Source organism: Arcicella rigui (assembly GCF_034929435.1).
In the GTDB taxonomy this organism is placed as follows: domain Bacteria; phylum Bacteroidota; class Bacteroidia; order Cytophagales; family Spirosomataceae; genus Arcicella; species Arcicella rigui.
Genome location: NZ_JAYFUM010000010.1, coordinates 1 through 57,671, shown reverse-complemented (window position 1 = coordinate 57,671; position 57,671 = coordinate 1). Strand labels below are relative to the sequence as shown.

52 protein-coding genes and 1 pseudogene (1 of these 53 running past the window's edge) are annotated in these 57,671 nt (G+C 35.2%); 30 read left to right on the top strand and 23 right to left on the bottom strand.

The features are described 5' to 3' along the window. Positions 1-347 carry the 3' end of a pyruvate carboxylase gene (locus VB248_RS10035; RefSeq protein WP_323296637.1) on the top strand. 3,514 nt of this gene lie to the left of the window's left edge, so 347 of the gene's 3,861 nt are visible here — the last part of the coding sequence; its start codon lies beyond the left edge, outside the window; the stop codon is at positions 345-347. A 192-nt stretch (positions 348-539) separates the two neighbouring features. Here the strand turns inward: VB248_RS10035 and VB248_RS10030 are convergent, their stop codons facing one another. Beyond that, positions 540-1,970 carry a circularly permuted type 2 ATP-grasp protein gene (locus VB248_RS10030; RefSeq protein WP_323296636.1) on the bottom strand — a complete coding sequence of 477 codons (1,431 nt, stop codon included), beginning with the start codon at positions 1,968-1,970 and terminating at the stop codon, positions 540-542. A gap of 257 nt (positions 1,971-2,227) precedes the next feature. Between VB248_RS10030 and ygiD the strand changes: the two genes are divergently transcribed. The 6 genes from ygiD to dprA all read left to right on the top strand — a co-directional run bounded on the left by ygiD (position 2,228) and on the right by dprA (position 8,390). Then, positions 2,228-3,058: a 4,5-DOPA-extradiol-dioxygenase gene (gene ygiD, locus VB248_RS10025; protein WP_456062052.1), complete on the top strand. Its 831-nt coding sequence runs from the start codon at positions 2,228-2,230 to the stop codon at positions 3,056-3,058. A 140-nt stretch (positions 3,059-3,198) separates the two neighbouring features. Next, positions 3,199-4,128, top strand: coding sequence for a tRNA epoxyqueuosine(34) reductase QueG (queG, locus tag VB248_RS10020; RefSeq protein WP_323296634.1), 930 nt, complete (start codon positions 3,199-3,201; stop codon positions 4,126-4,128). A gap of 86 nt (positions 4,129-4,214) precedes the next feature. Continuing rightward, positions 4,215-5,567 (top strand): MATE family efflux transporter, encoded by a 1,353-nt coding sequence (locus VB248_RS10015; protein ID WP_323296633.1) that lies wholly within the window; start codon positions 4,215-4,217, stop codon positions 5,565-5,567. A 296-nt stretch (positions 5,568-5,863) separates the two neighbouring features. Then, positions 5,864-6,751 carry an oxygenase MpaB family protein gene (locus VB248_RS10010; RefSeq protein ID WP_323296632.1) on the top strand — a complete coding sequence of 296 codons (888 nt, stop codon included), beginning with the start codon at positions 5,864-5,866 and terminating at the stop codon, positions 6,749-6,751. Positions 6,752-6,872: 121 nt separating this feature from the next. Then, complete coding sequence (locus VB248_RS10005; protein WP_323296631.1) at positions 6,873-7,244, top strand: MerR family transcriptional regulator; 372 nt, start codon at positions 6,873-6,875, stop codon at positions 7,242-7,244. A 27-nt stretch (positions 7,245-7,271) separates the two neighbouring features. Then, positions 7,272-8,390: a DNA-processing protein DprA gene (dprA, locus tag VB248_RS10000; RefSeq protein ID WP_323296630.1), complete on the top strand. Its 1,119-nt coding sequence runs from the start codon at positions 7,272-7,274 to the stop codon at positions 8,388-8,390. 52 nt (positions 8,391-8,442) lie between these two features. Here dprA and VB248_RS09995 read toward each other — a convergent pair whose 3' ends face one another. Beyond that, positions 8,443-8,787, bottom strand: coding sequence for a translation initiation factor (locus tag VB248_RS09995; RefSeq protein ID WP_323296629.1), 345 nt, complete (start codon positions 8,785-8,787; stop codon positions 8,443-8,445). Then, positions 8,780-9,631 (bottom strand): diacylglycerol/lipid kinase family protein, encoded by an 852-nt coding sequence (locus VB248_RS09990; protein WP_323296770.1) that lies wholly within the window; start codon positions 9,629-9,631, stop codon positions 8,780-8,782. The genes VB248_RS09995 and VB248_RS09990 overlap by 8 nt, the downstream gene beginning before the upstream one ends. A 223-nt stretch (positions 9,632-9,854) precedes the next feature. Between VB248_RS09990 and VB248_RS09985 the strand changes: the two genes are divergently transcribed. Beyond that, positions 9,855-10,283, top strand: coding sequence for a YybH family protein (locus VB248_RS09985; protein WP_323296628.1), 429 nt, complete (start codon positions 9,855-9,857; stop codon positions 10,281-10,283). Positions 10,284-10,331: 48 nt separating this feature from the next. Here VB248_RS09985 and VB248_RS09980 read toward each other — a convergent pair whose 3' ends face one another. From VB248_RS09980 to VB248_RS09960, 5 genes are all read right to left on the bottom strand, one after another. Further along, a complete protein-coding gene (locus VB248_RS09980; protein ID WP_323296627.1) occupies positions 10,332-11,351 on the bottom strand; it encodes an AraC family transcriptional regulator in 1,020 nt (339 codons plus the stop codon). A gap of 159 nt (positions 11,352-11,510) precedes the next feature. After that, positions 11,511-12,581 (bottom strand): M42 family metallopeptidase, encoded by a 1,071-nt coding sequence (locus VB248_RS09975; protein ID WP_323296626.1) that lies wholly within the window; start codon positions 12,579-12,581, stop codon positions 11,511-11,513. 3 nt (positions 12,582-12,584) lie between these two features. Then, entirely contained in the window at positions 12,585-13,196 is a 612-nt protein-coding gene (locus VB248_RS09970) for a DUF3226 domain-containing protein (protein ID WP_323296625.1), read from the bottom strand. Further along, positions 13,193-14,227, bottom strand: a complete 1,035-nt coding sequence (locus tag VB248_RS09965) for an AAA family ATPase (protein ID WP_323296624.1) — start codon at positions 14,225-14,227, stop codon at positions 13,193-13,195. Before VB248_RS09965 ends, VB248_RS09970 begins: the two co-directional genes overlap by 4 nt. A gap of 197 nt (positions 14,228-14,424) precedes the next feature. Further along, positions 14,425-15,981, bottom strand: coding sequence for an acyl-CoA carboxylase subunit beta (locus VB248_RS09960; protein WP_323296623.1), 1,557 nt, complete (start codon positions 15,979-15,981; stop codon positions 14,425-14,427). Between the two features lie 271 nt (positions 15,982-16,252). Between VB248_RS09960 and porQ the strand changes: the two genes are divergently transcribed. Both porQ and hslU read left to right on the top strand, forming a co-directional pair. After that, positions 16,253-17,287, top strand: coding sequence for a type IX secretion system protein PorQ (gene porQ, locus VB248_RS09955; RefSeq protein WP_323296622.1), 1,035 nt, complete (start codon positions 16,253-16,255; stop codon positions 17,285-17,287). A gap of 57 nt (positions 17,288-17,344) precedes the next feature. Continuing rightward, complete coding sequence (gene hslU / locus VB248_RS09950; RefSeq protein ID WP_323296621.1) at positions 17,345-18,736, top strand: ATP-dependent protease ATPase subunit HslU; 1,392 nt, start codon at positions 17,345-17,347, stop codon at positions 18,734-18,736. Between the two features lie 105 nt (positions 18,737-18,841). Here hslU and VB248_RS09945 read toward each other — a convergent pair whose 3' ends face one another. Both VB248_RS09945 and VB248_RS09940 read right to left on the bottom strand, forming a co-directional pair. Then, positions 18,842-19,540 (bottom strand): LytR/AlgR family response regulator transcription factor, encoded by a 699-nt coding sequence (locus VB248_RS09945; protein WP_323296620.1) that lies wholly within the window; start codon positions 19,538-19,540, stop codon positions 18,842-18,844. Continuing rightward, a complete protein-coding gene (locus VB248_RS09940; RefSeq protein WP_323296619.1) occupies positions 19,541-20,572 on the bottom strand; it encodes a sensor histidine kinase in 1,032 nt (343 codons plus the stop codon). Positions 20,573-21,041: 469 nt separating this feature from the next. Between VB248_RS09940 and VB248_RS09935 the strand changes: the two genes are divergently transcribed. Both VB248_RS09935 and VB248_RS09930 read left to right on the top strand, forming a co-directional pair. Then, on the top strand, positions 21,042-21,827 hold the full coding sequence (locus tag VB248_RS09935; protein WP_323296618.1) for a hypothetical protein: 786 nt from the start codon (positions 21,042-21,044) through the stop codon (positions 21,825-21,827). Positions 21,828-21,957: 130 nt separating this feature from the next. Beyond that, entirely contained in the window at positions 21,958-23,556 is a 1,599-nt protein-coding gene (locus VB248_RS09930) for a Na+/H+ antiporter (protein ID WP_323296617.1), read from the top strand. Between the two features lie 82 nt (positions 23,557-23,638). Here VB248_RS09930 and VB248_RS09925 read toward each other — a convergent pair. The 4 genes and pseudogenes from VB248_RS09925 to hisB form a co-directional block, all read right to left on the bottom strand. Continuing rightward, positions 23,639-24,541 (bottom strand): annotated as a pseudogene (locus VB248_RS09925) (IS3 family transposase); the annotation flags it as partial. Positions 24,542-24,555: 14 nt separating this feature from the next. Continuing rightward, positions 24,556-24,735 carry a hypothetical protein gene (locus VB248_RS09920; RefSeq protein ID WP_323296616.1) on the bottom strand — a complete coding sequence of 60 codons (180 nt, stop codon included), beginning with the start codon at positions 24,733-24,735 and terminating at the stop codon, positions 24,556-24,558. Continuing rightward, positions 24,713-24,964: a transposase gene (locus VB248_RS09915; protein ID WP_323296615.1), complete on the bottom strand. Its 252-nt coding sequence runs from the start codon at positions 24,962-24,964 to the stop codon at positions 24,713-24,715. Before VB248_RS09915 ends, VB248_RS09920 begins: the two co-directional genes overlap by 23 nt. 446 nt (positions 24,965-25,410) lie before the next feature. Next, the gene (gene hisB, locus VB248_RS09910; RefSeq protein WP_323296614.1) at positions 25,411-26,532 is read right to left on the bottom strand and encodes a bifunctional histidinol-phosphatase/imidazoleglycerol-phosphate dehydratase HisB; all 1,122 of its coding nucleotides are present in this window, start codon (positions 26,530-26,532) and stop codon (positions 25,411-25,413) included. 299 nt (positions 26,533-26,831) lie between these two features. Between hisB and VB248_RS09905 the strand changes: the two genes are divergently transcribed. Continuing rightward, complete coding sequence (locus tag VB248_RS09905; RefSeq protein ID WP_323296613.1) at positions 26,832-28,211, top strand: OmpA family protein; 1,380 nt, start codon at positions 26,832-26,834, stop codon at positions 28,209-28,211. A gap of 43 nt (positions 28,212-28,254) precedes the next feature. Here VB248_RS09905 and VB248_RS09900 read toward each other — a convergent pair whose 3' ends face one another. Beyond that, positions 28,255-29,763, bottom strand: coding sequence for an acetyl-CoA carboxylase biotin carboxylase subunit (locus tag VB248_RS09900; RefSeq protein WP_323296612.1), 1,509 nt, complete (start codon positions 29,761-29,763; stop codon positions 28,255-28,257). A gap of 528 nt (positions 29,764-30,291) precedes the next feature. On the opposite strand from VB248_RS09900, the gene VB248_RS09895 reads away from it, so the two are divergent. Beyond that, on the top strand, positions 30,292-32,622 hold the full coding sequence (locus tag VB248_RS09895) for an LruC domain-containing protein (protein WP_323296611.1): 2,331 nt from the start codon (positions 30,292-30,294) through the stop codon (positions 32,620-32,622). Between the two features lie 130 nt (positions 32,623-32,752). On the opposite strand, the gene VB248_RS09890 is transcribed toward VB248_RS09895, so the two are convergent. Beyond that, the gene (locus VB248_RS09890) at positions 32,753-33,673 is read right to left on the bottom strand and encodes a DsbA family protein (protein WP_323296610.1); all 921 of its coding nucleotides are present in this window, start codon (positions 33,671-33,673) and stop codon (positions 32,753-32,755) included. A gap of 146 nt (positions 33,674-33,819) precedes the next feature. On the opposite strand from VB248_RS09890, the gene VB248_RS09885 reads away from it, so the two are divergent. Further along, positions 33,820-34,131, top strand: a complete 312-nt coding sequence (locus VB248_RS09885) for a winged helix-turn-helix transcriptional regulator (RefSeq protein WP_323296609.1) — start codon at positions 33,820-33,822, stop codon at positions 34,129-34,131. Positions 34,132-34,214: 83 nt separating this feature from the next. On the opposite strand, the gene VB248_RS09880 is transcribed toward VB248_RS09885, so the two are convergent. Continuing rightward, positions 34,215-34,670: a hypothetical protein gene (locus tag VB248_RS09880; protein WP_323296608.1), complete on the bottom strand. Its 456-nt coding sequence runs from the start codon at positions 34,668-34,670 to the stop codon at positions 34,215-34,217. A gap of 270 nt (positions 34,671-34,940) precedes the next feature. On the opposite strand from VB248_RS09880, the gene VB248_RS09875 reads away from it, so the two are divergent. Both VB248_RS09875 and VB248_RS09870 read left to right on the top strand, forming a co-directional pair. After that, positions 34,941-36,218 carry an aminotransferase class I/II-fold pyridoxal phosphate-dependent enzyme gene (locus VB248_RS09875; protein WP_323296607.1) on the top strand — a complete coding sequence of 426 codons (1,278 nt, stop codon included), beginning with the start codon at positions 34,941-34,943 and terminating at the stop codon, positions 36,216-36,218. 150 nt (positions 36,219-36,368) lie between these two features. After that, positions 36,369-36,551: a histone H1 gene (locus VB248_RS09870; RefSeq protein ID WP_323296606.1), complete on the top strand. Its 183-nt coding sequence runs from the start codon at positions 36,369-36,371 to the stop codon at positions 36,549-36,551. Between the two features lie 61 nt (positions 36,552-36,612). On the opposite strand, the gene VB248_RS09865 is transcribed toward VB248_RS09870, so the two are convergent. The 4 genes from VB248_RS09865 to lysA all read right to left on the bottom strand — a co-directional run bounded on the left by VB248_RS09865 (position 36,613) and on the right by lysA (position 40,029). Next, positions 36,613-37,017, bottom strand: a complete 405-nt coding sequence (locus VB248_RS09865; RefSeq protein WP_323296605.1) for a MaoC family dehydratase — start codon at positions 37,015-37,017, stop codon at positions 36,613-36,615. Positions 37,018-37,162: 145 nt separating this feature from the next. Next, positions 37,163-37,525 carry a DUF4260 domain-containing protein gene (locus VB248_RS09860; RefSeq protein ID WP_323296604.1) on the bottom strand — a complete coding sequence of 121 codons (363 nt, stop codon included), beginning with the start codon at positions 37,523-37,525 and terminating at the stop codon, positions 37,163-37,165. Between the two features lie 106 nt (positions 37,526-37,631). Continuing rightward, the gene (locus tag VB248_RS09855; protein WP_323296603.1) at positions 37,632-38,582 is read right to left on the bottom strand and encodes an NAD-dependent epimerase/dehydratase family protein; all 951 of its coding nucleotides are present in this window, start codon (positions 38,580-38,582) and stop codon (positions 37,632-37,634) included. A 202-nt stretch (positions 38,583-38,784) separates the two neighbouring features. After that, on the bottom strand, positions 38,785-40,029 hold the full coding sequence (gene lysA, locus VB248_RS09850; RefSeq protein ID WP_323296602.1) for a diaminopimelate decarboxylase: 1,245 nt from the start codon (positions 40,027-40,029) through the stop codon (positions 38,785-38,787). A gap of 65 nt (positions 40,030-40,094) precedes the next feature. Here lysA and VB248_RS09845 point away from each other — a divergent pair, with 65 nt between their 5' ends. The 6 genes from VB248_RS09845 to VB248_RS09820 all read left to right on the top strand — a co-directional run bounded on the left by VB248_RS09845 (position 40,095) and on the right by VB248_RS09820 (position 47,579). Beyond that, the gene (locus VB248_RS09845) at positions 40,095-41,468 is read left to right on the top strand and encodes an AAA family ATPase (protein WP_323296601.1); all 1,374 of its coding nucleotides are present in this window, start codon (positions 40,095-40,097) and stop codon (positions 41,466-41,468) included. 13 nt (positions 41,469-41,481) lie between these two features. After that, positions 41,482-42,012, top strand: coding sequence for a hypothetical protein (locus VB248_RS09840; protein WP_323296600.1), 531 nt, complete (start codon positions 41,482-41,484; stop codon positions 42,010-42,012). Between the two features lie 100 nt (positions 42,013-42,112). Then, a complete protein-coding gene (locus VB248_RS09835; RefSeq protein WP_323296599.1) occupies positions 42,113-42,535 on the top strand; it encodes an OsmC family protein in 423 nt (140 codons plus the stop codon). Between the two features lie 38 nt (positions 42,536-42,573). Then, positions 42,574-42,780, top strand: coding sequence for a hypothetical protein (locus VB248_RS09830; protein ID WP_323296598.1), 207 nt, complete (start codon positions 42,574-42,576; stop codon positions 42,778-42,780). 159 nt (positions 42,781-42,939) lie between these two features. Next, positions 42,940-43,734, top strand: a complete 795-nt coding sequence (locus VB248_RS09825) for a thymidylate synthase (protein WP_323296597.1) — start codon at positions 42,940-42,942, stop codon at positions 43,732-43,734. Positions 43,735-44,141: 407 nt separating this feature from the next. After that, positions 44,142-47,579 carry a PAS domain-containing sensor histidine kinase gene (locus VB248_RS09820; protein WP_323296596.1) on the top strand — a complete coding sequence of 1,146 codons (3,438 nt, stop codon included), beginning with the start codon at positions 44,142-44,144 and terminating at the stop codon, positions 47,577-47,579. 119 nt (positions 47,580-47,698) lie between these two features. Here the strand turns inward: VB248_RS09820 and VB248_RS09815 are convergent, their stop codons facing one another. Next, positions 47,699-50,380, bottom strand: a complete 2,682-nt coding sequence (locus VB248_RS09815) for a glycoside hydrolase family 78 protein (protein ID WP_323296595.1) — start codon at positions 50,378-50,380, stop codon at positions 47,699-47,701. A gap of 291 nt (positions 50,381-50,671) precedes the next feature. On the opposite strand from VB248_RS09815, the gene VB248_RS09810 reads away from it, so the two are divergent. The 5 genes from VB248_RS09810 to VB248_RS09790 all read left to right on the top strand — a co-directional run bounded on the left by VB248_RS09810 (position 50,672) and on the right by VB248_RS09790 (position 54,900). Continuing rightward, positions 50,672-51,295, top strand: coding sequence for a class I SAM-dependent methyltransferase (locus VB248_RS09810; RefSeq protein ID WP_323296594.1), 624 nt, complete (start codon positions 50,672-50,674; stop codon positions 51,293-51,295). A 51-nt stretch (positions 51,296-51,346) separates the two neighbouring features. Further along, positions 51,347-52,129, top strand: a complete 783-nt coding sequence (locus VB248_RS09805) for a hypothetical protein (protein WP_323296593.1) — start codon at positions 51,347-51,349, stop codon at positions 52,127-52,129. Positions 52,130-52,243: 114 nt separating this feature from the next. After that, the gene (locus VB248_RS09800; RefSeq protein WP_323296592.1) at positions 52,244-52,771 is read left to right on the top strand and encodes a DinB family protein; all 528 of its coding nucleotides are present in this window, start codon (positions 52,244-52,246) and stop codon (positions 52,769-52,771) included. A gap of 160 nt (positions 52,772-52,931) precedes the next feature. Then, positions 52,932-53,654: a DMP19 family protein gene (locus tag VB248_RS09795; RefSeq protein ID WP_323296591.1), complete on the top strand. Its 723-nt coding sequence runs from the start codon at positions 52,932-52,934 to the stop codon at positions 53,652-53,654. 151 nt (positions 53,655-53,805) lie between these two features. Continuing rightward, the gene (locus VB248_RS09790; protein WP_323296590.1) at positions 53,806-54,900 is read left to right on the top strand and encodes a Gfo/Idh/MocA family protein; all 1,095 of its coding nucleotides are present in this window, start codon (positions 53,806-53,808) and stop codon (positions 54,898-54,900) included. Here the strand turns inward: VB248_RS09790 and VB248_RS09785 are convergent, their stop codons facing one another. After that, entirely contained in the window at positions 54,901-55,512 is a 612-nt protein-coding gene (locus VB248_RS09785) for a hypothetical protein (RefSeq protein ID WP_323296589.1), read from the bottom strand. 213 nt (positions 55,513-55,725) lie between these two features. Between VB248_RS09785 and VB248_RS09780 the strand changes: the two genes are divergently transcribed. Both VB248_RS09780 and VB248_RS09775 read left to right on the top strand, forming a co-directional pair. Further along, positions 55,726-56,235, top strand: a complete 510-nt coding sequence (locus tag VB248_RS09780) for a DUF1648 domain-containing protein (RefSeq protein WP_323296588.1) — start codon at positions 55,726-55,728, stop codon at positions 56,233-56,235. Between the two features lie 113 nt (positions 56,236-56,348). Continuing rightward, the gene (locus VB248_RS09775; RefSeq protein WP_323296587.1) at positions 56,349-57,467 is read left to right on the top strand and encodes a DUF2891 domain-containing protein; all 1,119 of its coding nucleotides are present in this window, start codon (positions 56,349-56,351) and stop codon (positions 57,465-57,467) included. Positions 57,468-57,671 lie beyond the last annotated feature (204 nt).

Here is a 57,671-nt window from a genome sequence, read left to right as displayed (position 1 = left end):
GCAACGAATTACATAAATTGATCACTCGTAATTCTGAGTTTATCGGAATGGCTACTTATCAAGGAAAAATGTATAATATTGGCGAATATCCTGGTATTGTACCATCTGAAGACAGTAATAGTAAAGTAGTAGGTGAGCTTTACAAGTTAAGTAATTCAGTAAGATTAATTAGAATTTTGGATGAGTACGAAGAGTATTATCCAGAAAATGAAGCTGAAAGTGTTTTTGTTCGTAATGCCATCACAGTTACTATCGACGGAACAGCTTATGAATCGTATTCATATTTGTACAACCGTTCAACTGAAGGTTTAGCAGAAATTACAAGCGGAGATTTCTTAGCTCAGTAAATAAATACTATCAATAAACAGAATAGCCTTGAATTTCTTCAAGGCTATTTTTGTTTGGAGTGAAATGTTGGATATAGACACTCCCGATGTTTTAGCATTATCAAATTTGAAAATTGTTTCACCTCATCAACATAAAAAAAGGCAAGCCTTTGATGCTTGCCTTTGGTGGAATGTTAGTGATAATTTGGTTAATTAATACAGTACCCAAGTGTCTTTTGAACCACCCCCTTGTGAGGAGTTCACGACTAATGAGCCTTTGCGTAGGGCAACTCTTGTTAAACCGCCCGGGATTACTTGTACACCATCTCCGTAAAGAATATATGGGCGTAAATCCACGTGGCGACCTTCCGAGTGGTCATCAATCAAACATGGTACTCTTGATAAAGAAATCGTAGGTTGAGCAATATAATTTCTTGGGTTAGCTTTGATACGTGCTTTAAAAATATCCTGTTCTGCTTTAGTAGATTTCGGCCCAATCAACATTCCATAACCACCAGCCTCATTGGCTTCTTTTACTACTAATTTTTCAATGTTTTCTAAAACATATTTACAGTCGGCTTCTTCTCCACAAATATAAGTTTCTACGTTAGGAATGATAGGGTCTTCGCCTAAGTAGTACTTAATGATTCTTGGTACATAAGCATAAATTACTTTATCGTCGGCAACACCCGTTCCCGGAGCGTTGGCTAAGGCAATTCTTCCTTTTTTATATACATCAAAAATACCCGGAATACCAATCAATGAATCTGGATTGAAAGTTTTAGGATCTAAGAAGGTATCGTCAATTCTACGATAAATAACATCAACAATTTGGAAACCTTTGGTAGTACGCATTTTCACGTAGCCATCGTGTACGACTAAATCACGAGCATCTACTAATTCAACACCCATTTGTTGTGCCAAATACGAGTGTTCAAAATAAGCTGAATTATAAATACCTGGCGTAAGTACGCAAACTGTTGGGTTGGGTCTGTCGCTGATGTGTTGTAACATCTGCAATAAACGGCTTGGGTAATCAGAGATAGACTGTACTCTTGTTTTTCCTAAAACTTCTGGGAAAGTACGTTTTAACAATTCTCTGTTTTCAAGCATATAAGATACTCCAGACGGACAACGAAGGTTATCTTCTAAAACCATAAACTTGCCATCGTCGCCACGAATTAAATCTGTACCCGTGATATGGATATAAATTCCTTTAGGTGGGCGAATACCAACGCAAGGTCTGAGGAAGTCTTTTGAAGTTTCGATTAATTCACGAGGAACGATTCCGTCTTTTAATATTTTTTGGTCGTGATAAATATCATCCAAAAACATATTGAGAGCGGTAATACGTTGTATTAAACCTTTTTCGGTTTTTTTCCAGTCTTCGGCTTCAATTACTCGGGGAATAATATCAACAGGCATAATTCTTTCTGTTCCTTCATTCTCCGAATAAACGTTGAACGTAATCCCCATGGCCATCAAAGAGCGTTCTGCTGCTTGGTGGCGACGGATAAATTCATCAACCTTTAACTGTTCTACCCGTTCCTTAAATGCTTCATAACCCATACGCACATTGCCTTGTGCATCAAACATTTCATCGAAGAAGCCTTCGGTTTGGTAGTTGTCAAAACTAAAATTCATAGGCTTTGGATATTTTATTAGTTGTTATAAGTCTAATTTAAAAAAATAATGGTGAGCTACAAAATTGTTTTCCCAAAGAAAATTCGGAAAAATAGAAAAATGGCAAAATTTCTTGAAAAATGAGTAAAATTACTTACTGATTTTCATACGAAGTTACACTTTGAACTTACGAAACAATCATTTCGTTGCATAAAATATCTGTTTTTCAAAAAATGAAGCGAAAAGATTTCATAAAAGCCTCGGCAGGGGTATTAGCCATGACTACTTTAGGAACATTAAAAGCTCTTTCAGACCAATTATCTGAACAAGGACAAAAAACACCTTTACTTTTTATCGGTCATGGTTCGCCGATGAATGGCATCGAAAATAACCAGTTTAGCCAACAATGGGAAGCAATCGGTAGAGAAGTACCAAATCCGACAGCCGTCATTTGTATTTCGGCTCATTGGCTTACTCGTGGTACTTTTGTAACAGCAATGGAAAAACCCAAAACTATCCATGATTTTGGCGGTTTTCCAAAAGCTCTTTTTGATGTACAGTATCCTGCTTTAGGAAGTCCAGCCATTGCGGAGGAAACTAAAAAACTGATTACAAAAGCAGAAGTACATTTAGACCATGACTGGGGACTCGACCACGGTACTTGGACAATCATCCGACATATTTATCCAAAAGCCAATATTCCAGTACTTCAACTGAGTATCGATTATTATCAGTCGCCACAATATCATTATGAGTTGGCTCAAGAATTAGCCGTATTAAGACGAAAAGGCGTGTTGATAATCGGTAGCGGGAACATGGTGCATAATTTAAGAATGGTAGATTTTCAGCGAATCAATGGTTCTTATGGCTATGATTGGGCAATTGAAATCAACCATATTTTTAAAAAACATATCGCAGAAGGTAATCACAAACCTTTGATAAATTATGAAAGTTTAGGACAAGCCGCTAAATTGGCAATTCCAACGCCCGACCATTATTATCCTTTACTGTACATTTTGGGAATGCAAGAAAAAAATGAGGAGGCAACTTTCTTTAATGATGTAGCCGTAGGAGGTTCGCTGACGATGACTTCTGTAAAAATTGCTTAAATTGAAATTGGTAACTGGTGATTGATGATTAGGCAAGCACACTTGTCTAAAATAAGTCTAAAAAAAGCGTTTATTAATCCGAAATCCGACACCTGAAATCCGAAATCAATAATGCTTAAATTGTATTGATTACTCCATAAATGATTAACAAAGCACAATATTCTTTATTTATCAAACAAAAAGCTCAAGAATTGGGCTTTGATTTTTGTGGTATTTCAAAAGCAGGATTTTTAGAAGAAGAAGCTCCAAGATTAGAAAATTGGCTCAAAGCCAATCGTCACGGAAAAATGCAATATATGGAAAACCACTTCGACAAACGCCTCGACCCACGTTTACTTGTCGACGATGCCAAATCGGTGGTTTCTTTATTGTTTAATTATTATCCTGCCGAACGCCTGCCCGAAGGTAAAGAGGATTTGAAGTTATCGAAGTACGCTTACGGAACAGATTATCATTTTGTAGTAAAAGATAAATTAAAATTGTTTTTGTCTGCCATTCAAGCAGAAATTGGCGAAGTAAACGGCAGAGCTTTTGTAGATTCTGCCCCAGTAATGGACAAAGTTTGGGCAAAAAAAGGTGGTTTGGGTTGGATTGGCAAAAATGCTAATCTTATCAATAAAAAACAAGGTAGCTTTTTTTTCATTGCCGAATTGATTTTAGATTTAGACTTAGAAAGCGACGGCCCTGTAAAAGATTATTGCGGTACTTGTACTCGCTGTATTGACGCTTGTCCGACCGATGCCATCATTGAACCTTATGTAGTGGACGGTTCAAAATGTATCAGTTATTATACCATAGAACTCAAGGAAGCCATTCCTTTAGAAGTACAAAATCAATTTGAAAACTGGTTTTTTGGCTGTGATATTTGTCAGGATGTTTGTCCGTGGAATCGTTTTTCAAAACCACATCAAGAAACACAATTTAATCTTCATCCAGATTTAGCTCAATTTTCAAATGCCGATTGGCAAGAAATTACTGAAGAAGTATTTCAGGTAATCTTTAAAAAATCGGCTCTTAAAAGAACCAAGTACACAGGTTTGAAACGCAATATCGACTTTTTGAAACCATGAATATTCTTCTGGGAATACTTCTTTTATCAAAATTAGCTTGTCATCTTTGTACTTCAAATCAACAAATCTCTTAAAAAACAATCTTCTTGAAAAAGTTATTTGAAAGCTATAAGCCTGATTTACTGGCTACTTATCATTTGTCGCTTCCGATTATTGCAGGTCAACTTGGCATTATGCTGATGGGGCTGGCAGATACCGTACAAGTGGGCAGAATGGACAAAGGGGCAGTGGAGGCATTAGCAGCGGCAGCAGATGCCAACGGAATTTTGATAAACATTACCATTATCGGTTATATCTGTTTGCAAATTGTTTCGCCGATGGTGGCAAAAGCCAAAGCCGAAAACGATTTTGCTCAATGTTATTTTCTTTTGAAAGCCAATCTTTGGGTAGCAATACTAATGGCAGTACTTTGTTCTGTGTTAGTAGTTGCTTTTGGATTGAATATGCAGATTTTGAAACAACCGCCACAAATACAAGGACTTACGCAAAACTACCTTTGGATTATCACGGCTTCAACTGTTCCTGCCTTTATTTTTTCTGCCATCAAAAGTTTTACGGACGGGCTATCGCACACCAAAGTAGCGATGAACATTACTTGGTCTGCACTGATTTTAAACGTTATCTTGAATCACTGTTTAATTCATGGCGTTGGCTTTTTCCCTGCTTTAGGTTTGAACGGAGCGGGTTATGCTACTTTTACCTCAAGAGTATATATGATGCTGGCAATTGCTTATTATACTTTTGGTACAAAAACATTTAAGGAATACTTAAAGGTAAAAGTGAAACAGAGCGAAACAGGAGCTTTAATAAAAGACATTCTTAAAATTGGTATTCCAAGTGGTTTTCAAGGATTTTTTGAAATTGCAGCATTCTACGGAGCAGTGGTAATGATGGGTTGGATAAGTGTTCAGCACAAAGCTGCTCACCAAGTAGCCATAGGTTTTGTTTCGCTTACTTATATGGCCGCTACGGGCATTGCTACCGCTGGGGGCATTAGAGTTGGCTCGGCTGTGGGAACAAAAAACCGTGAAGCCATTTTCAGAGCTGGTACAGTCGCTTTGCTGATTGGTATAACTTTTATGGGCATTTGTGGCGTACTGATGTTGAGTTTTAATGATTTTTTTGCCAGTTATGTCAAAGACGAAGACGTGATTTTTTTAGCGGCACAATTGATTATTTGGGGCGGAATATTCCAATTATTTGATGGCGTTCAAGCCGTAAGTTTGGGCATACTTCGAGGCGTACAAGATGTAAATGTGCCTACTTTAATAACCATTTTTGCTTATTGGGGCGTAGGTTTACCACTTTGTTATGTTTTGGGTTTTGTTTATGATTTAAAACATATCGGCATCTGGATTGGGCTTACACTTTCCTTATTTGCTTCTGCTTCTTTATTAAGTTGGCGATTTTATAGTAAAGTAGCGAAAATGGAATTGTAAAATTGAGGTATTAGGATTTTGGATGTCGGATTTTTAAAATATTTTCTTTTGATGTATTTCATAAATTATAAAGTTATTTTATCCAATTTATGGAATCAGCCATTCTAAAATAGCTTTCCAACTTCGGTACAGCACTAAACCAAAATTCATAACTCATAATGTTACTGTAGGAAAGATTAAATTGATTCGGAAATAGGATAAAGTAGTTATGAAAGCGTTTAGGAAAGCTGAAAGCAGACATCCGAAACCCGAAATCAACAATTTGGCAATCCTGACTCATATTTAATTATCAGTCTATGAAAACTTATACAAAAAGGGCTTTTATTTTTCGTAATCCAGCCATTCAGAAAGAAATCGCTTCTCTGAATCCTGTCACAGAACATCAGCGAATTGTCTATTTGCTAACGGCTTACGAATTTCCTTTTGATATGGTAAGGGCGTTGGAATTGGCTTTATTTCATACTTATGCCAGTCCAAGTATTTCAGGACTTTTGCAAAAAACAGGAGAGTTTGTAAAGCGAGGACAAAAACGTTATGACGATACGGGGATTTTGATAGCCCAATTTATGCAAGCAGGCTATGATAGCGAACTGGGCAAAAGGGCAATTGACCAAATGAATAAAATTCATGGACATTATCGCATTGCTAATGAAGATTATTTGTTGGTACTTTCTACTTTTGTTTTTTATCCAATCAATTGGATGGAGGCAAACGGTTGGCGAAAAATGACTGAGGATGAACAATTAGCTTTGTTCTTATTTTTTAAGGAAGTAGCTCAACGTATGAATTTAAGCGATATTCCTGAGAGTATGGAAGCATTAAAATCTTTTGCCGAACATTATGAAAAAAAGTATTTTCGTTTTGCCGAAAGCAATAAAGTAATCGCAGATGCCACCGTAAAAATTGTAGAAGATTGGTTTCCAAGCTTTTTGAGGTTTGCTGTAAAACCAGTTTTTGCGGCTTTGATTTCAGAATCATTAAGACAAGCCTTTGCTTATCAAAAGCCCTCAGCATTTTTTTGTAAAATATTGGAAATGAGTTTTCAAATCAGAAAGTATTTTTTGAAATATATTACTTTTAAGCTATATCCCACCGAAATAAGTAATTCCCATTATAGAACCTATCCCAAACACGAGTTTACGATTGAAACCTTAGGCCCTGAGTATATAATTCGGAAGAAATGATTTTGCTCTGGAAACGCTTACTGTTTTCAAAAACAAAATCAAATGCTAAACCAATCTATCATTTTTCAACAAAATTTCTATCTTTGTTAAGTTTATTCAATCCTTATTTTTTATTTTTAGCATGGAAAGTGTTCCTTTAGTAAAAAGATATTATTCGATTTCGGAAGTGGCTCAGATGTTTGATATGAATATCTCCAAACTTCGTTTTTGGGAAGAACAATTTCCTTCACTAAATCCAAAACGTGACCGTTCGGGCGATAGAAAATATACACAAGAAGACATAAACCATTTGACCGAAATCGTAGATTTGGTTGAAAATCAAGGATATACCATTGAAGGAGCAAAGCGTGCATTAGAAGCAAAGAAGAAAAAAAAGCATGAAACTCAAATGGTAATTAATAAATTAGAAGAAATTAAAAAATTTATGAAAGCCCTCAGAACCGCTTTAGACGAGCCAGACGAGGAAACCGAAAACAAGTCGGCAAGTGAATAAAAAGACTTTAAAATCTTTTCTACAAAAATGGCTATTTCTGAAAATAAAATCTACCAAATCGCATTAACCTTGATTCCCAAAATTGGGGACGTGTTGATTCGTCAGTTAATAAGTTACTGTGGTTCTGCTGAACAAGTATTTCAAACACCTGTTGCCAAACTTCAAAAAATTCCTAATATTGGCAAAACACTTGCCTTGAATCTGCAAGATAAATCTGTACTTGAAAAAGCTCAAAAGATTGTTCAAGAAGCTGAAAAACAACAAGTTGAATTGCTGTTTTATACAGATAAAAAATACCCAAATCGACTCAAACAACTGTACGATGCTCCCGTTTTGCTGTATTACAAAGGCAAAGCTGATTTGAATCATACTCGTACCATCGCCATTGTAGGTACTCGGCAATCCACAGAATATGGCAAAAGTGTTACCGAAGAAATTATTGAAGATATAAAACCATTTAACCCATTGGTAATAAGTGGTTTGGCTTATGGAATTGATATTGTAGCACACAAAGCTTGCTTGAAAAATACTGTTCCTACATTAGGCGTTATGGCAAGTGGCATAGATTTAATTTATCCGTATCAACATAAAAATGTGTCGGTACAGATGCAAGAATTGGGTGGAATTATTACAGAACAAACTTTTGAAACCCAGCCCGACCCACGATTTTTTCCACAAAGAAATAGAATTATAGCAGGAATGGCGGATGTTACAATCGTGGTTGAAGCAGCAATAAAAGGCGGAGCATTGATTACGGCAGAGTACGCCAATAATTACCATCGTGATGTTTTTGCTGTACCTGGACAGTTAGGAAAATCTTTTTCAGAAGGTTGTAATAAGCTTATTAAGGAGAAAAAAGCGGAAATTTACACCAGTATTCAAGATGTCGTGGAAACGTTGAATTGGGATTTACTCGGAAATGAGAAAAGTCAGGTAAACAAAGTAGCTTTAGATTTAAGCCATTTTACCGAAGAAGAAAGTCAAATTATGGCTTTGCTACATAAAAACCAAGTGATGGAAATTGATGAATTAGCTTGGCAATCACAGATTCACATTGCCAAATTATCTTCTTTACTATTGAATTTGGAATTTCAAGGCGTATTGAAGTCTTTGCCTGGTAAGAAATATGCAATTTCGGTGCGATAGTTGGCTTTTGGTTTTTAAACAAAACCAAAAGCCAATCTAATTTTTCAATCACTCATCCACCAACCTTCTTAGCTTTATAGCCAGAAGTGGTTAAAAAAGTAAGGATTTTATCTCTGAAATCGCCTTGTATCAAAATTTCTCCATCTTTTGCCGAACCTCCACAGCCACAAAGATTCTTGAGTTTTTTACTCAACGCTTCTAAATCATCATTTGTACCTACAAAACCTGAAATTAACGTTACTTGCTTTCCTGCACGAGCTTTTTTATCTAACTGTACTTTCAGATTTTGTTTAGCGGGAGCTAAGGTTTCAACTTGTCCATCGTCTTCAAAAGAAAAGTCAAAATCAGGATTGGTAGAATATACTACGCCAAGAGGTATTTTTTTATTTTTAGACATGACCGATAATCAACAAAGCTTTTGGTTTTAAAGTAATCTTCAATTCGTTGGTATCTAATTGTAAGGGTTCGCCATCATAATGCACCAAAAGATTTTCTTGGGCTTTTAAGGTAAAAAGACTGTCTGATTCAGTTTCGATATATCTCGAATTTGGCAAAGTACCTCTGAACAAACGCACACCAATAATCGGAGCTGCTCCAAACGGAAAAGGCTTCAATACAACCATTTCAATTAAACCATCATCAATTTTTGATTTGGGCGAAATCAAGGCATTGTTACCGTACTGCGTAGCATTGGCGAAAGTAATCGAAAAGGCATTTTTTACTTCGTTGATACAAGCTGATTCCAAATGATACGATTCGGGCTTATATGTACGAAAAGATTTCAAAGACATTTTGGCATAAGTCTTCAAACCTCTTGAACTTTGCTGGGCAAATTCATTGGCTACGTGGGCATCAAAACCTACACCTGCTGTACAGAAAAAGGGGATTTCATTAAGAAAACAGACATCTATAACGCCCGTTTGCTGAGAAAGTACAAAATTTACTGCCTTTTCAATTGTAAGCGGTATTTTTAAGTGACGAGCCAAGCCATTTCCTGAGCCAATTGGTACTATTCCTAAAGCCGTTTTCGAGCCTATCAGCCCTTTTGCTACTTCGTTTACCGTGCCATCGCCACCCACAGCGATTACTCTTTCAATACCTTCTGCAACCGCCTGTTGAGCAATTTCTGTGGCATGACCTCGATACTCTGTAAAAAATAATTTACAATTTTTATGCTTTGCAAGCAGATTTGTAATCTTATTTTTTTGCACGGGTGTAGTCGTTCCCGACTTCGGATTCATCACAAACCAAACCATATTAGCTAAAAAAGATAAACATCAATATTATCATGATTACAAACGACAAGTACATCAAGCCGTCCACCAAGTAATAATCTTGGTATTTTTCAAAAAGTTTTTTGATTTTCATGTAAGCTTCCTACTCCTTCTCAAGAGAGTTTATTACATATTCTTATCTTTGAATATGTTTTCATATAAAAAATCAAATTTACACAAAAATTAAGGGATGAAAAAATTACTGTTACTTTCATTAACATTCTTCGCATTGAATGCGTTCGCCCAGTCTAAGCAAGACAGGCAAATAATCTTGAATATTTTAGATAAACAAACCAAAGCTTGGAACGATGGCGACGTAAGTAACTTTATGAAAGGCTACTGGGAGTCCGACTCGTTGATGTACATCGGAAAGGGCGGTATTAAGTATGGCTACGAAGGTACTTTGGCGAGTTATCGCAAAAATTATCCCGACAAAGCCAGCATGGGAACGCTAAAATTTGATATTCTTCATGTCAATTTTTTAGCTAAAAATACTTGTTTGGTTGTAGGAAAATGGCATTTGGCTCGCCCAGAGAAAGGAGATATTGGCGGACATTTTTCACTTATTTGGAAGAAAATCAAAGGAAAATGGCAAATCATTGCTGACCATTCTTCTTAAATACTTGTAGGAAAATTAGTTGATATTTACTTTCAAACAATCAAAATATTAAGCTACCATTTTAGGATTTTTACGGTAAACATTGGGCGTATATCCAGTCCATTTTTTGAAAGAGCGGAAAAAAACACTTGGTTCAGAATAGCCCAATAAATAGGCAATATCTGTGGTACTTAGGTGTGATTCTTGTAAATGTTGTAAAGCTAAATTCTTACGAATATCATCAAGGAGTTGCTGAAAAGTAACTCCTTCTTCTTTCAGTTTCATCTGTAAAGAACGCAAACCTATTCCCAAACTTCTTGAAACATTAAAAAGTGAAGGTTCTTCGCCTTTTAAGCCATCCAAAATTTCTTTTTTCACTTTTTCTTTGAACGAATTATCTTGATTTAATCCTTCCAGAATACTCCGTGCGTGTTTATCAAACAAAGGAAAAAGATTGGGATTGGCATTGATAATTGGCAAATTAAAGTACTTTTTTTCAAAAACCATTCCCGTAAAATTACTTTCAAAAACTACTTCTTGCGTTTGAAAAACTCTTTGATATTCAGACGAATCGGAGTAAGTGGGATAAATAAAATGAACAGATTTTAGCGGTAAATCTTTGCCAATCATTCCTTTCATAGCTGCATGATAAATAGACAGTTCCGACTCAAAAGCATATTGCGGATACAACATTTCCTCACTTATTTGTGTAAGCGTAACATAAACCAAATCGTTTTGAATAAAAACAGTGGTTTTTGAACCATCACAAACAATATCTTGATACTGACAAAGTTTCTCTAAAGCTTTATCCAAAGTAGGACAGTGCATCATCACATAAGCCAAAATTCCCACCGCAACCGTATTGATAGATTCTCCAAGATGCAAAGCCAAATGTTTATCGCCCGTCATTTCTACGGCTTCCTTCCAAAGTACTTGTACTTTTTTGATGGGCAAACGAGCGTCTGGGTCTTGTAGCATTTCGGGAGTTAAACCAACTTTTTCGCACAAAGTAGTATAGTCTGCCCCTTTTTGTTGGGCAGCGTATAAAATCAGATTGAAAGAGGCTACGGAGAGGGAATTGTTTTTCATGGTTGGAGGATTTTTAGCAATGAGTTATGAGCAGTGAGCTTTGAGTTTTTTTTATTTTCAATAATTTTATTTGGAATATTTCTCATTAAAGAATCCATAAAAAAGCTCAAAGCTCACGGCTTACTGCTCAAAGCTTATAGCTCACAGCTCGTAGCTAAATTACTTTATATAACGCCAATCTTCATTTCCTTTTAAGGCAAGTAAAGATTCATAAATCAAGTTAATAACCGCTTGCACATCGTCTTTTGAAACAGTTTCAACAGTCGTGTGCATATATTTCAATGGCAAGGAAATCAAAGCAGATGCAACACCTTCAGTAGCATAAGCGAAAGAATCAGTATCTGTACCCGTAGAACGAGAAACCGCCTGACGCTGAATTTTGATTTCTTTAGCTTCGGCAACGTCGATGATAAAATCACGTAAATTGTTCTGTACCGCTGGGCCATAACAAATCACAGGGCCAGAACCACATTTCAAATCACCTTGCTCTTTTTTGTTGTACATCGGCGACTGAGTATCGTGTGTAACGTCTGTTACAATGGCAACGTCTGGTTTCAAACGTCTTACAATCATTTCAGCACCACGCAAACCGATTTCTTCTTGTACGGCATTGACAACATACAAAGTAAATGGTAGCTCAACATTGTTTTCTTTCAACATTCTGGCTACTTCGGCAATCATAAAACCACCCATGCGGTTATCCAAAGCACGACCAACGAAGTAACGATTGTTCAATTCTGTAAGACCATCTTCAAAAGTAACGACTGTACCTACATGAACGCCCATTTCTTCTACTTCCTTTTTGTTGGCAGCACCTAAATCAATAAAAATATCATTGACAGTAGGAGCTTTGTCTTTAGCAATATCACGCACGTGAATAGCAGGGTAGCCAAAAATGCCTTTTACAACGCCTTTTTTAGTGTGTAAATTACAACGCATCGAAGGAGCAATCACGGCATCAGAGCCACCATTTCTTCTTACGAAAATATAGCCGTTATCGTCGATATAATTCACAAACCAAGAAATTTCGTCGGCATGAGCTTCAATAACTACTTTATAAGGTTGGTTGGGATTGATAACCCCCACGGCAGTTCCGTAAACATCAATAATCGTTTCGTCGATGTAAGGTTTGATATAATCCAACCAGATTTGTTGTCCCGGAGCTTCAAAGCCAGTTGGCGAAGCATTGTTGAGGTATTCGTAGAGGAATGTTTTTGCGTTTTCAGTCATAACTTATTCTATAAAAAATTTATCTAAAAATGTTTTTAAATTATTGAGAGCAGGAGCATTCAGATTCCAGTGACTTTTATTTGAATACTCTCTCTCGGCTTCTTTTATTTTCTTTTTCTGATTTTTACTTTCACCTAAAAGTGCTTCTAAATATGCGTAAATTTTAGTTTTACGAGCTGGGGTTGTATAGTTTTTACCTTTATGCGAACGTAAACAATCTTCATAACCTGCCCAACATTCAAAAATACCTTGATGCTCTGGATTGATAATTTGTACAAGTAAGGTTTCTAAATCTCCGTCACCTTGGTTATTGGGTAATAAAAAATAGTCATCAATAGCATATTTTGTTTGATATTGGATAAATTTTGGATTTTCTTCGGCAAAATTATCTGCATCAAAAATGACAATATTGGCTATTCCATTGATTTCATTTTCTTTAAAAAGATTAGAAACCATATAAATTTTGTCTTTACCACCAACAATTAAAATATCTGGATTAGCACTTTCGCTGCCAACCTTTCCAATTTCCAAGTCGATTTTATAAGTATTTGCAACAAAATCTTTTAAAAATTTGGCATCGGCAATGCCTTCTACAAAGATTTGAACCCTTTTCATCGTTGCCCTCCTCTCGTATTAGCACCAATACTTAATGCAAATTCAAACTGCTCAAAATCAAAAGTTACAGACTTTACTTCACCTTTAGCATTTTCTAACAAACTGATATTTCGGGCATCTTTTTGATACTCTTCTCCCAACTCCGACAAAGCTTCCACAAAATATCTTTGACATTCTAAACTATGAGTAGTAGCAAAAAGTTGAACATCAAATTGTTTACAGAGCGTAATAACTGTCTTCCAGAAATCTTTTAGGCGTGAGAAGTGAATGCCATTTTCGATTTCATCAATCATAATGCGTTTATCTTCCTCACAACTTAAAATGCCAATGATAATTCTGGCAAGTTTCACAACACCATCGCCAAATCGAGTAATAGGATAAATTTTATCATCTTCAAGTAAAACAATACCTATACTTTCGGTATTGAAGTTACTGTGCAATCTGGTTTCTTCTAAATTTGGAATTAATATTCTGATTATATTATCAAATGCTTTTCGGATAGTTTTATCAGGATTCACATTCTGTACATATTTCTTTACAAGTTGCTCGGAGTATCCTGTATTATTCGCTAAAAGATTAAAACTTTTTTTAGCTTGAGAAAGGTATCTTTGAGATAAACAAACCGTATTAATATGTTCAGAATTACTGTAAATTCTTAAAAGTTGTCCATCGCTGGTATCTATAAACTGGTTGATAATAAAATCATTGTCAGTTTTATTAACTAAATCAAATTCGATTGGAGAAAGCCCTATTGCTTTTTTACTATTTTTACCTTTAAGAGAAAAACTGCACTCTAAAGGCTTAGTTGAATCTCTTAATATACTTTCCCATGCACCAATTTTAGATAAAATGCTTGAAATATCAGATATTTTAAAACTTTGTGAAGGAAATATTTTTCTAAGTATAAAGGCATTTGTTAGTTTAACTAACCACTCATAAGTCTTCTCATCAAATAACAATCCCTCCAATACACTCGTCTTTCCAACATTATTATCACCTACCAAAAGGTTGAATTGACCAAGGTTTTCCATTTCAAAAGAATCAAATCTTTTGAAGTTTTCTATTTTGAAATATGTTAAATGGTTTTCTCCCATGATTTTGTCATTTTCACAAAAATACAAAACCCCAAAGGTTTTAAAAGCCTTTGGGGATAAAAATCAGTTTTTGATTAAGTATTCTGAAAAAAAGAAAAGTTCATTGCTCACAGCTCGAGGCTTAAAGCTCATAGTTATAAAGGAATATTTCCATGTTTCTTTCTCGGTAAATTCGCTACTTTGTTTTCTAACATTTTGAAAGCACGAATTAATTTTTGACGAGTTTCCGAAGGCATAATCACTTCGTCAATATAACCTCTGTTGGCTGCTCTGTACGGATTCGCAAATTTTTCAGTGTATTCATCTACCTTTTCTTCCAATTTTTCTTCTTGGTTCAAAGCTTCTGAAATCTCTCTTTTGAAAATAATTTCTGCTGCTCCTTTTGCTCCCATCACGGCAATTTCTGCTGTTGGCCAAGCGTAATTCATATCCGCTCCGATGTGTTTCGAGTTCATTACGTCATAAGCTCCGCCGTAGGCTTTACGTGTAATTACGGTAATTCTTGGCACAGTGGCTTCGCAGAAAGCATATAATAATTTTGCTCCGTGCGTAATGATGCCACCCCATTCTTGGTTTGTGCCGGGCATAAAGCCGGGAACATCTTCTAACACCAATAAAGGAATATTGAAACAGTCGCAGAAACGGACAAATCTTGCTGCTTTTTGGCTTGCATGAATATCTAAAACGCCCGCCATCACCGCTGGCTGATTGGCAACAATACCGATACTCCTACCTGCCAAACGAGCAAAACCTACTACAATATTTTCTGCGTAATTTTTATGTACTTCAAAGAATGAATCTGTATCAGTAATATGTTCAATTACTTCTTTGATGTCGTAAGGCTGATTGGGGTTTTCTGGAATGATGTTGTTTAACTCTTTGCGTTCTTCGTTTCCTGCTTCATAAGGTAAAGCTGGGGCTTGGTCTTCACAGTTTTGAGGAACATAAGAAAGAATTTTCTTAATGTCGTTGATACAAGTAACTTCGTTGGCACAAGAAAAATGCGTAACGCCCGATTTGGTTGAGTGCGTAGAAGCTCCACCTAATTCTTCAGAAGTCACCAATTCGTGAGTTACGGTTTTTACTACGTTTGGCCCTGTTACAAACATATATGAAGTATTTTCTACCATCAAAATAAAGTCTGTAATGGCTGGCGAATAGACTGCTCCGCCTGCACATGGCCCCATGATGGCAGAAATCTGTGGAATTACGCCCGATGCTAAAGTATTTTTATAGAAAATATCTGCATAACCTGCTAATGAAGTAACGCCTTCTTGAATCCTCGCACCGCCTGAATCATTTAAACCGATGAGTGGTGCTCCATTTTTCATGGCTAAATCCATGATTTTACAGATTTTTTCTGCAAAAGTTTCGGATAATGCTCCACCAAAAACGGTAAAATCTTGGGCAAAAACGTAAACTAATCTTCCGCTTACTGTTCCGTAGCCCGTTACAACGCCGTCGCCTAAGTACGATTCATTTTCTAAACCAAAGTCTTTACAACGATGAACTACAAATTTTCCAATTTCTTCAAAACTGCCTTCATCTAATAATAAAGCTATTCGTTCACGTGCTGTTAGTTTTCCTTTTTTGTGTTGAACGCCAATTCTTTTCTCACCGCCACCCAATAATGCTTCTTCATTTTTCTGGATTAATTCCTCAAATTTGGTTTGATTACTCTTCGTTTTCATGGTAAATAATTTTGCTCTTATGGTTTTGCTTTAATTCAAATCAAAGATAGGAGTACAACTCATAAGAACCTGCAAAAATGATATAGATTCTTGAAATTACTATTTTCTGATGCTTACAAGCATAAAATTTATTGAAAAAATGTCTTTTGATTACTGAATTAGGAGAATTAAAATCAATTGATTAGTATTGAATGATGGATTCAAAACGTTATTCTTGGAATAAAAGAAAGATGGTTTTTGACAAGAAAAAATAAACCTGTGAATGTAAAGTATGAGAAGTACCTGTATATGGATTTTTTTTATGATATTTTTTTTGTCGATTTTTAGCAAATCTATGGCACAAATTGGTGGTAATAGTAGTTTTAGTTTTCTGACGATTCCTGCTAATCCTCAAACGATGGCTTTGGGCGGTATCAATGTTTCCAATACTTCAAAAGACGTAAATGCGATTTTTCAAAACCCTGCTTTATTAGATACTTCTGAACATAATTTATTAGCCGTCAACTATTTACCTTACTTTGCTGGTGTCAATTACTCTTCGGCGGCTTATGCCCGAAAAATTCATAAACAAATTGTAGCGATTGGTGTACAGTCTATTGCTTATAATAATTTTCAACAGACAGATGCCGCTGGCGTAGTACTTGGGCAATTTACAGCAAACGACGTTGCTCTAACGCTTTCAAGTGCCAAAACGCAAGGAAATATTACTTTTGGTGGAAATTTAAAATATGTATCTTCTGTCATTGAAAGTTATTCTTCGGTAGCCGTCTTAATGGATTTTGGTGCTATCTTTAAACATCCAAAGCAAACGTTGAGTTTTGGACTAAGTGTAAAGAATGTAGGACTTGCCTTTAAGTCATACACAAACTTTGATAAACCTAATTTACCTTTTGATGTACAAGCAGGCATCAGCTTTAAACCTAAATATATGCCTGTGTATTTTTCTTTGACGGCACATCATCTTTACAAATACGATATTGCTTATTTAGACAAAAGTATCGTCACGAAAGATTTAAACGGAAACGTCATCGAAACTACTATTAGCCCAGTTGATAAAATTGCTCGCCATTTGGTTTTTGGGGCAGAGCTTTTATTAAGTAAAAACTTTCATGCCTTAATCGGCTACAATCATCAAAGAAGTGCGGAATTGAGCCAACAAAAGGTAGGAGGTTTCTCGGGGTTTTCTTTAGGATTTTTAGTCCATACAAAATTCCTTAATTTTACTTATTCATATTCTGGCTATAATGTTGCTGGAAATTTGAATAGCTTTGGTTTAGTTTGTGATTTCAATAGAATAATTAAATAACAATTCACCAACCAACAATTTTAGATACTTTACTCTTGTTGTGGGTACGCTTTAAAGATGGCAAATTTAGATTCATTAACTCCAAAACAAATTGTCGCTGAACTCGACAAGTACATCATTGGGCAGAAAGATGCCAAAAAAAATGTAGCGATTGCTCTTCGTAACCGTTGGCGACGAATGAATGCTCCAGAGGAGATGCAAAAAGAAATTACACCCAATAATATTTTGATGATAGGTTCTACGGGCGTTGGTAAAACCGAAATTGCCAGACGTTTGGCGAAATTGGCGGACGCTCCTTTTACAAAAGTAGAGGCTTCTAAATTTACAGAAGTTGGCTACGTAGGACGAGACGTAGAATCTATGGTTAGAGATTTGGTGGAGTCTTCGATTCATTTGGTGCAGATTTCAAAAAAAGAAGAAGTAAAAGACAAAGCTTTAGAATTTGTAGAAGAAATTATCGTGGAGGCTCTTGTGCCTTCGATGAGTAAAACGGGAAAAAAGAAAAAGCAAGATAAAATTGGCTTTGAAAACGAAGTACCGCAGTCGGACGAAGAACTGAACCAACGTACTCGTGAGTTATTTCGTGAAAAACTTAGAAAAGGCGAATTAGAAAATCGTAAAATTGACATCGCTATCAAAGCTCCTAATACGCCAAATATTGGAGTTATGGGTGGACCAATTGACGAAATGTCGATGATGAATATTTCGGAAATGATTGGCGGAATGTTGCCTAAAAGAGAGAAAAAACGCAAAATGACTATCGCCGAAGCTCGTAAAATTCTTTTAGAAGAAGAATCAGCTAAGTTGATAGACATGGACGAAGTAAAAGAAGAGGCTATCAGAAAAGCTGAAAATTTAGGCATTATTTTCATTGACGAAATTGATAAAATTGCTTCATCACGTAGTGGAGGTGGTGGTCCAGACGTAAGCCGTGAGGGCGTTCAGCGAGATATGTTGCCAATTGTTGAAGGCTCTTCAGTCAATACAAAACATGGCGTTATCAATACCGACCATATTCTTTTTATTGCGGCTGGTGCTTTCCATGTATCAAAACCAAGCGATTTGATTCCTGAATTACAAGGTCGTTTCCCGATTAGAGTAGAACTACAAAGTTTGAAAGAAGAAGATTTTTATCGTATTCTGAAAGAACCTAAAAGTGCTTTGACGAAACAGTATGTTTCACTATTGCAGTCGGAAGGCGTAGAATTGACCTTTGATGATGAAGCTTTAGCAGAAATCGCACGCATCGCTTTTGCGGTAAATTCAGAAGTAGAAAATATCGGAGCAAGACGTTTACAAACCGTAATGTCACATTTATTAAACGATATTATGTTTGATATTCCAGACGTAATTTTACCAAACGAAAAAATCGTCATTACCAAAGCTTTGGTAACAGAACGCTTAGGCGGTATGGTAAAAAATAGAGATTTGAGTCAATATATTTTGTAGAAATTGATTCATCAAAAAGCCGTAAAACACAGTAATTCATCCTTGAAATTACTGTGTTTTACGGCTTTTTTGTTTTTAAATTAATCGTTCAAAACCGTCTTTTTCTCAAAGAATTTTATTTAAAAATCCTTGTTTGTAAATTCTTCCGATTGGAAGTTTCTGATTTCCGATTTTGATACAGTCGTTGGTATAAGAGTAAACTTTATCGACGGCTATGATAAACGATTTATGAATTCTTACAAATTTTGATTCGGGCAATTTGGCTTCCATATAGCCCATTCTTTCATAGACAACATACATCCCGTGGCAAGTGAATAATTTGATATAATCTTTCAAGCCTTCTATGTACAAAATATCATTGAGAAATACTTTTATTTGCTCTTTTCCGACTTTAAAAAAGATATAAGCATCTTCATAATTTGACTTGTTTGATGCAGTACTTTGGGTAATTTCTTGAAAGTGTAAATACTTTGAAATGGTTTTCAAAAAACGGTCTTGACTGATGGGTTTTACCAAATAATCAAAAACTTCCAGTTCAAAACCTTCTACGGCATACTCCCGAAAAGCCGTTGTCATGATTACTTTTGGTCGTTTTTGTAAAGATTTCAGCAATTCCAAACCAGTCATTTTGGGCATTTGAATATCTAAAAAAAGTAAATCAACCGAATGGTTTTGGAGATAAACAAAACCTTCAACGGCATTATCAAATGTTTTGACAACTTCAAAATCTGGAAGATTTTCTAAGTACATTTTAATTAATTCTCTGGCAGGCAGTTCGTCGTCGATGATGAGGCAATGATTCATTTAGTTTACAATGATTTTTAACACCACTAAAAAACTATTGGCTTCTTGAAAAATATTAAATTCGTGTGTATTCGGATAAAGTAATTCAAGTCTTCTTTTTACGTTTTTCAAACCCAAACCTCCATTTTGATTAATCACCACAAGGTTTTCGGCTTCAATACTGTTTTCAATTTTGAAAACTAAGGTTTTTTCTTTCGCTGAAACATCCATACGAATCCACGATTGTCCAATAGATTTATTCACGCCATGTTTGAAACAGTTTTCAATAAGTGGCAGCAATAATAAAGGTGAAATCTGAAAACCGATGATATTATCAAAAATATTGACTGACACATCTAATTTATCGCCAACCCTAATTTTTTGTAAATCCACATAATTGATGATGTAGTCGATTTCTTCTTTCAGAGGCACTTTATCTTTTTTAGAATCGTAAAGGCTGTATTCAAGTAAATTAGAAAGTTTTAAAATTTGTTGTGCCGTTTCTGGACTATTTTTAAAAGCACTTGAATAAAAATTATTCAGCATATTAAAAATAAAATGCGGTTGTACTTGCGATTTCAGCAATTCAAGTTCGGCAGCTATTTTTTCTTGTTTCAATTCCTGTAAAACTTGCTGTTGCCCGTACCAACTTCTGATAAAAAAGAACATTCCATACAAAGACACAATTAGGTACAGATTTACAAATTCTATCAAGATTTTGGGTAAAAATATCAGCGGTTTCAGCATCCCTTCTACATGATATAAAGGGTATAAGTAATAGTAGTTGATGTACCTTTTCAGCATCACAAACACCAAGGCAACGGTTATTTGTCCTATCCAAAAAATAGTTTTTTGGTTCGACAAATAAAATTGCTTGAACAAGTAATGAATCGACAAGTAAGAAACCACAAAAGCGATTGGAAAGGAAGTACAAGCTTTCAGAAAATACACATAATATTGGTCAGTAGCCGCACCCATTCCGAGCCATTCGTACAAAAAGTAGAGTACCCAAAAAGTAATATTAAAGCGAATAGAATTTTGGCGATTGTTCATCTAAACAGATTTTTGATGCCTAAATTAGAATAAATAATAGAGATACGACTTTAACAGACAGGTAATTTAGACCAACAACCAGCATTATCCACCAACGACAAGTATTATTAGATGCTGTCGGCTTCATTGAATATCAATTCTTTGAATTTTAAAAATGGATTTTACCGCAAAATGGAAAAAGAAATTTGAAGAATTCAAATAAACAGCTTGCTTGTTCCCTTGGCATATTTAAGCGTATTAGAAATTACAGTTATTTATCTTGAGGTAAGAGATTCTAAATGTTTTTTAGAATCAAATTGCCATAAGTATTTGATATATTAATACTTAAATTAAAATCCATAAAAAGTGCAATTACGATACTTTATAGAATGATTATTTGAAATTTGTAAGTTTTCGTTTGAAATTCGTTGAGTTGCACCTCTACGAATCAAATAATTTTGTTGTATAAAAATATAACAAATCCAAGCTGATGAAATTTTTCAAATCAAAAACACTCTTCATTAAAGTATCCACATTTTGTTTTCTTATTACCTTGGCTCAGGTGGCTTTTTCACAGCAAGCCGACAGTACCCAAGTACCCATTTATGTTGGTGGTGCGGTTAATTTAACCCACAATGGCATTTCTTTGTTACCTTCTTTTTCGCTGGGGAAACCTGCTGCCATGTTCGATTTAGTGGTTAGTAGAAAAAGACTTAGTTTTGAACCTCAATTTCGTTTTGCTCTGGAAGGAAAACCTTGGAATTTTCTTTTCTGGTGGCGTTATAAATTACTGAGAACTTCAAAATGGGCGGTAAACATTGGGACTCATCCAGCTATTGCATTCAGAGAAAGAACTTACCTCATCAATGGTGAACCCAAAAATGTAATGATTTCGCAAAGAGTACTGGCTACTGAATTTTCGCCAAATTATAATGTTGCTAAAAATATCAGTTTGGGGCTGTACTATTTATATGCTCATGGTTTTGAGTTCGACGCTACTCAAAATATTCACTTCTTGGCTCTAAGAAGTAACTTTTCTTTAATCAGGCTTTCTAATCAGTATTATTTAAGACTTGTTCCGCAAGTTTATTACTTAAAAATGGATAGCAAAGACGGTTTTTATACCAATGCAAACATTACTTTGGCAAAAAAGAATTCGCCAATTACCATTGCTTCTATTCTAAGTAAGACAATTCAGACAGATATTACAGGAAAAGATTTTGTTTGGAATGTGAGTGTAAACTATGCTTTTGGGAAAAATTATAATGGTAAATAAGAACTAAAAAGATTTTTCAATCTGTATTAAGGGTTTTATTTCACAAAAACTTATTAACTTAAAAGAGAATGAAAAATAACTCTTAAACCAATGGCCAAATTACTTTGATGCCGTACTTAATTCCCATTTCATGCAAACTTTATTTATTGAATATGTTTCACTCATTTTAATTATTTTGGCATTGGTGATGTTTGCCAATAAATTGCGTATTGCCTATCCGATTGTTTTAGTGGTAGGAGGCTTGATACTCAGTTATTTTCCTGCTTTTTCAAATGTAAAAATTGAGCCTGACTTAGTTTTTTTTATTTTTCTACCACCACTTTTGTACGAATCCGCTTGGCAAACCTCTTGGAAGGAATTTTGGAAATGGCGAAGAGTCATTGCAAGTTTTGCTTTTCCAATCGTCATTCTTACTTCTTGCGTAGTGGCTTTTGTGTCGCAAGCACTCATTCCGGGTTTTACTTTGGCTTTGGGTTTTTTATTAGGCGGAATCATTTCTCCACCCGATGCCATTTCGGCAACCACTATCATGCGTCAGTTGAAAGTACCCAAAAGACTTTTGAGCATCATCGAAGGGGAAAGTCTGATGAACGATGCTTCTTCGCTGATTGTATTTCGCTTTGCTTTAGCGGCCGTCATTACGGGGCAATTTCACTGGCAAGCGGCTGCCAATAGTTTCTTTTGGGTAATTGTAATGGGTACGCTTATTGGTTTAGCCATTGGTTTTGTCTTTTATGCTATTCATAAATGGTTGCCCACTACGCCAAGTATAGAAGTTGTTCTTACTTTTCTTACGCCCTATTTTATGTATTATGCTGCCGAACATTTTCATTTTTCGGGCGTTTTGGCGGTGGTAAGTGGCGGTTTGCTGTTGTCGAGTAAGCGACAAAGTATGCTTACTTATTTGAGTAGGTTACAAAGTACCAACGTTTGGTCGAGTTTAGTATTTGTGCTGAATGGTTTAGTTTTTTTACTGATTGGTTTGCAATTACCCACTGTGGTTCAGCAACTTGGCGATACCAGTATTGTCACAGCAGTGGGCTATGGCTTGGCGATTTCGTTTGTACTTACGCTTTGTCGGATAATTTGTACTTTAGGAGCATCGCTTTTTACTCGCTTTATGAGCCACTTTATCAAAGTTGCCGACCCTAATCCGGGTTGGCGATTGCCAGTAATTTTTGGTTGGGCAGGAATGCGGGGCGTAGTTTCATTGGCTTCTGCTTTGGCGATTCCTTTGTATATTCAAGAAGGACAAGCTTTCCCGAATAGAAACCTTATTTTGTTTATTACCTTTATCGTCATTTTAGTAACCTTAGTTTTTCAAGGATTGACGCTTCCGTGGTTGATTAAAAAACTAAAAATAAAGGATAATTCTACTCCTGAAAAAGAGCAGGAAGTAAGTATTCAGCACAAAATGGCTCAGAATTCTTTGGCGTATTTAGAAGAAAAGTACGGTAAAAACTGCCTTCAAAATGAACATATCAGCAATTTGTACGAACGCCTTACGATTGAATTGAGTTTTTTGAGCCAAGCCATCGAAACCAGAGAAACGTCTCATGGTTTTACGATAAAAAAGAACCAAACGATTTATCTTGAATTGTTAGAACAGCAACGAATCCTGCTGAATGAAATAAATCATTTAGATGAATTTGACGAAGAGCTTATCAGAAAATATCATACTTTGATTGACATCGAAGAATATAAAATCAGGGAAAAAGCGATTTTATAAGTAGTGATTAGTAAAAAGTAATTGGTGATTACATGTGCTTGCCTAAAATAGGTTGACAGATTTATTATCCTTTTTAATGTACTTAAAATTGTAATATAGTTTGATTTGGGTCTGTTTTTTTTGTTCCATCGGATGTCCAAATGTTTAATTTAGGTCTTTTATCGACCTCAAGTTCTTTGATGTATTGTTCAAACGAGTTTGGTGTTCTTTTTCCTAAAGAACTATGTGGTCGTTTATTATTATAAGTGTCGATTGCTTTTTTGACATTAGTTTTTAACTCTTCAAAGCTTGCACTTTCCCAATATCTAAGATATTGATTTTTAATAGTTCCATTGATTCTTTCAATATGTGTGTTTTCATGTACCTCATTACACATACTTATCATTATGTTAGCATTTTTTAGTAAAGCGACATAGTCATCACTAATGTATTGTCCACCTCTGTCAGAATGATGAATAAGCTCTGTGTACTTTTTCTTTTTGCGAGTATGGAAAGCCATTTCAAGAGCCTGACAATTGTTTTCTGCTTTCATGTTGTCAGCTGTGGAATAGCCTATTATTTTTCGAGAATAAACATCCATAATCATAACGATATAGTAAAATTTATCAGCGATGTTATAGTAAGTAATATCACTTGTCCACAACTGGTCAATATTATTGAGTTGTTTATCTATTAACAGATTTTTATAACGGCTAAATGGGCTTGAAAAAGTGGTTCTAATTTGATTTTTGTAAGTAATCAATCTAAAACCATAGCTAAGTCCGATACTAATAAAGGCATCACGCCCTAATCCGTTGGGTTTAAGAATGTCGTAAATCACTCTTAAACCCATACCAGGATGTATTTCCCTTATTTGCATAATTAAACCGACAACCAAGTACTCTAATGAAGCCCAGTTCTTTTCTCTGATAAGTCGCTGATGATGAGCTTGTCTTGAGATATTACAAAGCTTGTATAAATCATTCATGGAATAATGACAAGTATGTACTCGAAAATACTCTAAAGTTTGACATTGAAGTTTTTTTTAAAATCAATATCATACTCTTTGGATGCAAGTTCTACTAATTTTTCAAGATAGTCTAATTGCATTTGTTTTTGTCCTAAACGACGTTCAAGTTCTGCGACTTGAGCCAATAAGTTAGCAGTTTTCTGTGCTTCACTTTCTTGTTGTACAACCATAGTTGTGTCGCACGGGCGCCCCCGCTTGTTTATGTTGTGGAGAGTATTTGTATATCCAACGATAAACCGTATAAGGAGCTACTTCCCACAATTTACTAAAAGAATGCACAGTATAAAGTCCAGCTGTTAATTCTTGAACTTTTGCTCGTTTGAACGATTCACTAAAAATACGTCGTTGACGAATCTTTAAATTGGTACTTTTTTTAGATTCTGATTTCGATTTGCTCATAAATAAGTTGATGTTTTTGTCAACCTATTTTAGGCAAGCACAACAATTTTATAAATCTAATAATCAGATATTTACATAAATAGGAAATTCGCTTTTATTGTATTTAATAAAATACTTTCTGAATAAAATCAGAATGCTCTAAAAACAAGAATCGGTCTCGAAGCAATTGTTTCGAGACCGATTCTTGTTTAAAACATAATTTTTGAAGACGATTACTTACCTCTTTCGTTGTAAATCTTTTGCAATTTAACAGCTACAACAGTTGAAGCACCCATTAAAACGATAAAGAAAAGCCAAGTTAATAATGTTCCAGACATGGTATATGATTTTGAAGGTTCAATGATTTCTGTTTAATATTAACACAAAGGTAACTAAGAATTGTTAAAAATGGATTAATCAGCCTTAATTCTTTGGTTAATTTCCTATACAAAAAGTGTTTTTCAAGCTTATAAAACCCCTTTTGTAGAAGGCAAAATATCTAAATCTTTGATTTCTCGTTTGGTTGCCATTTTGATTGCTTTAGCAAAGGCTTTGAAAATAGCTTCGATTTTATGATGTTCGTTATCGGCTTCGGCTTTGATATTCAAATTACATTTGGCAGTATCGGTAAAGGATTTGAAGAAATGGAAAAACATTTCGGTAGGCATTTCTCCAATTTTTTCACGAGAGAACTTGGCATCCCAAACCATCCAGTTTCTACCCGAAAAATCAATGGCTGCATGCACCAAAGCTTCATCCATTGGCAATAAATAAAAACCATAACGAGTAATTCCCTTTTTGTCGCCCAAAGCTTTCAAATACGCTTCTCCCAAAGCCAAAGCAGTGTCTTCGATGGTATGATGCTCGTCGATATGCAAGTCTCCGTTTACTTTAACCGTTAGGTCTGCCCCAGAGTGTTTTGCCAATTGGTCGAGCATGTGGTCGAAGAAACCTAAGCCTGTTTCGATATTAGCTTTTCCTTTTCCATCCAAATTTAGTGTTACCCAAATTTGTGTTTCTTTTGTAATTCTTTCTACGCTGGCAATTCTTTCTGGCAAACGCAAAAACTGATAGATTTCGTCCCAATCACTTGAGTGAAGTGCAATTGCATTTTCAAGTTCAGTACTCTCAGTACTTTGGTTGCCCAAGTAAATAGCTTTCGCTCCTAAGTTGATGGCCAACTGCACATCTGTGAGTCTATCGCCCAAAACAAAAGAGTTTTTTAAATCATAAACCGATTCGTCAAAATATTTTTCTAACATTCCCGTTCTTGGCTTGCGAGTCGGGGCGTTTTCGTGTTCAAAAGTGCGGTCGATGTGTACTTCTGCAAAATGGATATTTTCATTTGCTAAAGTTTCCATCATTTTGTTGTGAGCTGGCCAAAAAGTATTTTCTGGGAAAGAATCAGTACCTAAACCGTCTTGGTTGGTTACCATCACTAATTCAAAGTCTGCTTCCTCAGCGATTTTACGAAGATTAGAGATTGCTTTCGGAAGAAACGCTAATTTTTCCAGAGAATCCACCTGAAAATCTACGGGTGGCTCAACGATAATCGTACCGTCACGGTCGATAAACAATATTTTTTTCATGGATTACAACATGATTTTATCAATCATGAATTTGAAATGGGAACTGCAAAATTAGTAGGAGTTGCTAAGAGTTTTATTACTTTTCCTAAAATTGCTTGAAGTTTCTTGAAGAAAGGAGTTCATTTTTTAGAAATTCTTAAAAAAACAGGTCATTTTTCAACTTGTTGATATTCTTTGAGAAACCTTTAAAATTTGGCTAATAACCAAAGAAAAGTAAAGTCTTGTAAATATTTTGAATGAATTTATAAGATAAGGTTGTAATTTTGAATCATAATTTAAGAATGTAAAAACAAGTGGGTATGAATTTATTTGGAGAACTTAGAAATTTATTAGCTGGAGATATATCAATTAAAATTGCCAATATAACTGGAGAAAAAGAAGACAAAGTAAAATTAGTAGTTGACGGGCTGATTTCTACTTTTATAGGTGGGTTGATGAAAAGAGTAGCCAACGAAGCAGGTGCTACTACGCTGATGAACGTGTTACAAAAAGGGAAACTTGACGGAAGTATCAACGAAAAAATAAGTACTTATGTCGTTGATAGAGAAAGTTTGTCGCCCCTTTTAGAAAAAGGAAGTAGCTATGTAAGTATGCTATTGCCTGATAAAAAAAGCTCAATTGCTACCATGATTTCAAAGTACGCTGGCGTTAGAAATTCGTCTGCTACGATGATTCTTGGACTTGTTGCGGCTGTTACTTTGGATAAATTAGGAAAAATCACCATAAGTCAGGGTTTGGATAAACTTGCTTTATCTAATTATTTATTAGAACAAAAAGGAAGTTTATTAGACGAAACACCAGAAGATTTACAACCAAAAATGATTGATGTATTGGGGCTTTCGGTTTTTATGAGCCAAGAAATCAAACCAATACAGTACGCTCCGGCAGCTCCAATCAAATCGGCTTCGGTGCAATCTACCGTGACAGAAAAACCTGTCAGAGAGCAAAAAGTAACCTATTCAACCAAAAATTATGAAGAGTCAGAAAGTTCAAGTTTGAAAAGTTTCCCAAGCTGGCTTTTACCTTCTGTTTTGGTTTTGGTCGTACTTTCAGCATTAGGATACTTCGCCGCCACTTACGATTGGTCGAGCTTAAATACTTCTTCTGATTCTCTGAAAGATTCTGCTCAGATGGAAGAAGTAACAGGAGTAGAAATTGATACCAATAGTTTACCGAAAGATACCGTTACTGCTAAAATAGATTCAGCCACTTTGGCTAAAGAAGCTGAGAAAACGGTAGCTCTTAATTTGCCTGATGGACAAAAAATTGAATTGCAACAAGGCTCTTTTGTACTTTCAATTGCTAAGTATTTGGGCGATTCAACGGCAAAAGCCAACCGAGTATTTACAATAGACAACGTTACTTTTGAAACCAATACAGCGGCTTTTACAATGGGTGCTGATAGACCAGTTTTTGATTTGGCTAAAGTTTTACAAGCCTATCCGAAAGCTCAAATTAAATTAACTGCCTTCACCGACAATACAATCGACTCGCTACAAAGTAAGCGATTGACAGCCAGAAGAGCAGTAGCCGTAAGAAATATACTAATTCAGCAAGGAATTAACCCAATTAGAATAGATTTTGCTGGAAAAGGCTCGCACAATGCCATTGCAAGTAATGCAACGGAAGAAGGAAGAGCTAAAAACAGAAGAATAGAATTGAAAGTAGTAAGAAAATAAAAAAATAAGGGCTAAAGTTAATGACAACTTTAGCCCTTATTTTTTAACGATAAGCCAAACGATTGGTTTTCCAATTACTATTTATTTGCGTTTCAACAGGCTGGTTACCTGCCGATATTGGCGCTTTTTTATTGGTCATTAAATAACTTGCCAAAGCTGCTGCCAAAAGTTCTTCATTTTCGATAGGCAACTCATCTAATTTATCAGGCGTGTAGTAAAGTCCAATAAAACGAGTATCAAAATTGCCAGAAATAAAGGCTTCATGCTTCATCACAAATTTACAGAAAGGCAAAGTAGTTTGAATTCCCGATATTTTGTACTCATCAATCGCACGAATCATTTTTGCTATGGCTTCCTCACGGTCTTTGCCATAAGTAATCAATTTAGCAATCATCGGGTCATAGAAAATCGGAATTGCCATTCCTTGCTCAAAGCCATCATCTACTCGAACGCCATTTCCTTGTGGACGAACGTAAGTACTTAAAGTACCAACATCTGGCAAGAAATTATTGCGTGGGTCTTCGGCACAAACTCTAATTTCAATTGAATGTCCTTGAATTTGTAAATCTTCTTGTTTGAAAGAAATGGCTTCGCCTTCGGCAATTCTAATCATTTCTTTTACTAAATCTACACCCGTAATTTGCTCAGTAACAGGGTGTTCTACTTGCAGACGAGTATTCATTTCTAAGAAATAAAAATCTAATTTCTCATCCACGATAAACTCTACCGTACCTGCTCCGTAATAATTACAAGCTTTCGCCACATTTACAGCACATTGCCCCATCGCTTCACGAATTTCGGGCGTTAATACAGCAGAAGGAGCTTCTTCTACCACTTTTTGGTGACGACGTTGTACCGAACATTCTCTTTCAAAAAGATGAACAACATTTCCGTGTTTATCGCCAAGTACTTGTATTTCAATGTGTTTTGGTGCAGTAATATATTTTTCGATAAAAACTGCTCCGTTCCCAAATGAAGTAATGGCTTCTGAAACAGCTCTATCCATTTGTTCATCAAAATCTTCTTCTTTCTCAACCACACGCATTCCTTTCCCTCCACCACCAGCAGAAGCTTTGATAAGTACTGGATAACCAATTTCTAAAGATTTTTCTTTAGCCAGTTTTCTATCCGTAACGGCATCAGGAGTACCCGGCACCATCGGGATATTATACTTTGCCACTGTGTGTTTTGATGTCAGCTTATCGCCCATCAGTTCGATACTTTCAGGCGAAGGCCCGATAAAAATCAAACCTGCTTCAATTACTTTTTTACAGAACGCAGCGTTTTCGGATAAAAATCCGTATCCAGGATGAATAGCATCTACGTTGAGGTCTTTACAGATTTGAATGATTTTATCGCCAAGTAAATAGGATTGATGTGAAGGCGGTGGTCCAATACAAATGGCTTCGTCTGCAAAACGAACATGAGGAGAATTGCGGTCTGCTTCTGAAAAAATGGCAACAGTTTGTATTCCCATTTCACGGGCAGTACGCATGATGCGTAAGGCGATTTCTCCACGATTGGCTATCAGAATTTTATTGATTTTCGACATAATTTTGATAAGCTGGTTTTATGGTTTTGTTTTTCAATTGTTATCAAACAAAGGTAAATGACATTCCGAGAGCAATAAAATAATTTTTATTTTTTCTGGTAAATTTAATATACTTTTTCTTAAAGGCAGATTTCTAACCCAACTCAAGGAATATTCATCTGTAAAAAGAAAAATATTACGTTTTCATAAATTAAAATTTCACACTTGGTACAGCGAAAATTTTTTTCTAAAAAAATAGTAAATAGCAATATCTCAACACTGATATAATTCGTTCATAATGAGTTAAGTAGATTATTTGGAAAAGTTGTGAAAAAAAATAATTCTTCGTTCCTGTAAATTACAATTACACAAAATCTATTATTAGATTTGTTCTAAATAAGTTAGTATCATGAGAAAAGATTTCATGAAAATAGGACCAAATTTTGGTTGAATGATTAAACTTTAATCAATTGAGAAGGATGAAATTCAAATGAGGGCAATGCCGTCATTTATTTTATATCAACCACTTAAATATGATTTATAAACAAAATGAAAACTAAATTTTTCTCTCTATTGTATGGTTTAATATTATGTTTTCTATATGCCTGTACTGCCGAACTCGAAGTTAATAATTCAAATGGAGATATTAATAGTCTGACAGTTCCCTCAGGTTTTGATTGGAAAACGTCAAAAGATGTAAACTTTAATATCAGAGTAAGAGATATTAGATTTGGTGATGCCATACATGTAATCGCAATTTTTACATCAGACCCAAGTAGCACAGGCACTTCTCCGATTGCCAAAGGTGCAGCTACGCTTTCGTCGCCATTTTATACCAAAATTTCTTTAGGTTCAAGCATAAAAGAGCTTTACATCGTAAAAACTGCCCCAGATGGTACAAAACTTTCTGAAAAAGTAACGATAGATGCGTCTTTGTATGTGACACTTTCGATGGGAAGCAATACGGCTGGGAGAATTGCCGTACCAGATGATGTAAAAACGGTAGGACTTACTTTAGATAACACCAATATCGACTGCAATGCGGGTTGTGAAGTATCAATCAATGAGAAAACCGCCGAAAAAACCATAGACATTGCCAACAAAACGGTCTGTTTAATAGGTAGTAATTATAGCGTAACGATAAAAAATTCGGACAATGGAACGCTAAAAGTCTGCGGTACAAATATTACTATTAATAATTTGTCTGTACAGAATACTTCAAAAACTACACTTATTGTTACCAGTACAGGCTCAGCCATTTTGAACAGTGGCAGTTGGGATGCTTCGCAATCTTTAATTCAAAATTTTGGCTCACTTACTTTTAGCAATAAACTTACTTTGGGCGGGCAATTACAAAATATAGGAAAGCTCAATTTGAAAAAAGGATTAGAATCAAAAGTTAATTCAAAAATTACCAATCAAGGTTCAATACTTAATGAAGGAACGCTGGTAGTAGCAGGTGCAATGACCAACGAAGGAGAGATGAAATCTTTACTTGATATTTTATTGAACGCTTCTGGCGAAACGATTACCAATAATGGTCGCTTTACAGGAATTGGGAAATTGATACTTAGTGGCTCTACAATTTTTACCAACAACAATTACATGACTGTAAAAGATATGTTATTGAACAATTCAGTGGTGGTAAACAATAAGTGCCAAATGATTGTGACAAACAACCTTGACATCAACAAAATGCTCAATAATAATAGTTATGTTTTTGTCGGAAATCAAACTCGCTTAAATGCAACTGGTAGCGTAAATCTATATTATGGAGCTTTATTTATCACCAGTACTCTGAGTACTTTTGATGGAAAAATTACAGGAATTGGCGTAAGTGAATATTCTTTGTTCAGAGTACTGACGGCATCTACCAACTTAAATTCTGGTAGTTCATACAAATTGGTTGGTAGAGTACAATTTGCAGAACCCAGTGGCAGCCTCGATAAAAAGTTTTTGGATGAAGATGCTGTTTCTACCACAGGTACAGGTATTTATATTCCTAAAACTGAGTGTAACGAAGGCAACGGAAAAGTAATAGTTACCTTGAGAGATAGCGATAAAGATGGTGTAATAGATGTGGTAGATGATTTCCCGAGCGATGCCAACAAAGCCTTTAAAAATACTTCGCTTCCATCAACCGTAGCTTTTGAAGACCAATGGCCATCAATGGGCGACTACGACATGAACGATGCCGTACTTTCTTGTTCGTATCAAATCATTACCAATTCTTCAAACAAAGTAGTGCGTATTCAAGGCGATTATACTTTGCACGCTGCTGGTGGTTCTTATGAAAATGGTGGAGGTATTCAATTCAATTTATTGAAAAGTAAAAGTAAAAACTTTAGTTCTTCTTCTGGGGCAACTTTAGAAGCTGGACAAGACAGCGTTGTAGTAGTACTTTATCAAAATAGTGGAAAAGAATTGGGCATTTGGAATACTTTACCCTCGCAGTCAATTGTACCTCCTAAGACTTATAATTTTAGTTTTGATGTAAACGATGGCCCGCTGATTCGCTATTTTGGGATTGGTAACTATAATCCATTTATTTGGAATAATTCAAGTAATTATGGAAGAGGCTTTGAAACGCATTTATTGGGCAAGTATCCAACCAAACTGGCTGATACCAAATACTTCGGAACTGCAAACGACAACTCAAACGTTGCGAATGGTAGATATTACGTCACCACCAAAGGGCTTCCGTGGGCAATAGAAGTATCTACTGATAATTTCAAGTATCCAACCGAACGCAGTACTATTACTTCGGCATATTTATACTTTGCTACTTGGGTAACTTCGGGCGGAGTGTCTCGTACCGATTGGTATTCAAATAAACAAGCTGGTTATAGATATACTCCTTTCATTTTTAATCCTGATTGAAAAGGGCTATAAAACAAAAACACTTCCTGTTTCAACAATGAAATTAGGAAGTGTCTCTTTCAATAAAAACGTAGAATGGTCAAATTATGGGTAAGTGTATGAAATGATAGATATAAAACTATGGATTAGCTTAACGTTTTTTAATCCAAAGTATGCCATTCTTGATTTCAATCTTTTCAAGCATATTTTGTTGGTAATAGGCATATAATTTTCTTTCTGCATCCGAAACCGAAGTATCGGTCAATACGGCAAATTCTTTAGAGGTAAGCGTTGGGTAATATTCAAACATCGATTCTAAATCACTTTTAATTGTCTTCTTCTGCACATCAGGCACAAGATTCAAGATGGCTTTTTCAAAATATTGATAAGGTTTAAAGCCACAAACAATAAACTGATTGCCAGTTTCATCTTTGAAGAAGAAAGTAGGAAAGCCTTGCACTTCAAATGTTTGTGTTTGAAAAAGGTCTTCTTTAAAATCTTGCAGAGCTGGTCCTTCAAAATCTGCTTTGAGTTGTACCACATCCAGTCCAACCTCAAGAGCGGCTTCTACCAAGTACTCCCACTTTGTAATACGTTTTTTTTCCATAAAAACCATTTCACGGATTCTTCTTAGAAAAGCTATCGCCTTTTTTGGGCTTTGTCTTTGAGCAGCTTTAAAGGCAATCGAAGGTGGATACGAAGAATGTAGAGGGTCTTCAATCCAAATATTTCCGTCAATGGGCATTTCATAATAAAGACTCACTTCGTCCCAGTGATGTGCTACATCGCTTGGCTTACTAATGCCGCCACGGTTATAATTCCAGTCGGGTAGTAATCCACCCATTTTGTAATCAATTTCAAAATATTCTCCGTACTCCAACTTTAATTTTCTAAGTTGCGGCTCTACACCCCAACATGAAGAGCAGATGGGGTCGGTAAAGTAAGTAATACGAACAGGCTTTTGTAATGGTTTTTCAATTAAATTTTCAGTATTATAAGTTGATTTAGAGATTTCACAGATACCTTCTTCGACATCACAAATTAGAGGGTTATTAAGTATATTTTTTGCCATAAATTATTGAATAGTGCTTAGATAAATTTTAACGTTGTTGATTTTAGTCATTTTTGTTAGTTTCTTAGCAGAAATTATCGCTCCGACTATTAGATTTGTAACAAAGTTCGGCATCAATACAATGTCACACAATTAGTCAGAAAATTATGACTACCACAAAAGAGATTTTAAATACAGATACTTGTCCGATTGAAGGTTTTTTGAAAATGCTTTCAGGCAAATGGAAACTGCAAATTTTTCGTTTAGCAGTTGATGGCCCATTACGATTCAACAGCATCGTCAGAACGATTGAAGAGTCTAATAAACAGTCGGTTGCGGTTGCTTTGCGAGAAATGGAAAAAGAAGGTTTACTTGAAAAAATTGTAGTGAATCTCAAACCTCTGCATATCGAATACGTACTTTCAGAGAAAGGCAAAAGCCTGATTCCTATTTTTCATCAGATAGAAAAATTATCATAGATAAGTATAAATCTTTTTCGCTTTTTTGTTGATACGGTCAATTGCCTTACAGAAATCAACAAAAAAGCGAAAAATAGCCTATTTTATTCTTCAAAATCATTTCTACGAAAAAATGCTTTGAAGGTTTCCGACATGGCAATCAAATCGTGTACTTTGTTTTTAGCCAATTTCATAATTCTAATTTCCTGACACTCCTGAATTCTTCTGTCAAAACAATTCCAAAGGCTAATCATTTCATTCATGTTTTCAGCAAAACGCTCAACGATGTAGCGTTCAAACTTCGGTTTTTCGCCCTCTGTCAAGTACAGAATAAGGTGAAAACTTTCGCCTACAAAAAACCAAGAAAGTTGACTTTTACTAAAGTCCTTAATCATGGCATTATTATCAACCAAGAAGTCGATAATATCAACTTCGTTTTGAACGAGGTTTAAGGTTTGAGAATTCTGCATATCGTTATTGTATTTTTTTAAGAAATGAAATTCTAAATATTTTACAAATGCCAAGCTACGTTCTACTCTAAGTAAATACAATATACTCATTTGCTTTGAAAATACAGTATAAAAAGGATGACTTGTATGAATTTTCGATAAAAAAAAACCAGTGAAACCTTTTTGTTTGTTTTTACACTAAATCACTATACATTTTTGCAGAAAGAAAATATTAGCTTAACTTTGTGATTATTTAAAGATTATGAAACGTTTCTTTTGAAAAATATATGAAATTATTAAGAAAAGGAAAGTTTTATAATTGATTGTTTGGGAGACACTTCCTTCAGGTGCAAGTTTTTTAACATTAAACACAAAAAAACAGTGGATATTTTCGATAAAGTCAGCAAAGGTCTGGGGCCTATCGGTGCCCATGCTCATTATTCTCATCATTACTTTACTTTCCCTAAATTAACAGGAGAATTAGGTCCAAGAATGACCTTTATGGGTAAGGAAATGTTAAACTGGTCATTGAACAACTATTTAGGTTTAGCCAACCACCCAGAAGTACGTGAAGCAGATAATCAGGGTACTCAGGAATACGGTTTAGCCTATCCAATGGGTGCGAGAATGATGTCTGGTAACTCAGATTTACACGAACAATTTGAAGCTCAGTTAGCAGAATTTGCTGGTAAAGAAGATGCCTTTTTGTTGAACTACGGGTATCAAGGGGTGATGTCGATTATCGAATGTATCTGCGACCACCGTGATATTATCGTTTATGATGCCGAAGCTCATGCTTGTTTGATTGACGGTATTCGTTTACACAAAGCTAAAATGGGTGATTATTACAAATATAATCACAACGATATGGCTTCTTTGCGTAAAAACTTAGAGCGTGCCACTAAAAAAGTAGCTGAAACAGGTGGAGGTATTTTAGTAATTACTGAAGGTGTATTCGGTATGTCTGGAAAAGTAGGTTCATTAGACGAAATCGTGAAAATGAAAGAAGATTTCAAATTCCGTATTTTGGTTGATGATGCTCACGGATTTGGAACAATGGGTGAAAATGGTCGTGGTGTTCACGAGGCATTGAACTGTATTGATGGTATTGATTTGTACTTCTCTACGTTTGCAAAATCAATGGCTGCTATCGGTGCTTTTGTGGCTGCTGATAAAGACATCATCATGTTCTTGAAATACAATATGCGTTCACAAATCTATGCAAAAGCTTTACCGATGCCATTTGTTGTAGGTGGAATGAAGCGTTTGGAATTGATTAAAAAACACCCAGAATTGCGTGAAAAATTGTGGGAGAACGTAAGAGCAATTCAAGAAGGATTTAAAGCAAGAGGTTTTGATATTGGCGAAACTACTTCTCCAGTAACTCCAGTGTTTTTACATGGTGAGTACGAACTTTCACACGTAACGGCTCTTGTGCGTGATATGCGTGAAAATATGGGCGTGTTCTGTTCAATTGTAACTTATCCAGTTGTTCCTAAAGGACAAATCATGTTGAGAATTATTCCAACTGCTTCGCATACATTAGAAGACGTTACTTATACTTTAGATTGTTTTGAAAAAGTTAAGCAACGTTTACAAGACGGAACGTATAAGAGAATTGCTGAGGAATTTTTAGCACAACAAGCTGAATTAGCATAATTTATATACGATTTTGACTTATTTCGTTTATTTTTTGCTTTTGAGATTTGTTAGATATAATAAAATAGCTATATTTCGGACACAAAAAATGCGTCTCAACGCTATTAAAGGCTTTTTCAACCATATATCAACTTAAATCCAGTTTCAAATATGAACAGATTTGCAGAAGTGAGGGACTTAATTCTGTCCTTAGAAGGAGATTTCGATAAATTTTATGACAAGGGCAATCAAGCTGCTGGTACTCGTGTAAGAGGTGGTATGCAACAATTGAAGACTTTAGCTCAAGAAATCCGTACAGAAGTTCAAGAGATAAAAAATAATGCAGCGAAATAATTGCTTTCAACGCTAAAAAGTTAAAAAGAGGCTCAAACAAAATTTGAGCCTCTTTTTTTATTTAAAACTGTTCTTTATTCATGATGGAAGCACTTCCGTCAGTTGTTTTTTTGCCGGTTTGAACATCAAAAATTTCAGTTGAAATTTCTGCTGTATGTTTGTCGGCATTGATAGAAGTTACCGTAAAAACAGCCTCATACTCTTGGTTTACGAACATCGGACGTTTGTATTCAGACGTTTGTTTTAAATAAACACTTCCAAAACCGGGAAATTCTGTACCCATAATTTTTGAAAAAACACTTGAAGCTAACGCTCCGTGAATGATTGGGCGTTTGAACGCCGTCGTTGCTGCAAACTCAGCGTCGAGGTGAAGAGGGTTGTTATCGCCTGATACTTGTGCAAATAAAATTACATCTTCTTGAGTAAAAGAAAATTTATGACGGTAAACTGTTCCGAGTTGAATCATTGGTTAATTAATCTTTATGAATTGACTTAAATGGCGGTAAATTTACAATAAATTATCGCTACATCTAAGCCTTCAAGTATTTGCTTGTGTTTGCAAGCAAGTAAAGAATGATGATTTTGGTTCAAAAAAATCTTTTAACCTTCGTTTAATGTCTTCTTGCCTTGCCAATCTTCCCCAAATGTGTATGCTCGAAACTATCTTCATACTTTAATCCGTAGCCCATCATTCTATCAAAAGCGGCGTGTGAAAACAGAATTGTTCCTAATAATAATATACTTTGGTTTTGTTGGTAGAAACCAAAAGCCAAGATAGAAATCCCCAAAGCTTTGTGATGCACAAAATTGTACAACCATGCTCCAATTTTTGGGTTGATTAAGTAGCCCAACATTCCTAAGTCTGGCAATAAAAGTAAGGCAGGAAAATACCACCAAGCAAACTCTAAGCGACTGAAAATTAATATTCCCAATACAAATTCAGCCAATTCTTCTAATTTTAATATATTTTTCATCTTTGTTTTTTCTATATATTTTATAATAAAATACTCAACACTCATGGCATGACTTTAAGTCATGCCATGAGTAAAAGCTCAAGGCTCAATTCTCATAGCTTAAAACTTAAAGCTGATTCTCTTTAAACCAATTCAAGGTTTCGCTGATAGCTTCATTCAAAGGTCTTTCTTTGAAATCAGGAAAAATACTTCTCACTTTAGTATCGTCTAAAATTACCGTTCCTTCAAAAAGGTAAAGCATTTCTTTTACTTCTTTCATGATGGGTACAAAAATTCCTAAAACAGAAAATATCCATTTCGGATGAATTTTAATTTTCTCTGGAGCATTTGCTAATCTTGCAATTTGATTCAACAAACCTTTCATCGTAGGATGTACCTGACCGCCATAATTATAATTTTCATAAGGTTTTTGAACGCCTCTTTGCATCAATCTGACCATTATTTCGGCGGCATCCTTGGTAAATACCAATTGATGAGGAATGTCTTCACGAACCATGTAAGGAAGAGCTTTGCCGTTGAGTGCATTGATAAAAATTGGTTTAATACCATAATTCAACACATTAGGCCCCCAAAAATCTGGCAAACAGACATTCAGAACGGTACACTTACCTGCATGAGCTGCGTCTCTCAAGGTTTTTTCAATGGCTACTCTCAAAGCCCCTTTACGAGTACATGGATTTTCGGGCGAATCTTCTTTTATCAAAGGCGTATTGCCATAATTGTAAACATTCCCCGGAAAAACAATCATGGCTTTGTTCAAACTTGCCGCTTCGATAATTTTGTTGGTCACTACATCCATATTTCCGAACCACTCGTTGTAAGGATAATTAATACCGTGAAAAATGTACTTTTTATCGGCGGCTACTTGTTTTAAAAGGTTCAAGTCTTGTACATCGCCTTTGATAATTTCTACCTGATTGAAGGATTGAAAAAGATTTTTTGCTTTGGCTACATCACGGACAATAATTGTTACTGGGATGTTTTTGCTAAGTAAATTTTCGGTGAAAGCATAACCAATACTTCCTGTTGAGCCTAAAACTAAGATTTCTGATTTCATGTTTTTTTGTTGTTTAGTGATGATACAAAGTTGTTGGAAAGCCCCGAAAATGTCCTTGACCAATCATGCAAACAAAATGACAAATTGCGAAAATCTTTGTCGAACTCGCTTGTCTGCTATTAGTAGTAAAGTAGAAGTAACAAAAAAGGCTTTCAACGATTTTCGTTGAAAGCCTTAAATAAACGCTTTGGTAATCAGTAGTTTATACTTCTACGCTCACTACATTTCTTACAATATCATCAAAAGTTTCTCTTCTACGAATCAATTTTGCTTCGCCATTAATCACTAATACTTCGGCAGGTAGCAATCTTGAATTGTACTGTGAAGCCATCGAGAAACAATATGCACCAGCATTTTTCATGGCAATGATGTCGCCAGAACTTACTTTGTTCATCAATCGCTCGCCTTGTTTTCCTTCGGGTGTCCACGAAAAAGTATCTGTTTCGCAAATATAACCCACCACACGATACTCTTCTTTTACAGATTCATCTTCGTTTGAAGCGTTGAAAATATCGTGATATGAACCATACATCATCGGACGACCGAGGTGATTCAATCCAGAATTTACGCAAACAAAAGTTTTGATTGGGTCACGTTTTACTGTATTGGCGGTTGTCAGGAAAGTACCTGCTTCACTTACCAAGAATTTGCCCGGCTCAAACCAAAGTTGTAATTCACGACCATATTTTTTAGAAAAATCTAAGAAAGCATTGCTCAATACTTCGCCTACTTCTTGCATATCAGTTACGATGTCACCGTCTTTGTAAGCCACCTTGAAACCTCCACCTAAGTCGATAATTTCTAAATCTTTGAAACTAAAAGCCATTTCCAAAATCGCACTGGCAGCTTGGGTAAAAGCATCGGCATTTTTCACATCCGAACCCGTGTGCTGATGCAAACCAATGATTTTCATATTGTATTTTTCAACAATTGCCAAAATTTCAGCTTTTTGGTGAATCGAAATACCAAATTTAGATTCAGGATGAGCCGTCATGATTTTTTCATTACCACCACCAAAAACGTGCGGTTTCAAGCGAATCAAAGCTCCTTTGGTATTGCCATAACGTTGTCCGAACTTCTCAAGTACGTCTAAATTATCCAAATTGATTCTTGTACCTAACTCAGCCGCCAATTCGATTTCATCAAAAGAAACACCACTTGGCGTAAAAGTAATTTGCGAACCCTCGTAGCCAGCCATCATCGCCAAACGCAATTCTTCGGGCGAAACCACGTCGATTTCCACACCATGTTTACGCATCAGCTTCAAAATCGCCAAATTAGTATTGGCTTTACAAGCATATTTAATCTTGAGATTAACATTCTTGAAAGAATCACGAAGAATGGATATTTTTTCGATAATTTTGTCAGCGTCATAGACGTACAAAGGCGTACCAAATTGATTAGCTAAATCAGTAAGTTTGATGTTTTGGATGGAGTAATAAGACATTGAAATTTTGATTTTTTTGCAAAGATACGCCCAATTGTTTAATTGAATAAACCAATACAAAATATATGCTCATCGAATTACAGAATTTCGGGCCAATAAAGTCATTTCAGTTTGATACTTCTAAGGATATTCATGCGATTTTTGGGAAGAATAATATTGGAAAATCTTATGCCATTAGTGCGGTTTATTTGATATTGAAGAATCTGAGTGATTATAGTTATTATGATAATGAATATACCTTGGATTTCGCATTAAGCTATGAAAAAACAGCAATTGAAAAAACAGTTGAAAAAAGGGTATTTGATTTAAACTTTTTAAAATACGATATAAAAAAAGAAATCTTAGAATACTTTAAAGGTTCTTTAAACACCCATTTATTATCTGGTATTAATAATTCTTTAAAAAACACATTTGATTTAAATTCTATTCAAAATATTAATTCAGATTGTCCCATAAAAATAATTATAAGTTTTAGTATTGGTGTTTTAACTATTGACTTTGATACAAATCCTTCAAAAGCTGTCATAGGTAGTTTAGAATTGACTCCAAATTTTGAGATCTATAATTCAGAAACTAACGTAAACTCAACAAAAGACTCTTTCTCATTTTATATTAAAAATGAAGAAAATGGAGAAAAAGTCATATATGGATTGAGAAGTATAATGGACACGTTACATAAAAATCTAAAAAGAGATGTAAAACACTTCTCAAACCAAATCTATTTCCTACCAGCTTCTCGTTCAGGACTTTACAATGCTTTAAATTCCTTCGGAGCTATTTTTGCTGAACTTTCTCGTAATAGAAACTTTATTCGTCAAAAAATTGAAATTCCAAATATTTCAGAACCCATCTCTGATTATTTTCTAAGGCTAAATACCATTGATAAAGCTCAAGTCAATGAAAAGTATGTAGAGTATTTTGAAGAAATTGAAAAGGATATTCTGAAAGGAACTATAACCCTTGATACTGAAACTAAAAAGTATTTTTATACACCACAGCATTCTGAAATAAAATTGGAATTATCATTTACTTCATCAATGATTTCGGAAATTGCTCCAATCATCGCCCATTTGAAGTATATTATTCCTTTTGGAGATAAAAGTACCTCAATACTTTTTATCGAAGAACCAGAGGCTCATTTGCATCCAGAAGTACAGGTGGCTTTACTCAATTTTTTTGTGAAACTGAGTAAAGCAAATGTGAAAATTGTAATGACTTCACACAGTAATTATATTTTCAATAAACTCAGTAATTTGATAATTGCCAAAGAAATACAACCTGAAAACATAAGTATTTCTCTGATGAAAATGACTAACCAAGGTAGTGTTATTGAAGATGGTGCAATGGCTGTTGACGAACATGGTATTGAAGACAATAATTTTGTAGATATTGCCGAACAACTTTATGAAGAAAGGATGCAATTATTAGAAAAACTTTAGCTACTCCAGAAAAATGTTAATTCAAGAAATTCTACAAGACCCAGTTCTCAGCAATTTTCTCTGCGATGATTGTGAAGAACATGGCATTGGTATAAATGTAAGTGAAACTTTAAATCGAAATGATTATATTATCATTCGAGTTGATAAATATTATAATACCATCATAAAAGACAATAGTCGTCCAAAATCGCCAGATTGTTTGATTATTCAACACTGTGGAGGAAACAGGTTTGTTTTATACTTGGTTGAACTTAAAGCAATTGAATCTTTAAAAACTGAAAAATTGAGTGATATTCGAGACAAATTTCAAAATTGTTTTGACGATTTTATGAGCGATAAATTTAGAAATTACTTTTACAATACCGATTACGATTTTTCAATCAAATTACTTTTTATTTCTGACCCAAAAGAAGGGAATAAAAACACTAAAAATCAACCTACAAGGATGGATAATTTGTTGTCTCTACCACCATGTAACTTTGGGAATCGTAAATACTTGTTAAATCATAAATTACCAAATCCAACAGTTCAGCCTTGTCAATAGCGTAAATAAACCCTAAATTGAACTTTAAATTTTCACCCAAAGTTAAATCTGTAATTAGCCAAAGAACTAAGTTCTTTATTATTCATAAATTTTAGAAACAATGCAAGTAGAATTAGTAAGAGTGGACGATGCCTTTCACTTTCAGGCAAATGGGATGTCGGGTGTAGCAGTAGATATTGATGCTGCAGAAAATATTGGTGGACATAATGCGGGTTCTCGCCCAATGGAATTATTATTGATGGGCTTAGGCGGTTGTACGGCTATCGACGTAATTTTGATTATGAAAAAACAACGCCAAGTAATTGAAGATTTGAAAATTTCAGTTTCGGGCGAACGTGTGAAAATTGAAGGAACAGAGATGACTCCGTTCCGCAAAATCAATGTTCATTTCAAATTCAAAGGAAATATTGTTGAAGCAAAAGCTCAAAAAGCGATTGAATTATCTATGGAAAAGTACTGCTCGGCAACGGCTCAGTTTAGTGGCTCGGCTGAAATTACACATACTTTTGAGATTGAGAATTAATTTTTATCTTAGCATTTAAACATTTAATTTTTATACACATGAAGAAGGTAGTTTTAGGTTTATCCTTGTTAGCTTTTGTAGCAAACGTTTCTTTGGCACATGACAAAGAAAAAGGTTCTAAATGTTGTAGTCCAAAAATGGCTGCGGCTCACAGTAAGTCAAAATCGAAATGCTGTGCAGAAATGACTAAATCTGCTAAAGTAGAAAAAGTAGCAGACAAAAAAGCGGTTAAAAAAACAGCTTAAGCTTTTTAGGAATTTCATTACAAGACTCATCAATCCTATCAAAGGCTATTGATGAGTTATTTTTTTATGTAATTTTGAAGTCGAAAAATTAAATCTTCGTTTCAATCTTCTCTTTTTTTACAAAATTTAAAGCTCATTACTTATAGCTTACAGCCAACAATGCAACAATATCATACGCTTTTAAAACATATTCTTGAAAACGGAACGCAAAAAACCGACCGTACTGGCACGGGTACTACCAGTATTTTTGGTTATCAGATGCGTTTCAATTTGCAGGAAGGTTTCCCTTTAGTAACCACTAAAAAAGTACATTTAAAATCTATCATTCACGAATTACTTTGGTTTATTAATGGCGATACCAATATCAAATATTTAAAAGATAATGGTGTAGGAATTTGGGACGAATGGGCGGATGAAAATGGTGATTTGGGCCCTGTTTACGGTAAACAATGGAGAAGCTGGACAACACCAGACGGCAAAGTAATCGACCAATTGAAAGAGGTAATTGATACTTTAAAGAAAAGTCCTGATTCAAGAAGAATTATTGTGAGTGCTTGGAATGTTGGCGAATTGTCTGAAATGGCTCTGATGCCTTGTCATGCACTTTTTCAGTTTTATGTTGCCGATAACAAATTGTCTTGCCAATTGTATCAGCGTTCGGCAGATGTATTTTTGGGTGTGCCTTTCAATATCGCTTCTTATGCTTTGCTGACGATGATGATTGCCCAAGTATGCGATTTGGAAGTTGGAGATTTTATCTGGACGGGTGGCGATACTCACATTTACTCAAATCACTACGAGCAAGTAGCCACACAGTTGGCTCGTGAACCACGTCCATTACCTACTATGAAAATCAATCCTGAGGTAAAAAGTATCTTTGATTTTAAATATGAAGATTTTACTTTAGAAAACTATAATCCTTATCCGGGTATCAAAGCTCCAGTAGCGGTTTAGTTTGATACCATACTGTATTTCGATTTTCAAAGAAAAAGGCTGTCTGAATCAAGACAGCCTTTTTCTTTGAATTTTAGTCTGAAAATAAAATTTCAAAGTTTAAAACAATTTTATACTTAATTGAGTAAAACATTTTATTGGAAAAGTATAAAAATAAAAATATATCTCGCATTTATAAAAGATTTATAACACTTATAACAACAGCAAAATATTGCCGATTTTTTTTGCCTCTGTTTTGTATTTCTAATTAAACTATTTTGTAAGTTCACAGTTGGCATTTTTTATATCCTTAAATTTTCTATAACTCCTATCAATAATTTATAGTCGTTATACTTTGTTACTTCAAAATATTGAACATATAGTACTGAAAATGCCAAAAGTATTTAAAACATTTTAAAAAAGAATTTATGACTTCAACTCTGGCACACACACAAGATTTTCTTGAAAAAATTACAGAAAATGTCAAAATAGCGATGTTCCAATTTTGTTTGACAGAAATGGGAACTATCAGGTTTCAGTATTTAAGTAAAGTGATTGAAAAAGTATGCCCAAGCGTTGACTATCAGAGTTTCATTGATAATCCAGAACAAACATTTAGAATTAAACTTGGTGATAATTTTGAACACTTTGCAAGCTCACTGAAAAAAGCAAATGAAGAACTTTGTACTTGGGAATTTGAGTGTGAGTTAGTCGATGATGAGAAGGATATTAATTGGATTCAGATTTTTGCAAGTCCTCATACTGATAATGGTACAACCTATTGGTCTGGATTTTTTAAAAATATTACCCAAGAAAAACAAACGCTTGAAAATAACATCATCCGAGAAAAGCGACTCAGCACTATCATAGAAAATAGTACCGAAGGTTTTGCCTTACTGAATGCTGATGGGAAAATTATTGAAATGAGCCCATCAGGAAAAAAAATACTTGGACTTGATGTCAACGAAAACCCTGGTGAAATCATTAATAAAGTAACTATTCACCCGGATGATAGAATTACTTTAGGGCAACAATTTCTACAATCAATTGCCAATCCGAATGAAGTAGAACAATGTGAATTTAGGATTTTACAACCCAATGGCGAATACAAATGGCTTGAAACCCTGATTCATAATTTACTGGACGAACCCAACGTAAATGCCATTGTACTGAACTACCGAGATATTACCGAGCGAATACAGGCTAAACAACAAAAAGAATTTGATGCCAATAACCTAAAAGCTTTAATTGACAATACCAGTGAATTGGTTTGGAGTGTGGACTCGTCGAGGAAACTCATTTCATTCAATACTGCTTATGAAAATATCGTAAAGAGATACGGGAAAATTGAGGTTTATCCGCAGATGAGTATTATTGAAACGCTAAAATCAGACCCCGTACACCTTGAACGCTATATTTCATATTATGATAGAGCTTTGGCTGGCGAAACCTTTACCGTTCAGTACGAGTACCACAGTAAAACAGATGATTCGGCATGGCGAGAAGTTTCGTTTTATCCAATTCGTGTAGGAGAAAAAGTGATTGGCACGGCGTGTTTCGGAAAAGATATTACTGAAAGAAAAAATGCAGAGTTGGCTCTGCAAAAGACTAATGAACAGCTTAATGCCGCTCAACAATTAGCTCATTTTGGCTATTGGGAAATAGACCTCATTCACAATGACCATCATTGGTCAGAGGAAATGTATAATATTTTTGAAATAGATGCCAAGCAGCCACCACTCAATCTTAATGATGCCATAAAGTACGTTCATCCAGAAGACCGAACTAAAATTTTGGAAGAACATTCCTTAATGATGAATGAAGACAAGTACTTAAATTTTGATTTTAGGTTATTGATGCCTGATGGAAGAGTTAAGTACTTATTGATGAATGCCAAGATGGTGAAGGAAGAAGATGGCACAAAATCAAAAATTAAAATTACTTCTAAAGACGTAAGTCAAAGGAAGAAAGTTGAAATGGAACTTATTGAAAGCGAAAAACGCTTCAAGGCTCTAATAGAAAATAGTACTGAAGGAATTGCGATTGTCAACGATGCAGGGACAATTACTGAAATCAGTGCTGGTGGTAAGAAAATGTTTAATATCAATAACCTTGAAGAGTTTAGTATTAATGCCATCCACCCAGAAGATATAGAGAAACTAAGTAACATTTATTACAAGGTTTACGAAGACCCTACTTATTCACCCACGGCAAACTTTAGGTACGTTAGACCTTCGGGCGAAACGATTTGGATTGAAACCAATTTCAACAACCAATTGTCCGAACCCTCAATTAAGGGTATCGTAATGAATTTCAGAGATATTACGGAAAGGAAAATTGTTGAAAAAGCATTAAAAAAGGAAAGGAAATTACTCAGAAATATCATCGACAATTTGCCTTTTAATATTTATGTAAAGGATTTGAAAACCCGAAAAATCCTTGCCAATAAATCAGAATGGGAATTTGTAGGGGCAGCTTCTGAAAGTGAAGTATTGGGTAAAACTGACTTTGAGCTTTTTAGTGAAGAAAGTGCTGTCCAGTCGGAAATTGATGATTTGCAAGTCATGAAAAACGACCGAAGTATTATCAACAAAGAAACACTTTGTTTTGATGCTCATGGAAATAAAGTCTGGTATCTTATCTCAAAAATTCCTCTCAAAAATGAATCAAATGAAGTAGATGGTTTATTAGGACTCAATATTGACATTACCAAACAAAAAGCTGTTCAAGAAAAACTTACCGAAAACGAAGAAATGTTCCGAGAGCTCGCCAAGAGTGTTCCGGGTGTGGTTTTTCAGTTTTATGTTGAAGCCAATGGTGATACCTATTTTTCTTACCTAAGCACAAAAATGTACGAATTTTTTGGTGTTCCTGATGATTTCAGTGTAAGCAATATGTCGAAATACATCTATTATAAAGATAGAGTTCGCTTTGAAGAATCAGTATTAGAAGCCATTCAGTATAAAAGAGATTGGAATTTTGAGGGGAGAACCCAAACGCCAAGTCTGGGCATCAGATGGTTTCATGGGATGTCAACGCCAACAGTGAAAGAAGATAGAATGATTTTCAATGGCATTCTATTGGACATCACTGAACGTAAAAAAGCAGAGGAAGACAAAAAACAAATGAGAAGATTAGAAATCTCTTTGGAAAAAGAGCGTGAAATCAACATTGTAAAATCAAGGTTTATTTCATTTGCTTCTCATGAGTTCAGAACGCCACTCGCAACCATTACCACAAGTATTGATATTATTGGTATTTATGCCAATATGATGAATGACGAAAGCCTAAGAGAAAAAATTCAATATCATCTCAACAAAGTAGTTTTTCAGGCTCATCGTATTACGCAAATGCTGACGGATATTCTCTTACTCGAAAAAGCAAGTAATGAAAAACTTAACATCAAAAGTGAACAAATAGACATTGTACAGTTTATTGAAAACCTCAATCACCAAAACTATACAGATAGAAATGATGGTCGAAAACTGGAATTGATTTTGCCAAACGAACACGCTCAGATATTAACTGACCCAATTTTGTTAGACCACATTCTTTGTAATTTAATCAATAATGCTTTTAAATTTTCAAAAGGAGCGAGAGACCCTGAGCTGATTTTGAAGTACGAAGAAAGTAAACTCAAAATTTCAATAAAGGATTATGGCATCGGGATTCCCGAAAAAGACCAAAAACACTTGTTTGAAATATTTTTTAGAGCAAATAATGCGATTAAAATAGAAGGAACAGGTTTAGGCTTGAATCTTACTCGTGAATTTGCCCACAAATTGGGCGGAAATATCGCTTTTGATAGTAAGGAAGGAGAAGGAACAGTGTTTATCTTGACTTTGCCTTATGATATTCAAGGATAGCTTTTGATTGAAATGACTACATTTTAATTGACCTTTTGCTTTTCGGAAATGTCTAATAATTAGAAAATAGTAATTGCTGAACACCAATTACTATTTTCTAATTACTACTTAACAAAAAATTATAAATCCATCACAAAAGTATATTTACCAGAACCCAATGCCATTGTTCCGTCTGAAGCTACACTTTGTTTTGTGCCACTTTCGGTAATTGAGCTTAGTTTTTGTGTAGGGAAAGTCAGCGTTGCGGTAGTATTCGCTGGAATTTCTACTTCCCAAGTCAGTTTTCCATTTTCTATTTTCCAAGCAGAAGCCACTACGCCATAATTGGTTTTCAAGCTTCCTTTGGCATAAGTAAGTCCGCCGCCGATTTGTGGTTTTATCACAATTTCTTTGTAACCTGCACCATCAAATTCTTTGGTATCAATTCCTGCAATATTTCTGTACATCCAGTCGCCTACTGCTCCATAAGCGTAGTGGTTGAAAGAAGTCATGCCGGGGTCTTGGAAAGTGCTGTCTGGTTTCATACTGTCCCAACGTTCCCAAATGGTAGTTGCTCCATGAGCTTTAATTGGGTATAACCACGAAGGATACGTATCCTGCAAAAGCAATTTATAAGCCACATCATTTCTACCAAAACGACTCAAAACAGGATTTAAGAAAGGTGTTCCTAAGAAACCAGTCGTTAAGTGATAATTATACGATTTGATATTTTCAACCAATCTTTCTACGGCTTGCTGACGCAATGATTCGGGCAACATATCAAATTGTAAAGCCAAAACATAAGCCGTTTGTGTTTCAGAAATCAATCTTCCAGATGCCGTCATGTACTCATTTTGGAATTGTTTCTTTACGCTGACTAATAATTTTTCATAGGTTTGTACATCGTCCGTTTTGCCCAAAACCTTAGCGGCATTAATGATTAACTGCACATTGTAAGCATAGAAACACTGAGCCACCAAGTAATTATCAGTAATGGCCGATTTCATTCCAATCATTCCTTTTGAATCATCTACACGATACGAAAGCCAGTCAGCAAACTGAAAACCAGTATTCCATAAATCATTTTTTGCAGCCTTGTGGATATACTCCACACTTTTTTTCATGGTTTCGTATTGGTTTTCGAGTACTTGTTTATCGCCAAAAGCCACGTAAACATTATATGGAATAATAATGCCAGCATCGCCCCAGCCAGCCGCTTGCGTAGGGCCATCATTCAATACATTCGGAATTACGTGTGGTACTGCTCCGTTTGGAAATTGGTCTGCCGTTACATCTTTCAACCATTTTGCAAAAAACTGATTAGCATTAAAATTATAAGAAGCTGTTCTTGAAAATACTTCTGCGTCGCCCGTCCAACCTAAACGCTCATCTCGTTGCGGACAGTCGGTAGGTACGTCCAAGAAATTACCTTTTTGTCCCCACTGAATATTCTTTTGTAATTGATTCACTAAAGCATTTGAGGTTTCAAAATTCCCAGTTTGCTCCATATCCGAATACAAAGCATAAGCCGTAAAATCTTCTGGATTGATATTTCCACTCGCACCATCAACTTGTACAAATCTAAAACCAAAGAAAGTAAAATGTGGCTCGAAGAAATCTTTTCCATTCCCACTCAAAATATAAGTAGCTTGTGCTTTCGCCGAGCGAAGGTTGTCAAAGTACGGATTTCCGAATTTATCCATCATTTCAAAATGCGAAAGTGTAATTTTATCTTCTGCTTTACCTTGTGCCGAAAGGCTTACCCAACCCACCAAATTTTGTCCAAAATCTAAAATTGTTTTACCATTCGTTGCCTTGAATACTTTTACAGGTTTAAAAGTTTCATGCTTTTTGATGGGTTCATTTACCGAAGCATTCAGGTAATCGCTTGGAAAATTTTTCTCAACTGCATTTTTCCAGTCAGTATCATTGAAAGTAGTACTTGCCCAATTGGCTATTCTTTTGCGAGCGTCAATTACTTCACCATCATAAATTTCTGCGAAACGAATATCACTTTCTGCTACTTTCCAAGAATTATCCGAAACGATACTTTCCTTTGAGCCATCAGAGTAGGTTAATTCTAATTGAAAAAGTAGGGCTGTTTCTTTTCCATAAATATTTTGCTGATGCAGCCAAGCCAAACGAGTTCTGTACCAACCACTTCCAAGCGTTGTCGCAATGGCATTTTTTCCAGAAGTAATCAAATTTGTAACGTCATACGCTTGGTATTGCAAATGTTTGTTGTAGCTCGTCCAGCCCGGAGTCAGGAATGCGTCGCCTACTCTTTTACCGTTTACTTGGATTTCGTACAAACCTCTTGCCGTTACAAAAGCCGTAGCATTTACGATTTTCTTTTTGGTTTCAAAACTCTTTCTGAACATCGGTACAACACCATTTACAGTGTCGTTGGCAAAGCCCGAACTTATCCATTTTGCTTTCCAGTCGCCCTTGTTCAACGCTGTTTGAAAATTGGCGGAAGCCCATTCCGACGTTTGTCCTTGGTTATCCCAAACCCGAACTTGCCAAGTAAAACGAGTATTTGAAGGAAGTTTTTCGCCTTGATAAGCATTAAAAACAGAGTTTGAAGTATTCACTTTCCCACTCGACCAAACCACCTTTTTCCCATTTTTTACTTGGATTTCATAAGCAGTTTGTTTTACGTTTTTCTTATCAGAAATCAATTGCCAAGCAAATCTTGGTTTTTCGGCATCAATTCCGATAGGATTTTTGAGATTTTCAGTCGTTAAATTTTGGAGCTTTAATTGTGTAAAGGCAGTATTTGCCGCCAACATACATAAGAAAAGGAGAAATGTTTTTTTCATGTTTTTCGGAAATTAGATGATAAATTGTGAATTGCGTATTACTCAGAATTGAGTGACGAAAAATAGTGACTTATTTGCCAAAGTGTGTTCGTAGTTGTTGGCTATTGAGGATTTTAGGGTTTTCGTAAGAATTAATAATAAAATTATAAAGCGATTAGAAGTACAGAGTTTTATACTTTTAAACATTTAGGGAAGGTTTATTGATAATCTTCCCTATTTTTTTTACCATCAAATTGGTATTATTTTACAAGCATATTCGATATTTTTTACTTAATCCAAAAACAAAAAAACATGAACGAATCTTGGATTGATAGATGGAATGAACGATACAGTATGGAAGCCTTTGCTTATGGCGAACAACCCAACAATTTCCTCAAGGAACAATTATCAGGTTTAGCGGTTGGTAAAATACTGTTTCCAGCAGAAGGAGAAGGACGCAATGCCGTTTTTGCGGCTACATTAGGTTGGCAAGTTTCGGCTTTTGATATTAGCACTGAAGGAAAAAATAAAGCCTTGAAGCTCGCCGAAATGCATCAAGTGAGGATAGACTATCAAGTTGAAGAACTTCAAAACTTAGCCTATCAACCTGAGCAATTTGATGCGATTGCTCTTATTTACGCCCATTTTCCTGCTGATATTAAATCTGTTTACCACAAAACTTTAGATAAGTATTTGCGGAAAGGGGGCATCATTATTTTTGAAGCCTTTAGTAAAAAACATCTTGAGTATATTGCCAAAAATGAAAAAGTAGGCGGACCAAAAGAAGAAGCCATGCTTTTTTCAAAAGAGGAAATCAAGGCCGATTTTGACAATTATGAAATTATTATTTTGAAGGAAACAGAAATTGAATTGAACGAAGGGCTATTTCATAATGGACTTGGTTCTGTAATCAGATTTGTAGGAAAGAAAAAATAACTCAAGATATTTACTCAGTAAGTTTGTTTTAACATCATTGTTCAAAGAGATATGAAAAAAATAATTATTGTTTTATCGTTAGTACTTGGTTTTCATCAGCTTTCAGCACAAAATGAACAGGAAAGAAATCATCCTTTTGGTCAGTACTTTAATCTATTGAATGGAAGTAACAAATCAAGTTTGAAACGTATTGAGCTTTCATCTGAGATAGATTCAACTTGGGAAAAATGGAAAGAAAGAGGCTACTCTTTTGGCTTTGACCCACGCAAAACACCTATGTACACATCCGTCAACGGAATCCTTAGCACTCCGTACATGATACAAGTACGAGGCAATGCAGATGAAAGAAATAAAAAGCGTTGGGGGTTTCATGTATTCGAGGGCTATGCTAAAGACGATAAATCAAGAATCACGATGCTCGTAAATAAACATATTGAAGAAGAAAAACCAGTAGCTGAATTGTATTATTATGGTACTGTCTATAATCATTCTGCCAATGCTTACAACTGGTTTAGAATAGGTTCTGACGTAAAAAATCACTCTTTTTTATTCAGTAGAGATAAAGCACTTTTCTACGGTTCATTAACGATGTCTAATGCCTTTACACTCGGTAATATCGGCAAAGACGATATTCTAACAACAAAACCAGAAGGTGACGATGAAAATAATGCTGAAAAAGATGCTAAATATGTGAATTACAAAGAATTAAAAAATGCCAAAGATGGAACGATGTTCTATGATAAGGAAAATCATATTGTAGTGATTAAGGTAAATGGTGTATGGATGCAGATGCTCGTACAAGCATTACCCAAAGGAGTAAAGTATGATTTTTAATATTCATTTTCTTGATTATTTCACAATTGTTAAAAATAAATTGCAAGTAATTGCCAGATAAATTTTATTTTGCTACGATTTATTATTTTGTATCGTTTAAAAATTTCAAAACACATGAAAAAATTTAATTTACTTTTATCATTGTTGTTTGTTTTGGGCTTGTTCCAAGCAAATGCTCAGACTTCTGTTGATGAAACCCTAAAAGAATGGGAAAGAGCTAAAGCCTATACCAAAGAGTACTTGGATGCTATGCCAGAAAGTGGCTATGCTTTGAAACCAACGCCAGAAATGCGTTCATTCGCTGAACAAATGCTTCATTTGACAGACGCTAACTATACTTTTGGTTCGGCTGTGACTGGCGAAAAAAGTCCAGTTGGAAGAGGTGAATCTGAAAAAGCAACAGATAAATCAAAAGAAAATGTTACGAAATTAGTTTTGGCTGGCTATGATTTTGTTATTAATGGTATCAAAAAAATGACTCCTGCTCAACTGAGTGAAAAAGTTAAACTTTTTGACCGTTTCGAGATGACAAAAGCAACAGCTTTGGGTAAAGGTTTTGAACACCAAACTCACCACAGAGGACAAACAACGGTTTATATTCGTTTGGCTGGTGCTAAACCACCACAAGAAAAATTATTCTAAAACAGGGTTTTATTAAGCAAGAAGCGACTGGAGATACTCTTCAGTCGCTTTTTTATTTATCCTAAATCATTCTAAAAAAATACGTCTCTAAATTTTTTTCATAAGAAATTCTTCGTTAACTTATGAAAAACTATCGTACAACACAAAAGTGCTTTATTGTATGGAACAAATCATCGGAAAAGATTGGGTAGATTGGTTTTTAAATATTGCTATATTATTATGTGCAGGAAACTATTTTTGGACTTTTTTCAATAATAAAGCAATCATTGGAAAAAGGTTTGACATCAATGATGGCAATCAAAATCAATTAATCCATTATGTCACGGTTCAATACGAACAAATTGAACATATCAGACAGGCATATATTTGGGAAATTTATTCGGTTTACGATAACCGATTGACGGAGTATCGGCAATTATTTTTTGATAACCTGACCAAAGAACATCGTGGGGAAGAGCATTCTCAAAAATTCTGGAATGAACTTACAAGAGGGCAAAAAATATTTTGGTCATTTTTGGCTATCGAAGGTGAAATAGACAATGGTGGTTTGTTTCAGTTTATCAATAATTATCCAGAACATTTGTACTCGGCACGACAAGTAATGGTGGAATTGGGGCAAGATAAAATCATTGCCGATTATGATGAGTTTTTAGAGGAAGTAGAGCAAAAGAAAATGAAACTAAGCTGGAATATTTGGCAATCGAATAGTCCGATAAGTAATCAAAGACATCGCATCAAAGCTTTTTCAGATGGTTATAAAATTTTAGAAAGTACCGATACCATCGAAGATTATTTTGATGAGGAGGACTTCAAAAGACAATGGCATAAAGCCATGTGCGATTATATCGAACAAAACATTGAGCAATTTTCAAAAGTGATTTAAAACATATTCTTTTAAAAAACAAAAAAAGGGGTGTAGAACAACACGCCTTTTTTTGTGGAGATAAACGCAAAAACGACTCTACAAGATAGGATAAGTGTGTCGATTGTTTCTTCTAAATTCATTTTGAATTTATTGATAAAATCCAAAAACGATGAGACAATCACTTTTACTTCTGTTGCTTATTTTTTCGATGGCTTTTCTGAGCGAAGCCAAACCTATTCGAGTAGGAGTTGCGGGGATGACCCACAACCATATCAACCAAGTATTTGACTACATCGGTAAACAAGATGAAGTAGAAATCGTTGGTTTTGCAGAACCAAACAAAGCTTTGGCAATGAGACTGCTGAAAGAACATCATTTGCCAGAATCACTTTGGTTTGCGAGTTTAGAAGAGTTAATCAAACAAACTAAACCTCAAGCCGTTTGTGCTTTCAATTCTATTTTTGAACATTTGGCGGTTGTACAGGCTTGTGCTCCCAAAGGAATTCATGTTATTGTAGAAAAACCTTTAGCCGTAAATAATATACACTTAAACCAAATGCGAGCTTTGGTACAGAAGCATCACATTCATCTACTTACCAATTTTGAAACTACTTGGTACGCTTCTCATGCTAAAGTATGGGAAATTGTAAAACAAGAAAAAAGCTTAGGGAATATTCGTAAAGTAGTGTTTAAGGACGGACACAAAGGGCCAAAAGAAATTGGTTGTACTAAAGAATTTACCGATTGGCTAACCGACCCAATTGGCAACGGAGGCGGAGCTTTGGTTGATTTTGGCTGTTATGGAGCAAATATCATGACTTGGCTCATGGACGGACAAAAACCCATAGCCGTTACCGCTGTTACGCAACAAATAAAACCAAAAGTATATCCAAAAGTAGAAGATGAAGCCAGCATTATTTTGAAGTACCCCAATTGTCAGGCGATTATCCAAGCCTCTTGGAATTGGCCTTTTGGTGTAAAAGATACCGAAGTTTATGGCACAGATGGCATTCTGATTGCCAATAGAGAAAGTAAAATGCGTTATATTTTTGGCGAAGCTACGGGTTCAGAAAAATGGCTCGATTTATCTCCTCTTCCTCACGAACGTTCAAATATTTTTTCATACTTAGCGGCAGTAATTAATGGAAAAATAGACCCACAAAAAGACCTTTCATCTTTTGCTGTTAATGAAATTGTAGTGGAAATTTTATCCGCTGCCAAAGAGTCTGCTAAAACAGGAAAGACCATTTATCTGAAAAAATAATTATTTGATAGCTTCAAAATCCTTTTTGTCGGTAAAATATTCTAAGCCCAAAGCCCAAATGATGGTCATCAGAAAAGTGAGTTTTTGCATAGTCGGCAAAATCACGGTGTAAGTATTGGCGTAGTAAATATAATTGCTGCTATAAAAAACAAGTAAGCAAGCGACAGAGAGGATTTTGAAGAACAATAATTTTGACTTAAAAATAAATACCGTAATATAAAACATACTTAGCAAAGCCATCGAAACGGCAAGGGCAACCATTAAATCGTGGTAGGGAGTGACGGTCAAAAAGGCACAAACCATCGCACCTACGCCAAAGTAACGAATAATATTTGAAGCACTTTTAACCATAATTTTTTTTGAAAATTGCACAAAAAATACTCCAATACTAACCGAGAGTACCAACATTGCCGCTATTGCCCATGGTCGGGCAAGGTTATCGAGTCCGTTTACAGCTTTTTCGCCAAATAAATTGGTGATATAATTATTTTTCCAGTCGAACCCAACTGCATTTTTATCGTACACAGAACCGCCCGGATAATAAATTGTGGCAATTAAAAAAAGTAGCAAAGCACTGATAATACCACTGAGTATAAAATATTTTTTAAACATTTTCATAATTAATTAGAGTAACAAATCTTCTGAGGTTAAAAATAAACGATAATTCTATTAAATTACTATTTTGGCTAAATACAAGTTTTTTAAACTTGATTATTATACATTTAATAAAAATCGCTTAAATTATATTTTTAAATAATTGGATTAGCAAAACCCAAAATTTTGAAATAATAGCAAATTGTACGAATTACTTAATTTTCAAAAATCATGAGTACAAACCCTTTAGCAAAATCGAAACTTAGTAGAATAGACCAATTTCTTGAAATAGCAGGCTGGGGAACTATCATCTTGATTTGGGGCAATACACTTTTTCATTACTCACATCTGCCCGACAAAATTCCTACTCATTTTAATTTTGCTGGCGATGCCGATAGTTTTGGACATAAGGGCATGATTTTACTTTTGCCACTTATTGCTACCTTACTTTTTATAAAGCTCAACGCAGTTACAAAATCTCCTCAAAAATTCAATTATCCAATTCCAATCACTGAAAACAATGCTGAAAAAGTATATCTTTATTCATCAAGAATGATGCGGTACTTGAAATTTATTTTGGTTGTCATTTTTAATATCATTGTATTCAAAACCATTGAACAAGCCCAAGGACATAGTCAGGGACTCGGAACATGGTTTTTACCTTTAGTTTTAGTACTTGTTCTGCTTCCGCTCTTGTATTTTTTGGTAAAAATCGTCTCAGCTTCCAATAAATCTGATTAGTATTTTAGCAATGAGTACGATTTGTCTGATATATTATTTTTCATAAGTAATTGTCAATTAATAAATTGAACACTAATTATCCATTACTATTCATATCATCAACAACAATAATTATGCTTTACAAAAAATTTTTACTTATCGCTTTCTTAGCTTGCGGAGTGTCCGTTTATGGACAGCAAAATCAGTATTTAACAGTATCAAAAGATGGAAAAAAAGTAGGACTCAGTGCCGCAAGAGCTTCGTTTTTAGCACAACTTCCGCTACACTGTATCCAAACAGAGTATCCGAACAAACCTAATCATACTTTAGAGACTGCCCAAGAAGTAGCACTAAGTCCGAAGCAATTGCATCCTTCTTTTTATGGTTGTTTAGATTGGCATTCTTCTGTTCATGGGCATTGGATGTTGGTGAAAATCCTCAAGACTTATCCCAACTTACCAGAGACACAGCAAATAATTGCCATGTTAGAAAATAGTTTTTCGACAGAAAATCTACAAAAAGAAGCCGATTATTTTAATCAATACAAACTTGCTAAGGGTTTTGAACGAACTTATGGCTGGGCTTGGGTACTTAAATTAGATGAAGAATTATTGACTTGGGATAGCCCGATGGCGAAGCGTTGGCATAAAAATTTACAGCCTTTGACACAAGTAATCGTTCAACGTTGGACGGAATATTTACCCAAACAGACCTATCCAAACCGAACTGGCGTGCATCCAAATACCGCTTTTGGGATGGTTTTCGCTTTGGATTGGGCAAGAGCAACCAAGAATACAGCTTTTGAACAAATATTAGTACAACGTAGCAAAGACTATTATTTCAAAAATAAAGCCGTTGCCGCCACACTCGAACCCGACGGAACAGACTTCCTTTCACCCAGTCTTGAAATTGCAGATTTGATGCGAAGAGTATTAGCACCACAAGCCTTTGTACAGTGGTTTAACCAATTTTATACAGCTGAAGGATTAAAAAATGTCTTGCAATTACCCATCGTCAGCGACCGTTCTGATTATCAAATTGTACATTTAGACGGTTTGGCACTCAGTAAAGCTTGGTGTTTGTTGGGCATAGCCAAGCAATTACCCAAAACAGATTTACGCAAGAAACAATTTCAGGAAAAAGCAACCACCTTTTTACAAAAAACTTTACCCAATATTGCCAACGGAAACTATGGAGGCGACCATTGGTTAGGCTCATTTGCGATGTATGCTTTGAGTTTGGAGGTGGAATAAGCGTAGCCGTAGCACGAGTTTCCAACTCGTGAAATTAGCAGTATTTTTCACGAGTTGGAAACTCGTGCTACGGATTTCATAAAACGGCTTCCCTTAAATGTTGTAAATATTTAATTATCAATATATTATAAATAAAACAACCCCGAAAAAGTGTCAATACTGGCAATTTTCGGGGTTTTTCTGTATTTTGTTTCTGCTAGAAAA

What these genes read in the sequence shown, in the direction of transcription:
- VB248_RS10030 (WP_323296636.1), bottom strand. Translation starts at nt 1,970, where the DNA reads ATGAATTTTAGTTTTGACAACTACCAAACCGAAGGCTTCTTCGATGAA.
- VB248_RS09810 (WP_323296594.1), top strand. Translation starts at nt 50,672, where the DNA reads ATGAACGAATCTTGGATTGATAGATGGAATGAACGATACAGTATGGAA.
- VB248_RS09990 (WP_323296770.1), bottom strand. Translation starts at nt 9,631, where the DNA reads ATGAATCCGAAGTCGGGAACGACTACACCCGTGCAAAAAAATAAGATT.
- VB248_RS09940 (WP_323296619.1), bottom strand. Translation starts at nt 20,572, where the DNA reads ATGAACAATCGCCAAAATTCTATTCGCTTTAATATTACTTTTTGGGTA.
- VB248_RS09890 (WP_323296610.1), bottom strand. Translation starts at nt 33,673, where the DNA reads ATGGCAAAAAATATACTTAATAACCCTCTAATTTGTGATGTCGAAGAA.
- VB248_RS09970 (WP_323296625.1), bottom strand. Translation starts at nt 13,196, where the DNA reads ATGAAAAGGGTTCAAATCTTTGTAGAAGGCATTGCCGATGCCAAATTT.
- VB248_RS09920 (WP_323296616.1), bottom strand. Translation starts at nt 24,735, where the DNA reads ATGGTTGTACAACAAGAAAGTGAAGCACAGAAAACTGCTAACTTATTG.
- VB248_RS09900 (WP_323296612.1), bottom strand. Translation starts at nt 29,763, where the DNA reads ATGTCGAAAATCAATAAAATTCTGATAGCCAATCGTGGAGAAATCGCC.
- VB248_RS09825 (WP_323296597.1), top strand. Translation starts at nt 42,940, where the DNA reads ATGCAACAATATCATACGCTTTTAAAACATATTCTTGAAAACGGAACG.
- VB248_RS09935 (WP_323296618.1), top strand. Translation starts at nt 21,042, where the DNA reads ATGAAATTTTTCAAATCAAAAACACTCTTCATTAAAGTATCCACATTT.
- VB248_RS09805 (WP_323296593.1), top strand. Translation starts at nt 51,347, where the DNA reads ATGAAAAAAATAATTATTGTTTTATCGTTAGTACTTGGTTTTCATCAG.
- VB248_RS09785 (WP_323296589.1), bottom strand. Translation starts at nt 55,512, where the DNA reads ATGTTTAAAAAATATTTTATACTCAGTGGTATTATCAGTGCTTTGCTA.
- VB248_RS09905 (WP_323296613.1), top strand. Translation starts at nt 26,832, where the DNA reads ATGAATTTATTTGGAGAACTTAGAAATTTATTAGCTGGAGATATATCA.
- VB248_RS09995 (WP_323296629.1), bottom strand. Translation starts at nt 8,787, where the DNA reads ATGTCTAAAAATAAAAAAATACCTCTTGGCGTAGTATATTCTACCAAT.
- VB248_RS10005 (WP_323296631.1), top strand. Translation starts at nt 6,873, where the DNA reads ATGGAAAGTGTTCCTTTAGTAAAAAGATATTATTCGATTTCGGAAGTG.
- VB248_RS09945 (WP_323296620.1), bottom strand. Translation starts at nt 19,540, where the DNA reads ATGAATCATTGCCTCATCATCGACGACGAACTGCCTGCCAGAGAATTA.
- VB248_RS09885 (WP_323296609.1), top strand. Translation starts at nt 33,820, where the DNA reads ATGACTACCACAAAAGAGATTTTAAATACAGATACTTGTCCGATTGAA.
- VB248_RS09800 (WP_323296592.1), top strand. Translation starts at nt 52,244, where the DNA reads ATGAAAAAATTTAATTTACTTTTATCATTGTTGTTTGTTTTGGGCTTG.
- VB248_RS09840 (WP_323296600.1), top strand. Translation starts at nt 41,482, where the DNA reads ATGTTAATTCAAGAAATTCTACAAGACCCAGTTCTCAGCAATTTTCTC.
- VB248_RS09965 (WP_323296624.1), bottom strand. Translation starts at nt 14,227, where the DNA reads ATGGAAAACCTTGGTCAATTCAACCTTTTGGTAGGTGATAATAATGTT.
- VB248_RS09985 (WP_323296628.1), top strand. Translation starts at nt 9,855, where the DNA reads ATGAAAAAATTACTGTTACTTTCATTAACATTCTTCGCATTGAATGCG.
- ygiD (WP_456062052.1), top strand. Translation starts at nt 2,228, where the DNA reads ATGACTACTTTAGGAACATTAAAAGCTCTTTCAGACCAATTATCTGAA.
- VB248_RS09860 (WP_323296604.1), bottom strand. Translation starts at nt 37,525, where the DNA reads ATGAAAAATATATTAAAATTAGAAGAATTGGCTGAATTTGTATTGGGA.
- VB248_RS09790 (WP_323296590.1), top strand. Translation starts at nt 53,806, where the DNA reads ATGAGACAATCACTTTTACTTCTGTTGCTTATTTTTTCGATGGCTTTT.
- VB248_RS09795 (WP_323296591.1), top strand. Translation starts at nt 52,932, where the DNA reads ATGGAACAAATCATCGGAAAAGATTGGGTAGATTGGTTTTTAAATATT.
- VB248_RS09980 (WP_323296627.1), bottom strand. Translation starts at nt 11,351, where the DNA reads ATGAAAAACAATTCCCTCTCCGTAGCCTCTTTCAATCTGATTTTATAC.
- VB248_RS09820 (WP_323296596.1), top strand. Translation starts at nt 44,142, where the DNA reads ATGACTTCAACTCTGGCACACACACAAGATTTTCTTGAAAAAATTACA.
- hslU (WP_323296621.1), top strand. Translation starts at nt 17,345, where the DNA reads ATGGCAAATTTAGATTCATTAACTCCAAAACAAATTGTCGCTGAACTC.
- lysA (WP_323296602.1), bottom strand. Translation starts at nt 40,029, where the DNA reads ATGTCTTATTACTCCATCCAAAACATCAAACTTACTGATTTAGCTAAT.
- queG (WP_323296634.1), top strand. Translation starts at nt 3,199, where the DNA reads ATGATTAACAAAGCACAATATTCTTTATTTATCAAACAAAAAGCTCAA.
- VB248_RS10010 (WP_323296632.1), top strand. Translation starts at nt 5,864, where the DNA reads ATGAAAACTTATACAAAAAGGGCTTTTATTTTTCGTAATCCAGCCATT.
- VB248_RS09870 (WP_323296606.1), top strand. Translation starts at nt 36,369, where the DNA reads ATGAACAGATTTGCAGAAGTGAGGGACTTAATTCTGTCCTTAGAAGGA.
- hisB (WP_323296614.1), bottom strand. Translation starts at nt 26,532, where the DNA reads ATGAAAAAAATATTGTTTATCGACCGTGACGGTACGATTATCGTTGAG.
- VB248_RS09780 (WP_323296588.1), top strand. Translation starts at nt 55,726, where the DNA reads ATGAGTACAAACCCTTTAGCAAAATCGAAACTTAGTAGAATAGACCAA.
- VB248_RS09915 (WP_323296615.1), bottom strand. Translation starts at nt 24,964, where the DNA reads ATGAGCAAATCGAAATCAGAATCTAAAAAAAGTACCAATTTAAAGATT.
- VB248_RS09815 (WP_323296595.1), bottom strand. Translation starts at nt 50,380, where the DNA reads ATGAAAAAAACATTTCTCCTTTTCTTATGTATGTTGGCGGCAAATACT.
- VB248_RS09835 (WP_323296599.1), top strand. Translation starts at nt 42,113, where the DNA reads ATGCAAGTAGAATTAGTAAGAGTGGACGATGCCTTTCACTTTCAGGCA.
- VB248_RS09830 (WP_323296598.1), top strand. Translation starts at nt 42,574, where the DNA reads ATGAAGAAGGTAGTTTTAGGTTTATCCTTGTTAGCTTTTGTAGCAAAC.
- porQ (WP_323296622.1), top strand. Translation starts at nt 16,253, where the DNA reads ATGAGAAGTACCTGTATATGGATTTTTTTTATGATATTTTTTTTGTCG.
- VB248_RS09775 (WP_323296587.1), top strand. Translation starts at nt 56,349, where the DNA reads ATGCTTTACAAAAAATTTTTACTTATCGCTTTCTTAGCTTGCGGAGTG.
- VB248_RS09975 (WP_323296626.1), bottom strand. Translation starts at nt 12,581, where the DNA reads ATGACTGAAAACGCAAAAACATTCCTCTACGAATACCTCAACAATGCT.
- dprA (WP_323296630.1), top strand. Translation starts at nt 7,272, where the DNA reads ATGGCTATTTCTGAAAATAAAATCTACCAAATCGCATTAACCTTGATT.
- VB248_RS09895 (WP_323296611.1), top strand. Translation starts at nt 30,292, where the DNA reads ATGAAAACTAAATTTTTCTCTCTATTGTATGGTTTAATATTATGTTTT.
- VB248_RS09930 (WP_323296617.1), top strand. Translation starts at nt 21,958, where the DNA reads ATGCAAACTTTATTTATTGAATATGTTTCACTCATTTTAATTATTTTG.
- VB248_RS09845 (WP_323296601.1), top strand. Translation starts at nt 40,095, where the DNA reads ATGCTCATCGAATTACAGAATTTCGGGCCAATAAAGTCATTTCAGTTT.
- VB248_RS09865 (WP_323296605.1), bottom strand. Translation starts at nt 37,017, where the DNA reads ATGATTCAACTCGGAACAGTTTACCGTCATAAATTTTCTTTTACTCAA.
- VB248_RS09855 (WP_323296603.1), bottom strand. Translation starts at nt 38,582, where the DNA reads ATGAAATCAGAAATCTTAGTTTTAGGCTCAACAGGAAGTATTGGTTAT.
- VB248_RS09880 (WP_323296608.1), bottom strand. Translation starts at nt 34,670, where the DNA reads ATGAGTATATTGTATTTACTTAGAGTAGAACGTAGCTTGGCATTTGTA.
- VB248_RS09960 (WP_323296623.1), bottom strand. Translation starts at nt 15,981, where the DNA reads ATGAAAACGAAGAGTAATCAAACCAAATTTGAGGAATTAATCCAGAAA.